48 protein-coding genes and 1 pseudogene are annotated in these 44,772 nt (G+C 70.5%); 27 read left to right on the top strand and 22 right to left on the bottom strand.

Translation table 11 applies throughout. From position 1 onward, the window contains the following. The 8 genes from ONA70_RS11050 to ONA70_RS11015 form a co-directional block, all read right to left on the bottom strand. Positions 1-300 (bottom strand): FadR/GntR family transcriptional regulator (locus tag ONA70_RS11050; RefSeq protein ID WP_265006284.1); only part of this gene is annotated, 300 nt, incomplete at its 3' end. A 440-nt stretch (positions 301-740) separates the two neighbouring features. Then, positions 741-1,880 (bottom strand): trans-sulfuration enzyme family protein, encoded by a 1,140-nt coding sequence (locus ONA70_RS11045; RefSeq protein WP_265006283.1) that lies wholly within the window; start codon positions 1,878-1,880, stop codon positions 741-743. A gap of 97 nt (positions 1,881-1,977) precedes the next feature. After that, a complete protein-coding gene (locus ONA70_RS11040) occupies positions 1,978-2,643 on the bottom strand; it encodes an FMN-binding negative transcriptional regulator (protein ID WP_265006282.1) in 666 nt (221 codons plus the stop codon). Position 2,644: 1 nt separating this feature from the next. Continuing rightward, complete coding sequence (locus tag ONA70_RS11035; RefSeq protein WP_265006281.1) at positions 2,645-3,385, bottom strand: B3/B4 domain-containing protein; 741 nt, start codon at positions 3,383-3,385, stop codon at positions 2,645-2,647. Continuing rightward, positions 3,378-3,983, bottom strand: coding sequence for a helix-turn-helix domain-containing protein (locus ONA70_RS11030; RefSeq protein ID WP_265006280.1), 606 nt, complete (start codon positions 3,981-3,983; stop codon positions 3,378-3,380). Before ONA70_RS11030 ends, ONA70_RS11035 begins: the two co-directional genes overlap by 8 nt. A gap of 103 nt (positions 3,984-4,086) precedes the next feature. Continuing rightward, positions 4,087-4,506 (bottom strand): carboxypeptidase-like regulatory domain-containing protein, encoded by a 420-nt coding sequence (locus ONA70_RS11025; RefSeq protein WP_265006279.1) that lies wholly within the window; start codon positions 4,504-4,506, stop codon positions 4,087-4,089. 136 nt (positions 4,507-4,642) lie between these two features. After that, positions 4,643-5,074: a hypothetical protein gene (locus ONA70_RS11020; RefSeq protein WP_265006278.1), complete on the bottom strand. Its 432-nt coding sequence runs from the start codon at positions 5,072-5,074 to the stop codon at positions 4,643-4,645. Positions 5,075-5,139: 65 nt separating this feature from the next. Beyond that, on the bottom strand, positions 5,140-7,362 hold the full coding sequence (locus ONA70_RS11015) for a PxKF domain-containing protein (protein WP_265006277.1): 2,223 nt from the start codon (positions 7,360-7,362) through the stop codon (positions 5,140-5,142). Between the two features lie 386 nt (positions 7,363-7,748). Between ONA70_RS11015 and ONA70_RS11010 the strand changes: the two genes are divergently transcribed. Genes ONA70_RS11010 through ONA70_RS11000 form a run of 3 tightly spaced genes read left to right on the top strand, consistent with a single transcriptional unit; the run spans position 7,749 to position 9,159 of the window. After that, on the top strand, positions 7,749-8,078 hold the full coding sequence (locus ONA70_RS11010; protein WP_265006276.1) for an ArsR/SmtB family transcription factor: 330 nt from the start codon (positions 7,749-7,751) through the stop codon (positions 8,076-8,078). Continuing rightward, positions 8,078-8,806 (top strand): cation transporter, encoded by a 729-nt coding sequence (locus tag ONA70_RS11005; RefSeq protein WP_265006275.1) that lies wholly within the window; start codon positions 8,078-8,080, stop codon positions 8,804-8,806. Before ONA70_RS11010 ends, ONA70_RS11005 begins: the two co-directional genes overlap by 1 nt. 11 nt (positions 8,807-8,817) lie before the next feature. Next, entirely contained in the window at positions 8,818-9,159 is a 342-nt protein-coding gene (locus ONA70_RS11000) for a DUF3703 domain-containing protein (RefSeq protein ID WP_265006274.1), read from the top strand. A gap of 52 nt (positions 9,160-9,211) precedes the next feature. Here ONA70_RS11000 and ONA70_RS10995 read toward each other — a convergent pair whose 3' ends face one another. From ONA70_RS10995 to ONA70_RS10980, 4 genes are read right to left on the bottom strand one after another with little or no spacing between them, the layout of a single operon-like run. Continuing rightward, positions 9,212-9,547 carry a YnfA family protein gene (locus ONA70_RS10995; RefSeq protein ID WP_265006273.1) on the bottom strand — a complete coding sequence of 112 codons (336 nt, stop codon included), beginning with the start codon at positions 9,545-9,547 and terminating at the stop codon, positions 9,212-9,214. Then, entirely contained in the window at positions 9,544-9,852 is a 309-nt protein-coding gene (locus ONA70_RS10990) for a hypothetical protein (RefSeq protein ID WP_265006272.1), read from the bottom strand. The genes ONA70_RS10995 and ONA70_RS10990 overlap by 4 nt, the downstream gene beginning before the upstream one ends. Further along, positions 9,836-10,285 carry a MerR family transcriptional regulator gene (locus tag ONA70_RS10985; RefSeq protein ID WP_265006271.1) on the bottom strand — a complete coding sequence of 150 codons (450 nt, stop codon included), beginning with the start codon at positions 10,283-10,285 and terminating at the stop codon, positions 9,836-9,838. Before ONA70_RS10985 ends, ONA70_RS10990 begins: the two co-directional genes overlap by 17 nt. Continuing rightward, the gene (locus ONA70_RS10980) at positions 10,282-10,638 is read right to left on the bottom strand and encodes a hypothetical protein (protein WP_265006270.1); all 357 of its coding nucleotides are present in this window, start codon (positions 10,636-10,638) and stop codon (positions 10,282-10,284) included. Before ONA70_RS10980 ends, ONA70_RS10985 begins: the two co-directional genes overlap by 4 nt. A gap of 160 nt (positions 10,639-10,798) precedes the next feature. Here ONA70_RS10980 and ONA70_RS10975 point away from each other — a divergent pair, with 160 nt between their 5' ends. Further along, positions 10,799-11,506: a VOC family protein gene (locus tag ONA70_RS10975; protein WP_265006269.1), complete on the top strand. Its 708-nt coding sequence runs from the start codon at positions 10,799-10,801 to the stop codon at positions 11,504-11,506. 172 nt (positions 11,507-11,678) lie between these two features. Here the strand turns inward: ONA70_RS10975 and ONA70_RS10970 are convergent, their stop codons facing one another. Together ONA70_RS10970 and ONA70_RS10965 are read right to left on the bottom strand one after the other, a co-directional pair. Beyond that, complete coding sequence (locus tag ONA70_RS10970) at positions 11,679-12,050, bottom strand: ArsR/SmtB family transcription factor (RefSeq protein ID WP_265006268.1); 372 nt, start codon at positions 12,048-12,050, stop codon at positions 11,679-11,681. Between the two features lie 152 nt (positions 12,051-12,202). Next, a complete protein-coding gene (locus tag ONA70_RS10965; protein WP_265006267.1) occupies positions 12,203-13,771 on the bottom strand; it encodes an amidohydrolase in 1,569 nt (522 codons plus the stop codon). 104 nt (positions 13,772-13,875) lie between these two features. Here ONA70_RS10965 and ONA70_RS10960 point away from each other — a divergent pair, with 104 nt between their 5' ends. Together ONA70_RS10960 and ONA70_RS10955 are read left to right on the top strand one after the other, a co-directional pair. Next, the gene (locus ONA70_RS10960; protein ID WP_265006266.1) at positions 13,876-14,055 is read left to right on the top strand and encodes a helix-turn-helix domain-containing protein; all 180 of its coding nucleotides are present in this window, start codon (positions 13,876-13,878) and stop codon (positions 14,053-14,055) included. 157 nt (positions 14,056-14,212) lie between these two features. Then, positions 14,213-15,301, top strand: a complete 1,089-nt coding sequence (locus ONA70_RS10955) for a CapA family protein (protein ID WP_265006265.1) — start codon at positions 14,213-14,215, stop codon at positions 15,299-15,301. An 89-nt stretch (positions 15,302-15,390) separates the two neighbouring features. Here the strand turns inward: ONA70_RS10955 and ONA70_RS10950 are convergent, their stop codons facing one another. Then, positions 15,391-15,771 (bottom strand): ArsR/SmtB family transcription factor, encoded by a 381-nt coding sequence (locus ONA70_RS10950; protein WP_265006264.1) that lies wholly within the window; start codon positions 15,769-15,771, stop codon positions 15,391-15,393. Between the two features lie 74 nt (positions 15,772-15,845). Between ONA70_RS10950 and ONA70_RS10945 the strand changes: the two genes are divergently transcribed. Next, the gene (locus ONA70_RS10945) at positions 15,846-16,964 is read left to right on the top strand and encodes an IS630 family transposase (RefSeq protein WP_319956751.1); all 1,119 of its coding nucleotides are present in this window, start codon (positions 15,846-15,848) and stop codon (positions 16,962-16,964) included. Positions 16,965-16,982: 18 nt separating this feature from the next. Here ONA70_RS10945 and ONA70_RS10940 read toward each other — a convergent pair whose 3' ends face one another. Further along, entirely contained in the window at positions 16,983-17,366 is a 384-nt protein-coding gene (locus tag ONA70_RS10940) for a hypothetical protein (protein ID WP_265006262.1), read from the bottom strand. Between the two features lie 548 nt (positions 17,367-17,914). On the opposite strand from ONA70_RS10940, the gene ONA70_RS10935 reads away from it, so the two are divergent. Genes ONA70_RS10935 through ONA70_RS10900 form a run of 8 tightly spaced genes read left to right on the top strand, consistent with a single transcriptional unit; the run spans position 17,915 to position 26,060 of the window. Further along, a complete protein-coding gene (locus tag ONA70_RS10935; protein ID WP_265006285.1) occupies positions 17,915-18,238 on the top strand; it encodes an NADH-quinone oxidoreductase subunit A in 324 nt (107 codons plus the stop codon). Continuing rightward, a complete protein-coding gene (locus ONA70_RS10930) occupies positions 18,229-19,482 on the top strand; it encodes a hypothetical protein (RefSeq protein ID WP_265006261.1) in 1,254 nt (417 codons plus the stop codon). Before ONA70_RS10935 ends, ONA70_RS10930 begins: the two co-directional genes overlap by 10 nt. Continuing rightward, positions 19,475-20,413 carry a complex I subunit 1 family protein gene (locus ONA70_RS10925; RefSeq protein WP_265006260.1) on the top strand — a complete coding sequence of 313 codons (939 nt, stop codon included), beginning with the start codon at positions 19,475-19,477 and terminating at the stop codon, positions 20,411-20,413. Before ONA70_RS10930 ends, ONA70_RS10925 begins: the two co-directional genes overlap by 8 nt. A gap of 3 nt (positions 20,414-20,416) precedes the next feature. Continuing rightward, a complete protein-coding gene (locus ONA70_RS10920; RefSeq protein WP_265006259.1) occupies positions 20,417-20,980 on the top strand; it encodes an NADH-quinone oxidoreductase subunit J in 564 nt (187 codons plus the stop codon). Next, positions 20,977-21,279, top strand: coding sequence for an NADH-quinone oxidoreductase subunit NuoK (locus ONA70_RS10915; RefSeq protein ID WP_265006258.1), 303 nt, complete (start codon positions 20,977-20,979; stop codon positions 21,277-21,279). The genes ONA70_RS10920 and ONA70_RS10915 overlap by 4 nt, the downstream gene beginning before the upstream one ends. Beyond that, complete coding sequence (locus tag ONA70_RS10910) at positions 21,276-23,132, top strand: proton-conducting transporter transmembrane domain-containing protein (RefSeq protein ID WP_265006257.1); 1,857 nt, start codon at positions 21,276-21,278, stop codon at positions 23,130-23,132. The genes ONA70_RS10915 and ONA70_RS10910 overlap by 4 nt, the downstream gene beginning before the upstream one ends. Positions 23,133-23,135: 3 nt before the next feature. Beyond that, a complete protein-coding gene (locus ONA70_RS10905) occupies positions 23,136-24,626 on the top strand; it encodes a complex I subunit 4 family protein (protein WP_265006256.1) in 1,491 nt (496 codons plus the stop codon). A 3-nt stretch (positions 24,627-24,629) separates the two neighbouring features. Beyond that, positions 24,630-26,060 carry an NADH-quinone oxidoreductase subunit N gene (locus ONA70_RS10900; RefSeq protein WP_265006255.1) on the top strand — a complete coding sequence of 477 codons (1,431 nt, stop codon included), beginning with the start codon at positions 24,630-24,632 and terminating at the stop codon, positions 26,058-26,060. Positions 26,061-26,114: 54 nt separating this feature from the next. On the opposite strand, the gene ONA70_RS10895 is transcribed toward ONA70_RS10900, so the two are convergent. Together ONA70_RS10895 and ONA70_RS36930 are read right to left on the bottom strand one after the other, a co-directional pair. Then, the gene (locus ONA70_RS10895; RefSeq protein ID WP_265006254.1) at positions 26,115-26,978 is read right to left on the bottom strand and encodes a hypothetical protein; all 864 of its coding nucleotides are present in this window, start codon (positions 26,976-26,978) and stop codon (positions 26,115-26,117) included. Between the two features lie 205 nt (positions 26,979-27,183). Next, positions 27,184-27,456, bottom strand: a pseudogene (locus tag ONA70_RS36930) (beta-galactosidase); the annotation flags it as partial. A gap of 118 nt (positions 27,457-27,574) precedes the next feature. Here ONA70_RS36930 and ONA70_RS10885 point away from each other — a divergent pair. From ONA70_RS10885 to ONA70_RS10865, 5 genes are read left to right on the top strand one after another with little or no spacing between them, the layout of a single operon-like run. Further along, complete coding sequence (locus ONA70_RS10885; protein ID WP_265006252.1) at positions 27,575-28,606, top strand: LacI family DNA-binding transcriptional regulator; 1,032 nt, start codon at positions 27,575-27,577, stop codon at positions 28,604-28,606. Positions 28,607-28,649: 43 nt separating this feature from the next. Then, positions 28,650-29,912 carry a sugar ABC transporter substrate-binding protein gene (locus ONA70_RS10880; protein WP_265006251.1) on the top strand — a complete coding sequence of 421 codons (1,263 nt, stop codon included), beginning with the start codon at positions 28,650-28,652 and terminating at the stop codon, positions 29,910-29,912. Position 29,913: 1 nt separating this feature from the next. Continuing rightward, complete coding sequence (locus ONA70_RS10875) at positions 29,914-30,876, top strand: carbohydrate ABC transporter permease (protein WP_265006250.1); 963 nt, start codon at positions 29,914-29,916, stop codon at positions 30,874-30,876. A gap of 2 nt (positions 30,877-30,878) precedes the next feature. Next, positions 30,879-31,727, top strand: coding sequence for a carbohydrate ABC transporter permease (locus tag ONA70_RS10870; RefSeq protein WP_265006249.1), 849 nt, complete (start codon positions 30,879-30,881; stop codon positions 31,725-31,727). 28 nt (positions 31,728-31,755) lie between these two features. After that, positions 31,756-33,297, top strand: coding sequence for a glucoamylase family protein (locus tag ONA70_RS10865; RefSeq protein ID WP_265006248.1), 1,542 nt, complete (start codon positions 31,756-31,758; stop codon positions 33,295-33,297). Between the two features lie 66 nt (positions 33,298-33,363). Here ONA70_RS10865 and ONA70_RS10860 read toward each other — a convergent pair whose 3' ends face one another. Continuing rightward, positions 33,364-35,217, bottom strand: coding sequence for a GH39 family glycosyl hydrolase (locus ONA70_RS10860; RefSeq protein ID WP_265006247.1), 1,854 nt, complete (start codon positions 35,215-35,217; stop codon positions 33,364-33,366). A 393-nt stretch (positions 35,218-35,610) separates the two neighbouring features. Then, a complete protein-coding gene (locus tag ONA70_RS10855) occupies positions 35,611-36,378 on the bottom strand; it encodes a FadR/GntR family transcriptional regulator (RefSeq protein WP_265006246.1) in 768 nt (255 codons plus the stop codon). A gap of 391 nt (positions 36,379-36,769) precedes the next feature. Between ONA70_RS10855 and ONA70_RS10850 the strand changes: the two genes are divergently transcribed. From ONA70_RS10850 to ONA70_RS10835, 4 genes are read left to right on the top strand one after another with little or no spacing between them, the layout of a single operon-like run. Then, positions 36,770-38,002, top strand: coding sequence for an aromatic ring-hydroxylating dioxygenase subunit alpha (locus ONA70_RS10850; RefSeq protein WP_265006245.1), 1,233 nt, complete (start codon positions 36,770-36,772; stop codon positions 38,000-38,002). A 2-nt stretch (positions 38,003-38,004) separates the two neighbouring features. Continuing rightward, complete coding sequence (locus tag ONA70_RS10845; protein ID WP_265006244.1) at positions 38,005-38,517, top strand: hypothetical protein; 513 nt, start codon at positions 38,005-38,007, stop codon at positions 38,515-38,517. Between the two features lie 14 nt (positions 38,518-38,531). Beyond that, a complete protein-coding gene (locus ONA70_RS10840) occupies positions 38,532-39,371 on the top strand; it encodes a 3-methyl-2-oxobutanoate hydroxymethyltransferase (RefSeq protein WP_265006243.1) in 840 nt (279 codons plus the stop codon). A gap of 53 nt (positions 39,372-39,424) precedes the next feature. Beyond that, entirely contained in the window at positions 39,425-40,273 is an 849-nt protein-coding gene (locus tag ONA70_RS10835) for an alpha/beta fold hydrolase (protein ID WP_265006242.1), read from the top strand. Positions 40,274-40,310: 37 nt separating this feature from the next. Here ONA70_RS10835 and ONA70_RS10830 read toward each other — a convergent pair whose 3' ends face one another. Together ONA70_RS10830 and ONA70_RS10825 are read right to left on the bottom strand one after the other, a co-directional pair. Continuing rightward, on the bottom strand, positions 40,311-40,763 hold the full coding sequence (locus ONA70_RS10830) for an RpiB/LacA/LacB family sugar-phosphate isomerase (protein WP_265006241.1): 453 nt from the start codon (positions 40,761-40,763) through the stop codon (positions 40,311-40,313). A 5-nt stretch (positions 40,764-40,768) separates the two neighbouring features. Then, positions 40,769-41,686, bottom strand: a complete 918-nt coding sequence (locus ONA70_RS10825; protein WP_265006240.1) for a substrate-binding domain-containing protein — start codon at positions 41,684-41,686, stop codon at positions 40,769-40,771. 180 nt (positions 41,687-41,866) lie between these two features. Here ONA70_RS10825 and ONA70_RS10820 point away from each other — a divergent pair, with 180 nt between their 5' ends. The 3 genes from ONA70_RS10820 to ONA70_RS10810 all read left to right on the top strand — a co-directional run. Beyond that, on the top strand, positions 41,867-42,976 hold the full coding sequence (locus tag ONA70_RS10820) for a zinc-dependent alcohol dehydrogenase (RefSeq protein WP_265006239.1): 1,110 nt from the start codon (positions 41,867-41,869) through the stop codon (positions 42,974-42,976). 42 nt (positions 42,977-43,018) lie between these two features. Further along, positions 43,019-43,708 (top strand): 4-carboxy-4-hydroxy-2-oxoadipate aldolase/oxaloacetate decarboxylase, encoded by a 690-nt coding sequence (locus ONA70_RS10815; protein WP_265006238.1) that lies wholly within the window; start codon positions 43,019-43,021, stop codon positions 43,706-43,708. A 64-nt stretch (positions 43,709-43,772) separates the two neighbouring features. Then, positions 43,773-44,772: amidohydrolase family protein (locus ONA70_RS10810; RefSeq protein ID WP_265006237.1), on the top strand; the 1,000-nt coding region annotated here is incomplete at its 3' end.

Genomic DNA, 44,772 nt, shown 5'->3' with positions numbered 1-44,772 from the left:
GGCCGCCCTGATCTGGCGCCGCGATGCCGGCTCGGCGACGAAGACACCCTGACCATGTTTGACGACGAGCGCGCCTTCGGCCTCGAGGGACCGCACCGCTTCGCGTACCGACGGCCGACTCACGCGGAGGGCGGCGGCGAGTTCACGCTCGGGGGGAAGCTGGTCACCGGGCTTCAGGCGCCGCTCCTTGAGCACCCGAAGAATCTCGCCGCGGATCCGCGAGTTCAGGCCTCCCTGTCCGACGGCGTGCCAAGCGGGCCCCCCGGCACCACTCTGCACCCCTTTGTCCATGTTCGTCATGATATCCTTATCCACCGTTACACGCAGACGTACTGTGCGATAGTGTAGGGCATCCTGACGGAGGTCAGACCACTTACCGTCGGGAATGTTTCGTGGCGTTCTCGCCGCGTGCCACCCGGCGGTCAACCAAGGCTGAGTACGCAAGGCTGGGCCCGCATCACGGCGCCCACCGGTCGCACCAAGACGACACGCGCGGGCACTCAGCGTAGCAAGACAAAAAGATCGCTGCGAATCCCGAAAGACGGCTGGTGAATGGGATGCTCGTCCGGCTTCATTCGAGGTGATCGTTTCCGAGAGTTTGGCCGGGCGGCTGAGCCGCCGCGGATAGCAGCGGCCTGTGGAGGTGCTCCCAGCGATCCCGCCCACCGACCCCGTCGCCCCTATCGACCCGGATGGCCCTGGTCGTGAAACCCGGGCATACGCGTCGCTGGCACAGCCCTTCAAGCCCGCAGCGCGATGTTGTGCTCGCCGGCGGTGGCGATGTTCGCGGCTGGGAGGGCTTCGAGAAGATCGCGCCACAGGTCTTCTATGTGTTCGCAACCGACACTGAGCCGCAGCAGCCCGGGCGGTACGTGCTCCTGGCCGGGCAGCTTGGCACGTCGCTCGATGGTGCTTTCCACCCCACCGAGGCTGGTCGCCGAATGAATGATGCGGACTGCGGCGCAGACGGCATCGGCGGTGGCAGCTTCCGCCAGTTCGAAGCTCAACACTCCTCCGAAGCCGTTCATCTGCGCTGCCGCAATGTCGTGACCGGGGTGTGTGGGCAAGCCCGGGTAGCGGACCCGGGCAACGGCCGGATGTTCGGAGAGCCGACGGGCGAGCTCGGCGGCGTTGTCTTGTGACTGGACCAGCCGCACGCTCATGGTGCGGATCCCGCGCAGCGCGAGGAAACATTCGAGTGCGCCGGGGGTCGCTCCGGCGACCTCGCGTCGGCGGATCAGGAGTTCACGTTGCGCGGGTTCCTTGCAGACGGCGATGCCGAGCAGCAGGTCAGAATGGCCGCCGATGAACTTGGTCGCGCTGTGCACCACGAAGTCAGCACCGAGCGCCAGCGGGTTCTGTAGCAGCGGGGTAGCGAACGTGTTGTCGACGGCGACGGCCACACCAAGTCCACGGGCCGCCGTAGCGAGGTCACGGATATCGACCAGGTCCAACAGTGGGTTGCTGGGCGTCTCGAGCCACAGCAGGTCGGCTTCGGACAGCATGTCCTTCACCGTGTCCGGCCGTGTCATGTCGACCGTCCGCAGCTTCCAGCGCCCGATGGCGTCACCGTCCGACAGCAGTGCCCTCACGCCTGAGTAGCAGTCCACGGGCGTGACGACCGTTGCTCCTAGGGGCAGCAGATCGAGGACCGCCGCGATGGCGGCCATGCCGGAGGAGAAGAGGACGGCGGACCCATCCTCCAAGCGGCCCACGATGTCTTCCAACGCCTCCCATGCGGGAGTGCCGTCGTCCCTCGAGTACTCACGACCTGATCCCTCGATGCTCGGCGGTCCGGCCCGAAAGTTGGATGCGAGGATGACCGGCACATTCAACGGCTGGCCCGGACGATGGTCAGGGCGGCCTTCCTGGATGATCAAAGTTTGTGGGTGGGCTCGGGCCCCCTCGCGCGCCGGGGCCTGGCCGCAGCTGCCTTGTTCCCTCATAGCTTTGCCGTCCCCATTCAGTACGTCACGGTCATGGCCGGTCCCGGTGGGTCTGCCAGTCACCGACCGCGGCGAGGCGCCGCCGTTGCTGTGTCGCGGCCCCGGTGTCGAGCCCGTGGCCGCGTTGTTCGAGGTGGCCGATGACGCGTTCCCGGTGCTCGACGGGTTTGTGGTCGTCGTACTTGAACTTGGCGTCGACCCGCAGCACGGTCAGCCGGACGCCCCGGATGCCGGGCAGCATCCGCCCGTACGGCTCTGCGTCGACGGCCACGGGGGCGTGGCGGCCTTCGGGTTGGAAGTCGGCGAGTTGGGCCGCGAGGATCTCCGCCTTGCCCTGGGGGTCGTCGACCACGGTGGGTCGGCACACGAACTGCACCGTGGTGTAGTAGCTGGTCGGCACGCCGTCCTCGTCGGGCCCGCCGGCCTTGGCCCGCCAGTACGTCGGGATGTAGGAGTAGTCGCCGATCACGACCAGCCGTACCTCGGGGGCCGCCTCCAGGTGCGGCCAGACCGGGTTCGGTCGGGCCAGGTGGATGAGCAGTTCCTCGCCGGCGACGGTGAAGTGGGTGGGCAGCACCAGCGGGGCCTGGGCCGGTTCGAGGTTGTTGACCGCGAGCATGCCGAACCGCTCGGTGGATGCCAGCCAGTCCTGCCACTCGGCGCGGTCGAGCGCGGCGTCCCACGGGTGGACGAGCATGTCAGGCTCCTTCGGCGGATGCGGTCTCCGCGGTGATCAGGCGGGGGACTGCTCGGACGTCGGGTCCGAGCCGAGTCAGGTGGGCGATCAGGTCGTCGGCGGCTGCCGTCAGTGCCTCGTCGGTGATCGGGTCGAGCGCGTCGAGGATGAATAGGGCTGTGGTGGTGTCCTCGCGTAGTTGGGTGCGGCGTGCCTGGCGCCAGTTCCAGCGTCGGCAGGTCACGCCGACGTCGTCGCACCACACCACCTCACCAGGCTCGGGGTGCTCGATCATCGTGATGCCGTCGGCCGCGGTGTCGAAGGGCTCCGTGCCGGTGGCGCGGACCAGCCGCGGCGCGCCGGTGTAGCGGGTGAGGTCCTCTCCGCCGAGGGGGATCTGGTGCAGCACCGAGACGGCGTTGTAGAGGTCGGTGAGCCGGTTCACCCGGGGCAGCCCGGACGCCGTGCGACGCAGGAGCGCTTCCAGGCTGTTGCGCGTGCGTTGCGGCTTGGCGCCGAACGCCCGGTACGCCTCGCGCCAGGCTGCCACGTGGGGGAGTTGCTCCACCGGCCGGTCGCGCAGCGCCTCGCGGGCCGTGGCCTCCGCCGTCTGGAGCATCGCTTCGGTCGCCTGGTCGCTCGGGCCCGGGCGGAGCCCGTCGACGGCCAGCAGCATGGCGCGGTAGTCGGGCCGCAGCCCGAACACTGCGGCGTCGACCTGGCCGCCGGCGAGGAACTCCTGGAGCATGTCGAGGTCAGCCACCGACAACCTCCGACCGGGACCTCGACCCGACGCCCGGTTCGAAGACGGCCAGGCAGAACCGCGCTGGCTGGGTGCCCGGATTGGCGTACGAGTGCGGCACGTCGCCGGGGAACGCGACCGCGTCGCCGGTATCGAGGGTGACCGACCGGTCGGCGATCTCGACCGTGATCGTGCCCTGCTGGACCTGCACGAGTTCCCTGGTGCCCGGCGTGTGGGCGTCGCTCACGTGACGGTCTCCAGGACCCAGGGTCCAGTCCCACAGTTCGACCACATCCGGTGGTTCGGTGCCGGCCACCAACACCCCACGTCCACCGGACTCGCCGCTCCACAGGACGGCGCCATCACCCTGGCGGGTGACCTTCACCGGCTTGGGGTGCGGTGGCTCGACCAACGCCGGCAACCCGACGCCGAGCGCGTCGCTGATCCTCAGCAGAGTCCCCACGCTCGGGTTCGCGGCACCCTGCTCGACGTTGACCACCATCCGGCGACTCACCCCGGCGGCCTCCGCCAGTTGATCCAGCGTCCAGCGCCGCGACTGCCGCTCCTGCCTGACCCGCACGCCGATCGCCAATGCCAGGGCGGCGGTGCTCTCATCCATGGGTGCACCATACTGCACCGGGAGTGCACTTCAAACCGCGCGCGTCTGCCGGCGGTAACCCTGCCGTGTCCGGCATCGGCGCTCGGGCGACGTCTGTTCGCCGCTACCTGATGCCGGAGTCGAACGGCACCGTGATCGTCGTGTAGGTGCCGGGGGTGACCCGGACGCCGATCGGGGCGGCGGCGGGGTGGAGGCCGCCGGTGACGTTGCTGGGGTGCAGGACGTAGTCGCCGGGTGGCAGTGGGAGGCGGAACCGACCGTCGGGGTCGCTGGTGGCGGTGGCGACGGGAACGTTCGAGCCGGGTCGGGTCACGGCCAGTCGCGCCGGCATGGGCCGGTCCGGGCACGGGGAGTTGTCCCTGATCACGGGGCAGCCGCCATCGACCATGGTGCGCCCCTCGATGCCGGAGCCGGTCGACGCCGCGCCGGTCGGCGAGGACGTCCCGGACGAGCCGCCCGGCGCGCAGCCGATCGGCGTGATCGCTGTCAGGGCGACGGTCAGCGCGAGTAGTTGGCGGCGCATGCTGGTAGGACGGTGTTGGGAGCGTGACGGTTCCGATGGTGGGCCACCGCTGGGCGGCAACCCACCAAGGGAGCGGGGGCCAGCCGTGAATTTTTCCTCCGGATTCACCTGGGCGGCTGAGGGTATGGTGACGAGGTCAGCGGATCGTGACGGGCCGGCTTTCGGTGATCGGGCTGGCGAGGCCGGACAGGTTGACGGCTTGCACGCCGTAGACGTGGGTGCCGGTGCCCGGGTTGCGGTCGACGTAGGTGTGTTGCGCGGGTGGGGTTCGTCCGACCGGCAGCCATTGGCCGCCCGGGGTGCGCCGTAAGCATTGGTAATACGCGATGTCTTCGCCGGTGCCCGGCCAGGCCAGGCGGATCGTGGCGGCATCGGTGACGGCCGTCAGCTGTGCTGGCGCGAGTGGCGCGATTCGGGCCGCCTCCTGCGAGGTGATACCGGCAGGGCTGGATGGTGGCGGTGGAGTCGCTGCGGGAGATTCCGTGGCGGTGTTCGGCGGCGGTGTGCCTGATGCGCATGCGGCCGCGGCGACGAGTACGGCGGCTGCCAGGAGCAGTACGCGGGTCATGTCGACTGCCTCTTCGGTGTCCTGGCAGGGGCACCGTGCGTGGGCCCCTGCCAGGACGGGTTGGTCTACTTGAACTTGAAGTCGGCGGAGCGCTGGGTGCCGTCGTTGACGGTCACGGTCAGGTGGCGGCAGGTGCCCGCCCACGACTTGGCGGTCTTCCACACGTACGTGTACTGATCAGTGGCCGGGTCGTAGGTCAGTGTGGCATTCCCGGGGTTGACGGTCTGTTCGATGTCGTCGACCGGCGTGCCGGAGTCGCAGGTCACCTGCTGGGAGGCGGGTGAGCCGGCGGCGAAGATGTCCAGGCCCTGGTTGCCGCCGAGGCTGAACTTGACCGGGATGGCGCTGCCGGCCTTCGCGATGTTGACAGTGGGCGGGTTGTTGACCGGGGAGAAGAAGCCGGTGAAGGTGTACCGCGACGCCGGTGGGCTCTTCTGCTCCTCCTCCGGTGTCATGGTCTCGTTGTGGTCGGTGATCATGGGCAGGTCGGGGGTGACCCCGGCCAGGCCGATCGCGCCGCCCTTGAGCTTCAGGTTGGCCCAGTCGTTGTAGCCGTTGAGCGTTCCGTTGGCGCCGTCGTGGTTGATGTCGAACGACACGCCGGTCTCGGTGGAATTGCCGTTGCAGTTCCAGTCGATGGCGCCGCCGGCGTTGTTGACCGCGACGTAGGTTCCCGGGGTCGGGCACCAGTGCCGGGTCCCGTAACCGGGGGCGCCGATCCCCGCGGGCTCGTTCAGGCTGTTCTCGTTCAGGCTGCCCAGGGCGGAGCGGGAGTAGTCGAAAGTCCCCGCGGCCCCGCCCTTGATGACGCCGCTCATCTGGAAGCCGTAGCTCATGATGCTGAGATAGTTCGGCTTGTAGTTGGTGTCGTCACCGCCGCCGTGGTGCAGCCCGAGGTTGTGGCCAAGCTCGTGCATGAGCGTGCCGGCCTGCTCGCTGTCGCTGCCGGTACCTCCGGTGAACGAGCCAAGGCTGACGATCAGGTCGGAGGCGCCGATGCCCCGGGAGATACCCGACGAGGTGGTCGAGTCGTAGTTGTGGGCGGCGATCACATAATGGAAGATCGGCGTACGCCCGGTCGACGTGAAGTTGGCGTCCTTGAGGGCCTGGAACGCGCTCCAGTCGTAGCCGCCCCCGCCCGAGGTGCCCAGGTTGGCGACGTAGGCGAGCTGATTGGCCTTGCTCATCGACCCCCACGTCGCGTTGGTCGCGTAGTTCATGATGCTCGACGAGCCCTCGTCGATGTGCAGGTTGATGCCCACCGATCCGGTCGGGCTGACGTACGGCGAGGTCGCGAACGCGTCGACGACCGTCTTGAGGGCGGCGGCGCTCAGCTTCTGGTTGTGGGTGGCGTCGGCCATCCAGTCGATCTGCAGGAAGATGTCCGGCTTGTTCTTGTCCGCGCTCATCGCCGGCAGGTCGATGAACTGCGGCGGGAGCGGGCCGGCGCCGTCGGGGTCGATGGTGACCCCGCCCGTCTCCCACTCGTCGAGCAGCCCGTCGCCATCGCTGTCCACCCCACCGCCGGTGGCGCAGGAGCCCGGCGGGATCTCGAACGCGATCGCCCGACGCGGCTCGTACGCCTCCACCGACCACATCACCGTCTTCGGCGAGAACGTGACGCTGTCGCATTCCAGGTCCTCGTCGCGTACCCCGCCGGCACCGGTGGCGAAGTCGAACGCGGGGGCGTGGGTGCTGCGCTGCACCACCCAGACGTGGTTGCAGCCGTCGGAGCCCTGGAACAGCAGCTGGCCGCCGATGGCCAGGCCGCTGTTGTAGCAGCCGCTGCCGGACCAGCCGAAGCTGCCCAGGCTGGCGCCGGCGGTGGAGTAGTGGAAGATGGTCGTGGACGTGTCCGGGCTGATGAGCAGGCTGTCGTCCTGCGCGTCGTACGCCAGCCCGTCATCGAGCCCGTCGATGGCGCCGGCATCGGGCGCGTTGAACATCACCGCCCCGGCACCGGTCGCCGGGTCGATCAGCCGCACGTCGCCGTCGGCACCCGCGCCGCCCCAGCCGGCCCAGATCTTCTTGCGATTGCCGTCCCAGGCCAGCGCACCCAGCCCGCCTGCGACGGTGTACGAGGCGAGCACCGCCCCGGTGATCGGATCCGCTTTGTACAGGTCCGGACTGGACGCGTAGCAGCTGTACCACAGGTTCTTGCCGTCGAACGCGATACCGACGCCGATGCCGCTGGAGCACGCCTGCGCGAAATTGGTCTGTTGAACCAGGTCCCCGTTCGCGGCGAACGCCGGCAATGGCCGAGCGGCCACGCCCAAGGCGAGCACCACGATGGCGGTTACCGTTGCGTGGAGCCATCGACGCCTGAGTCTTCGGTGCATGCCACGCCCCTCCTTCACGTTTGTGCTGGTAATTCGGCGACCGGTAACGAGCCGCCGCCGGCCATCACCCTTCGCTGTTGGGAGCATCACGGAGAATCACTGAGGCCGTGATCCGACACCGGAACAAGCCGAACGTCGCGGCTCACCCACCACCGGTCGAGGGCATTGCGATGAACCATTGCCAAAGGCACCCAGTCGTCGTCGGACACGGGCTGCCGGCACATTGCGAACGGCATGCAGCCAGCGGCGGGGGCGGCTGGACCCGGCGGGGCTCTGTGGAGCGATCGGATTGATACAGCTAATGCTGAATACAGCCGGTGATGTACTCTCGCTGAGTGGAGACCTTGACGTACGGGCAGGTGCTCGCCCGGTTCGGTCATGCGCTGTCTGACCCCAACCGGGCGCGGTTGCTCCTGGCGCTGCGCGATGCTCCCGGCTATCCGGCCGAGCTGGCGGACCTGGTCGGCACGACACGCCAGAACCTGTCCAACCACCTGGCCTGCCTGCGGGGCTGCGGTCTGGTGGTGGCGGTGCCGGAGGGCCGGCGGACCCGCTACGAACTGGCCGACCCGCGAATCGCGCACGCGCTCGGCGACCTGCTGAATCTGGTCCTGACCGTCGACCCGACCGCCTGCGCCGACGCCGACGAGAAGGGCTGCTGCTGATGTCCGCCCCGTTGCTCCAGATCCAGCCCCTCCCAACTCGGCGTGCGGTGCTCGCTCGGCGAGTGCGGCTGCTGGTGGCCGCGACGATCACCTACAACGTGATCGAGGCGGTGGTGGCGATCACTGCCGGTGCCGCTGCCTCCTCTACCGCGCTGATCGGCTTCGGTCTCGATTCGGTCATCGAGGTGTCGTCGTCGGCGGCGGTGGCGTGGCAGTTCGCCGGACGTGACCCCGAGGCGCGGGAAAAGGTCGCACTGCGGATCATCGCCGTGTCGTTCTTCGCGCTGGCCGCCTACGTCACCGTCGAGTCGGTGCGCGCGTTGGCCGGCAACGGAGACGCCGAGCACTCCACCGTGGGTTTGGTCCTGGCCGGCCTGTCGCTGCTCATCATGCCCGTGCTGTCGTACGCGCAGCGGCGGGCCGGGCGGGAGTTGGGTTCCCGCTCGGCGGTGGCCGACTCCAGGCAAACGCTGCTCTGCACCTATCTATCGGCGGTGTTGCTCGTCGGGCTGGGCCTCAACAGCCTGTTCGGCTGGTCATGGGCCGATCCCCTGGCCGGGCTGGTCATCGCCGCCGTGGCCATCAAGGAAGGGCGAGAGGCATGGCGTGGCGACTCCTGCTGCGCGGTGCCCCTCACCGGCGCGAACTCACTCACCGTCGATGCCGAGGGCACCGATGCCGGCGGGTGCACGCCCGGCTGTTCCTGCTGCACGAGCGAGGCGAAGTGATCTTCCAGCGAATGCCTGAACCGGTACGCGTCGCGTTCGACGCCGAGCTGTTCACCGCTCGCACCGCGACTGATCCCGCTACCGCCTGGCGCGCAGCCGAACGCGCTCACATCCTGTCCCAGCCCTGGCCGTGGCGGCACACCGTCACCCACGCCGTGATGCTCAAACGAGCACTCCGCGAGCGCGACATGGTCGAAGCGGTGGGCCAGGTGGCCCGGCTCGCGGTGGCCGGACCAGGATCAGCCGTCAACCGCTACCCGGAAGGCAACACGGGACGGGCCCGAGTACCCCTCACCCAGCCGATGCGGGTGCCAGACGACCTGGCGAACATCCTGTCGTGCGGAGCTGAGTGACCACGTGGGGCGCACCGTGTGAGCAGGGGCCGAGGGCCGCTCCCTCGGGCAGTTAGCTGGCCCGTGGGGCGTACATGATGACGGCGACGCCGATGAGGCAGACGGCGGCGCCGATGATGTCGTAGCGGTCGGGGCGGAACTTGTCGACGACCATGCCCCAGGCGAGAGAGCCGGCGACGAAGACGCCGCCGTACGCGGCCAGGATGCGGCCGAAGTTGGCGTCGGGTTGGAAGGTGGCGACGAAGCCGTAGACCCCGAGTGCGATGACTCCGGCCGCGACCCAGAGCAGCCCCCGGTTTTCCCGCCAGCCCTGCCACACCAGCCAGGCCCCGCCGATTTCGGCGAGAGCGGCGATCGCGAACAGCAGGATCGAGCGGGCAACCGTCATGCGTCGGACCCTATCTTCACCACCTGGCGATCCTTCTGCTCACCCTGCCCGCAAAAGCAGCTTCCGCCGGCGCACCCGGTGGTGTGGCGTCGCTTGCTGGCCCACCACCAGGACAGGCCGGCGAGCACGGCCAGGGCGACGGCGAGGCCGGGCAGGAAGCGGTTGACGGCGGCCCAGCCGGCACCACCGAGGACCCCGGCAGCCAGCAGCGGCGGCAGCACGCAGGAGGCGGCGCAGGCGGCTCCGGCGAGGCCGGTCATGCCGGAGGGGGGCAGGCGGCGCAGTCGGTCAGCAGGTGTCGGCACGGTCGTTCCTTTCAGCGAGTTCAGCAAACGGCAGGGGACAGCAGGAGCTGCCGGCGCAGGCGACCAGGTCGTCACAGCCGGCCGAGATGGCGGCGCGCAGGGTGTCGCGGATGACGGCGAGGTCCGCCAACTTCTGTTCCACTTCGACGAGCTTCTCCCTGGCTCGTGCCTGGAGGCCGGTGTCAGGGCGGCCGCCGTGCTGGTGTCGGCCGGCGGCGAGCAGGTCGGCGACCTCGTTGAGGGTGAAGCCGAGGCGCTGCGCGGTCTTGATGATCCGCAGCAGCGTAACCGTGTCGGGCGGGTAGAGGCGGTGCCCGCCCGGCGACCGCTGCGGGGAGGTGAGCAGTCCGCGGCGCTCGTAGTAGCGCAGGGTTTGCAAGTTGACCCCGGCCGCGTCGGCGAGCTGGCCGCTGCGTAGTCCCGGTCCGGTCATCGCCGCACCCGGACGGACATGGCTTGCTGGGCGACGGCATCCAGCACGTCGACGTGTGCCGCCGGTACTCGAACGTCCAGCGTCAGGGAGTTCACGTCAGGTCGCGCGATGTCGAACGTGAAGAACGAGCAGCAGGATGCTTCACGGGCTGTCAGATCTCGAGCCGTCTTTTCGACCTGCTCCGCGCCGTCGAGTTGCAACCGCAGATGCTGTGCCGACAACCGGTCGGCGCCCCGGACCGCGTCCCGGAAGAATTGATCGAACTCGGCGAGCCGCAGCGGCCGTTCGGCCGTCGGCAGGGTGCACGCGTCCGGCACCCAGGAGTCATCCGGCGAGACATGGTGGTCGCTCATGGAACCACGGTAAACCTGTACCTGGGTATCAGATGCAAGCCCCGGTTCAGGGGAAGAACCCAGGCCGCCGGAGGTCGGACACGGCTCCTGCGCCACTCGCGATACGTCCGGCCCGGCTAATCGGCTTGTTGCCTTGTTGGCCCGTGTCTACCGTGTGGTGATGATCTCGCGACTGCTGACGGTGGCCTTCGATGCGCACAACCCGGCTCGCCTGGCGCAGTTCTGGGCCGGCATGCTCGGCCGGGAGGTCGTCGAGGACGCCGTTGGTGCGCTCCTGCCCGGCGAAGACGGCCAGCTCGGCCTCCGGTTCGTCCCGAGCCGCGCGGAGAAGGCGGGGCCGAACCGCCGCATGCACTTTCACCTGACCAGCGCCAGCCACGACGACCAGCAGCACACGGTGGCGACGGCGCTGGGACTCGGCGCCAGCCACCTCGACGTCGGGCAGCGCCCCGAGGAGGGGCACGTCGTCCTGGCCGACCCCGAGGGCAACGAGTTCTGCGTGATCGAGCCGGGCAACGCCTTCCTCGCCGGGTGCGGCCTGCTCGGCGAGCTCGCCTGCGACGGCACCCGGGAGGTCGGCCTCTTCTGGAGCGAGGCGCTGGGCTGGCCGCTCGTGTGGGACCAGGACCAGGAGACCGCGATCCAGTCACCGCACGGCGGCACAAAGGTGGCGTGGGGAGGCCCGCCCGTGGCCCCGAAAGAGGTGCGGAACGGGCAGCGCTTCGACCTCGCCCCGGCGGGTGGCGATCAGCAGGCGGAGGTCGACCGGCTGCTCTCCCTCGGGGCCACTCGGCTCGAGGCCGGTGCGGACGGCGCCGTCGTGCTGGCCGATCCCGACGGCAACGAGTTCTGCGTGAGAGGCAGCTGACCACAGCGCGCCGGGTTGTTGTTGCCCGGTGAGTCGGGGCGGCCTGCTGCCGGGCCGCCTCCTCGTCCGGGTCGCCGCGTTCATCCCACCACCAGCCGGACACCTCGTCACCCGGCACCACCGAACCCGCCGGCCCAGCTCACGCAGAAACGCCGGCCCTCGACAGTGCCGCTCAGCGGGCCTTCTTCGTGGCCCGCTTGCGGGGCGGGGTCAACAGGTCGGCGATCGCCGCTATCGCGGACGGCACGAGCCGGTAGTACGCCCAGACGCCCCGCTTCTCGCGCTCGAGCAGGCCGGCCTCGGTGAGGATCCGAAGGTGATGACTCACGGTCGGTTGGGAGAGACCAAGCGGCGCGGTGAGGTCGCTGACGGACGCCTCGCCCTCGGGAGCGGACTGGATCAGACTGAGCAGTCGCAGCCGGGCCGGGTCGGCGACCGCCTTCAGCACTCCCGCGAGCCGCTCGGCATCGGCACGCTTAATCGGCTCGCCGGCAAGCGGCGAGACGGCAGGCGTAGCAGTTTTTGTAGTTCCCACGTCTTCCATCGTTGCACGAACACCATCGATAGGCCGGTCGAACCACGACCTGGTCACCGGCAGTTTCCGGCAGGCGGAGTTTGTTGTCGCACCTGGCGGCCCTGTGCATCCGGCAGGGCCGCGCCAAGGGGCAGTTGGTGTCGCTGGATGATGATCTACGTTCAGGTCTGCTGCCAGCGGACTTCGCCGCCGACGACGGTCGTGATGACCTTGGTGCGCAGCACGGCGTCCGGCGACTCCCGGTAGGGGTCGGTGTCCACGGCGATGAAGTCGGCGAGTTTGCCGGGCGCGAGGATGCCCTTGCGGTCCTCCTCGCCTGCGGCGTAGGCCGCGCCCAGGGTGTGGGCGGTGACGGCCTCGGCCATGGTCAGCCGCTGCTCAGGCTGCCAGCCACCGGCGGGGGTGCCGTCGGGGCGGGTACGGGTCACCGCGGCGTACAGCGCGGCGAAGGGGTCGGGACTCTCGACGGGGGCGTCGGAGCCGAACGCCAGCGCGACGCCGGCGTTGAGCATTCCGCGCCAGGCGTAGGAGGCCAGGTCGTGGTCGGCCAGCAGGGAGTCGACCAGATCGATGTCGCTGGTGCAGTGCACCGGCTGCATCGAGGCGACGATGCCCAGCGTGGCCATCCTGGCCAGGTCGGCGGGTCGCAGGTGCTGCGTGTGCTCGATGCGGTGCCGCAGCCCCGGCGTGCGGCCGACCGCCTCGTAGGCGTCGATGACCAGGTGGTTGGCCCGGTCGCCGATGGCGTGCGTGGCGACCGCGATGCCGGCGCCCGCAGCCCTGGTGAACAGCCTGACCAGATCCTCGTACGGTGTGACCGCGATGCCCACGTTGCCGTGCTCGCCGGCGAAGGACTTGCTCATGTGGCAGCTGTGCGAGCCGAGTGCCCCGTCGCTGAAGATCTTCACGGGCCCGGTGCGGATCCAGTCGTCGCCCTGCCCGGTGCGGCGGCCCTCGGCGATGGCCGCCTCCAGGTGAACCATCGGGATCGCCTTGTGGATGCGCAGTTTCAGCTCGCCGGCGTCGCGCAGGGCGAGGTAGGCGGCTCGGCAGTCCTCGCCGTCGATGTCGTGCACGCTGGTCAGGCCGAACGCGAGCAGCTCCTCCTGCGCGGCGTGCAGCAGGTCGCGCAGGTCGGGGGAGACCATGAGGTCGCGCAGCGGGTCCGAGGCCGTCTCGCGCAGGATTCCGTTCGGCTCCCCGCTCGCGTCCCTGGCGATCTCGCCGCCAACCGGGTCGGGAGTGCTCGCGTCGATACCGGCCAGCCGCAGGGCCGCCGAGTTGGCCCACACCGTGTGGCCGTCCACGCTGGGCAGCGCGACGGGCAGCTCGGGACAGACCGAGTCCAGGGCGTACCTGTCGGGCTGTGCGGGCGGATCCCAGGTGTTGCTGTTCCACCGGCCGCCGAACAGCCAGGCGCCCGGCTGCAGCCGCGCCGCGTGCGCGGCCACCATGGAGAGGGCCTCGTCCAGGCAGCGCGCCTCGCGCAGGTCCACGGCGCCCAGGCTTTGCGCGTACTGCGCGGTGTGGATGTGGGCGTCGTAGAGCCCGGGGAGCACCGCGGCGCCCTCGAGGTCGATCAGCTCCGCTCCGTGGCCCGCGGCCTCGCGCACCTCCGCCTCCGTGCCGACGGCCAGCAGGTGCTCGCCGTCCACCGCCATGGCCATGGCCAACGGGTTGCCGCCGTCTCCGGTGTGGATGGCGGCGTTGCGGTACACGCGGATGCTCATCGGAATTGCGGCGTGGAAACCCGGCCGTTTAGGGCCGGGAGGAAACGCCGCCCCTCCCTTCTAGTGAGTGTCTTACGTGGACGGTAAGTTGTGAGGCGTGGGTGGTGAAGCGTGCGTACAAGTACCGCTTCTACCCGTCGCCTGAGCAGGCTGAGCTGTTGAACCGCACCTTCGGGTGCGTGCGTCTGGTGTACAACCGGGCACTGGAAGCGCGTACCCGCGCGTGGGCGGTGGACCGCCAGCGCAGCACGTACGGGCAGTCGTCGGCGCGCCTGCGGAGCTGACGTAAGACCCCAAGGGAAACCTCCCGGCAAGGCAGTCGGCGATGAAACAGGAAAATCTCACGGGCGACCGTGGGAATCCCGGTCCCTTCAGGGCCGGGAGGATGTCAACACAGTAAACGGCGTCATGCCTGGGCGCGTACCCCACTATCCTGTGCCGGTGATCAGCGCCAAGGTGCGGGTGGCGGTGGCGGCCGTCGTGGCCGGGACAGCAGTGGCGGGGTGCGCCACCGAAGGCCGCCCGGCGGTCGAATGGAAGCCCCCGGCCGCGATGACGTCGAGCGCCACGGCATCGCCGAGCGCTACCGGGCCGGGCGTGGCCCCGCCGGTCGAGTTGCGGCTGGCCTTCGCGGGTGACGTGCACTTCACGGGCCGTACGCTGCGTCTGCTCGACGACCCGCAGACGGCATTCGGCCGCATCGCGTCGGTGCTACGCGATGCCGACCTCACCGTGGTCAACCTCGAGACGGCGGTGACCAACCGCGGCACCCCGCAGCCCAAGCGCTTTCAGTTCCGATCGCCGGAAACCGCGTACTCGGCGCTCCGCGCGGCCGGGATCGACGCGGTGTCGGTCGCCAACAACCACACCCTCGACTACGGCCAGGTAGGGCTGCTGGACACCCTCGACGCGGCGGCGGACGCGAACTTCCCGGTGTTCGGCGCGGGACGCAACGCCGACGCGGCGTACGCACCGTGGCTGAGCACCGTGAAGGGTGTGCGGATCGCGGTGCTGGGCATGTCGCAGGTGCACGCGCTGCCCACCCAGTGGAAAGCGACGGACACCCGGCCGGGAATCGCGATGGCGTTCGACGAGGCCCGAGCCACCGCCGCCGTGCGAGCAGCGCGCAGCCAGGCCGACCTGGTGATCGTCTTCATGCACTGGGGCGTCGAGGGCAACTCCTGCCCGACAGGGGAGATGAAGACGTTCGCCGGCCGGATGGCCGCTGCCGGAGCGGACATCGTGATCGGGACCCACGCGCACACCCTGCTCGCCGACGGTTGGCTGGGGAAGACCTACGTGCACTACGGGCTCGGCAACTTCCTCTGGTACGGCGACTCGCACAGCACCGACTCCGGCGTCCTGCGGCTGACCGTGCACGGGCGGACGGTGGTGCGCAACGAGTTCCTGCCAGCGACGGTGTCGGGCACCGGGCAGCCCGTGCTCGTGTCCGGCGCGGCCCGGGAGCGGATCGAGGACAAGATCGCTGCGGCGAAGAGGTGCACCGGCCTCACGACGAAGCGGCCGTGACACCGCCACGGAGGCCTGCTCCAGTGCCGGATCTGGCCAGTGCCCTCGGCGGCCCGGCGGCCGGCTGCGGCTGAGCGCCGGGCACGGGCTCATTCGTGGTCGGCCGCCCCGGTCAGCTGGTGGTCCGCCGCCCACAGCACCTCGGCGACCATTCGGCGGACGTGTCCGCCGCGGGCCGAGTACACCGCCCGGCGGCCGTCCCGGCGTACGGTGACCAGACCGGCCAGCCGCAGTTTGCCGAGGTGCTGGGAGACCGCCGGCCGGGACGCCCCGAGTTCGGCGGTGAGGCTCGCGACGTCGTACTCCGCCCCGGCCAGGTGCCACAGGATCCGCAGCCGGGTGGGGTCGGCCAGCATCCGCAACGCGATCACCACCGTCTCCACCTGCCGAGGGCTGGGCGGCTCACGCCCGACGTCCGGCAGGTGGGTGGCGTTGTCAGGTGCGTACATGAGCGCTAGTGCCGTGACCACGAACGTTCACGGTGTTGGCTGACACGCCGTCTGGCCTGTCGGCCTTGCGAGGTCGCGGCGGTCAGGCTATGGCGGTGGCAGATCTTGTACGCGTGCGGCGGCTGAGTGATCAGGAAGGTCAGCAGCTGCTCAGAATCACCCGCCGGGGAACCGGTTCACCGATCCGACTACGTCGGGCGATGGTCGTGCTCGCCTCGGCTGGCGGGAACACGGTGCCGGCGATCGCCCGTCTCGTTCAGGCCGATGAGGACACGATCCGGCAGGTCATCCACCGGTTCAACGAGATGGGGATGGCCAGCCTGGACCCTCAGTGGGCGGGTGGCCGTCCCCGCCAGATCAGTAGCGACGAGGAGCAGTTCATCGTCGAGACGGCCAACACCCGCCCCGAGAAGCTGGGGCGGCCGTTCACCCGGTGGAGCGTCCGCAAGCTCGCCGACCACCTGCGCGTTCATTCCGCTCGCCGGGTCCGGGTGGGGCGGGAACGGCTGCGGCAGATCCTGCACCGGCATCGGATCACCTTCCAGCGGACCAAGACGTGGAAGGAGTCCACCGACCCGCACCGCGACACCAAACTCGCCCGCATCGAGTACGTCAGCGCCCACTTCCCGCAGCGGGTGTTCGCCTTCGACGAGTTCGGACCCCTCGTGATCCGCCCCCAGGCCGGCACCGGGTGGGCACCCGCGGGCCATCCGCACCGGCTGCCCGCGAACTACCACAAGCTGCACGGCGTCCGGCAGTTCCACGGCTGCTACTCAGTCGGCGACGATCAACTCTGGGGCGTCGTGCGGCGGTGTAAGAGCGCCGCGAACACCCTGGCCGCGCTCAAGTCGATCCGCGCCGCGAGGCCGGACGGGGCACCGATCTACGTGATCCTGGACAACCTGTCCGCGCACAAGGGCTCGAAGATCCGGGCATGGGCGGCCCGGAACAAGGTCGAGCTCTGCTTCACCCCGACCTACGCCTCCTGGGCCAACCCGATCGAGGCCCAGTTCGGACCGCTGCGCACCTTCGTCATCGCCGGCTCGAATCACCCGAACCACCCGGCGCTGGCTCGGAAACTGCAGGCCTACCTGCGCTGGCGCAACGCCAACGCCCGCCACCCCGAGGTCCTGGCCGCCCAACGTCGAGAACGCGCCCGCATCCGCAGCGAACGCCAACGACGATGGGGCCAACCCGCCACCCGCGCAGCCTGACCCGTCAACGTCGCTCGGTTACGGCAGTAGCCCGAGACGTCCCGGCCGATGCAGCCAGGGTGCAACCCTGGGCGCCGCAGCGATAAGGCCGACCGCGAGCACCGTGATGATCGCTTGCCCGATCCGGCCGAGCGTGATCCCAGGAGCGGCGTCCAGCACGTAGTTGGCATACCCGTTCGCCACCGCGTCGCTGGCGAGCAGGACGCAGCCGAGCAACAGCCCTTCAAGCCGACGTAGCGCCAGCAGCAGCGCCGCGAGCGGGTCGAACACGGTCAGCGAGGTGAAGTACCACATCAGCCAGAGGGGGATGGACGGGCTTGGACCACCCGGCCGGACCCTGAGCAGGTCGCCCAGGTGAACCATCCCGCCATACGCGAAGACACAGACGGCGGCGATCACCACAACCCGAACCCACCTGGGCACGCCGGCCCACCGCCGGAACGATGTCCGTGTCGCCGCCAATGACCCCTCCTCGCTCGAGCAGTGGCCCGCTCGCGCCGACACTCGATGCTAACGCGGCGTCCCAAGGACGTTTGCCTCGACGGCTCCAGGCGACGACCAGCGGCATTGAGCCATGCCCGGATGGCCGCCGCCTGACCTCGCCGTGACCACTGGCAACGTTTGTGGTCACGGCACTAGAGTGCCGATCCCGGCGCCGCCAGTTCCGGCGGACGTCCGGTGGTGCGCCAGATCCTGGTGATGGTCGGTGCCGTCGCCGGTGTGCGAGCCAATCATGTGCAGCAAGGCCGGCTGCCGAAGGCGCGCGCCATCGCTTCTCCGCCGACGGCTCGTTGTTTTGAGCGACGCCATCCGCGGGCGGCAGCCCTTCACGCGACGGACGCCGTAGCGTGCGGCGCCACGAATGACCGCGACGGCACAGCTCTGGGGCAGCCGAACAGACCCGACACGACAGCGCGGACAGGAGCGGAATGTACGCAGGGGCAGCGAGCATGGCCGTGGTGGCCGCGCTCATCGTCGCCGGCCTGTACCTGGCCCACCGCGCTGCGGCGATCGCTTCCGCTCCGCTGGAAACCCTGCCGTTCCAGTCCGGGTGGCGGCCCGAGGAGCACGCGCTGTCGCGCTACCACGTGCGGTGGTACCTCGCCACGCTGCTCTTCCTCGCCTTCGACGTGGAGATGCTGTTCATGTACCCGTGGGCGGTGGTCGTCGCCCGGCTCGGGGCCGCCGCGATCGTGGAGATGTTCGTCTTTCTCGGCGGGGCGTTCGTAGCGGTGCTCTGGGCCTGGCGGGAAGGCGCGCTGCGATGGGCCTGACCGACGTGTTGGGCCATGCCGCCGTCCGGCACGCTCATGTGCTGGTCGCGGAGGTACCGGGGCATTGGGTGACCCGGGCCGCGGTCGAGCGTCACGTCCTTGCCCGGGGATGGCGGCTGGCCCGGTCCCCGGCGGACGCGGACATCCTGGCCGTCTGCGGCCCGCCCGGCCCGCACCTGACGCAACCGCTGGCGCAGCTGTGGGAGCAACTGCCCGGCCCGCGGGCCCGCATCGAGATCGACTCCCCGCAAGCGGTTCTTCCCGCCCTCGACACGGCCAGGGCAGACCTGCTCGACACGGCACGGCAGCGTGCCGACAGCCGTAACCGGTCAGGGGATCACGCCGGGGCGCACGACGCCCACGGCGACGTCGGCGACCGCGGGCCGCCGCGCGGCAGCGGTGAGCACGCCGCAGGCGGCGGCATGGAGCGCGGCGATCACGCCCACGCGGGGCATGGCGACCACGGCCAAGGGCCGTCTGCCGGACGCGCGGGCCACGATGGCACGGAGCACGCCGGCCACGGCGGCATGGGGCACGGGCATGGGGGCATGGACATGGCCCCCGGCGGCATCCCGCTCGCCGCGGGCGGCGAGGACCGCGACGACCTGGAGATGGATCTGCTGCACCTTCGGCTCGGCCCTGTCCTGGTGTACTGGCCGGCCGGCCTCGTCCTGCGGTGCACCCTCCAAGGCGACGTGATCGTCGACGCGCAGGCCGACCTCCTCGTCGCCGACGACCCTTACCTCACCGCGGCAGAGTCGCCGCCGGCCCCGGACGACCCTCGCCAGTTCGCCGCTCGACGGTGCGACAACGCCCTCAGCCTGCTGGGGCTCGCCGGCTGGGACGATGCCGTCTCCCGCGCCCGCCGTATCCGTGACGCCCTGCTGTTCACCGAGGACCTCGACGGGCCTGCGGGGGAGCTCCACAGGCTCCGCCGCAGGGTAGACCGGTCGTGGTCGCTGCGGTGGTCGTTGCGCCGGATCGGGCCGCTGGAGGCGCACGAACTCGCCCGCCGCGGCCTGCCGGACACCCTGGCGGGCGACGTTTACGACCGGCTGCTCGCCATGCTCGACCATGCCGCGGACAGCATCGCCGGTCAGCACCCCATCTGCCGGCCGCCCGGTACACCCGTCGAAGCAATCCCCGATCTCGTGCGGGGGTGGGATCTTGCCACCGCCCGGCTCATCATCGCCAGTCTCGACCTCGACCCGCCCGCCGCCGACCGGGAGGTGAGCCGTGCCTGACCCTACGGTCACCGTGGTTCCCGGCGGGTGGGCGCTGGCGGCCGCCGGGCTGCTCGGACTGCTGGCGGTCGCCGCCGCCGCTCTCGACGGGTTCCTGACCGCCCGGGCAGCCGGCTCCGCGTCATCCGGGTGGAGCCACCCGTACGGGGAGGCGGCCCGGCTGATGCGGCAGCGGCGCCGGACCACGGCCGCGGCGGACCGCCTGTTGTGGCGGACCGGCGGGGCAGGGCTGCTGCTGATGGCACTGATGATCATCACGGTCGTGCCGCTCGGACGGTGGACATTGTTCGACCTCGACGTCGGGGTCGTGTGGTTCAACGCCATGGACGTGCTGGCGTGGGCGTTCGTGTGGCTGACCGGCTGGGGCGGCAACTCGACGCACTCCCTGGTCGGCGGATACCGGTTCCTCGCCCACGGGCTGGCCTACGAGCTGCCGTTGATGTTCGCGCTGGTGGCACCTGCGGTCGGCGCGTCGAGCCTGAACCTCGGGGCGATCGCCGCCGCCCAGCAGGGCCTGTGGTTCGTGGTCTGGATGCCGGTGGCTTTCCTTGTCTATTGCCTGGGGGTCCTGGCGATCGCGGTCTGGGGGCCGTTCTCCCCGGCCCTCGGCGCCGACGTGGCCGGCGGTGTGACCGCCGAGTTGTCCGGGGTCGACCGGCTGCTGTTCAAAGGAGGCCGGTACGCGCTGCTCGCCGCCGGGGCGGGCTTCGCGGTGCCGGCGTTCCTCGGCGGGGGCGCCGGCCCGCTGCTTCCGGCCTGGGCGTGGATGCTGATCAAGACGCTCGCCCTGCTGGCCGTGTTCGTGTGGCTGCGCCGCCGCCTGCCCGCGGCGCGGCCGGATGTGTTCATGGAGGTCGGTTGGGTGGTGCTGCTTCCCGCGGTGCTGCTACAGGACCTGATCGTCGCGGTCATCGCCACAGGAAGGGGCTGACCGATGCTCACACACGTCGTGTTCTGGGCCCTGGCCGTCATCGCCGTCCTCGCCGGCGCCGCCGTGTTCATCGTCGACTCGATGGCCCGGGCCAGCTACGCCCTCGCCGTGTCCTTCGTCGCCGTCGGCCTGCAGGTGCTGCTGATGCAGCAGAACTACGTCGGTGTGGTGACGATCCTGATGATGGTCATGGAGATGGCCGTCATGGCCGTCTACATGGTCATGTTCATGGGCATGAATCCGGCGCTGATGCCGATGAGCATGGTCCACGACAACCGCCATGCCCTGGCGGTGTCGATCGGTGTGTTCGTGCTGCTGGCCGCCGGGGTGCTGCTCGTGCCGTGGCCCACCCGACGCGGCGGCCCGCCCGTTGACGTCACCGCGGCGTTGGGGGAGGAGCTGATGGGCCCGAAGATGTTGGTCATGACCGGCGTCGGCGCGGTCATGGCGGCCACCATCGTCGCCGGCGTCGTGCTGGCGGCCCACCGCAGCCGCTACGACCGGTTCGGCGACGACCTGCGCCGGCGACCGGCCGACGACCCGCAGCCGGGAGGGGTCGGCCGATGACCCTGCGGACCGTGCTGCTCGCGGCGTCGGCGCTGTTCAGCGTCGGCCTCTACGGCGCGCTGTCCCAGCAGGTGGTGGTCATGGTGATGATGGGGCTGGAGCTGATGCTCAACGGCCTCATCCTGGCCGCCGCCGCCTTCTGGTGGTTCCTCGCCCCGGACCCGTCCGGGCAGGTGCTGCTGCTGATCATCATCGTGGCGATGACCGTCGAGATGGCCATGGGCTTCGCCGTGGCCACCCACCTGCACCGGGTGCGGCGCACCGACATGACCGACATGGCCGCGGACCTGTCCCGTTGAGCCAGTTCGCGCAGGCCGCGCTGTGGTCACTGGTGGCGCTCCCCGCGGCGGCGGGCGCCCTGCTGGCCACGATTCGGCGGGCGGAACGGGTCGCCGCGCCGGTCTCGCTCACCGTCGCCGCGGCCTCGGTGGTCGCATCGGCGGTGGTTGCGGTGGCCCGGCCCAGCGTGGCGGTGCCGTTCATGGCCGCCGTCGACTTCGCGCTGACCGTGGACGGGCTCGCCGCGCTGCTCGCGCTGATGCTCACGGTGGTGACCCTGCTGGTGCTGGCCGCCGCGGCAGGGGAGATTCGCCGCTCGCGGGCACGCTTCCACGGTCTGATGCTGCTGTTCGCCGCCTCCGCCGCGCTCACCGTCACCGCGGCGACCCTGCCCACGTTGCTGTTCGCGTGGGAGATCATGGGCGCCGCCTCGTACGCGCTGATCGGGTTCGGGTGGCGGGACGCCGACCGGGTGTCGGCCGGCCTGACCGCGTTCGTCACCACCCGCGCGGCCGATCTGGGCCTGTACGTCGCCGCGGGAGCCGCGCTGGCCGGCGGTGCGGGTCTGGCCCTGGCCGACCTGCCCCACAGCAGTCCCGGATGGCGGCACGTCATCGCCGCCGGGATCCTCGTCGCCGCGCTCGGCAAGGCCGCGCAGCTGCCGTTCTCGTTCTGGCTGTCCCGGGCGATGGCCGGCCCGAGCCCGGTCAGCGCGCTCCTGCACTCCGCGGCGATGGTGGCCATGGGCGGCTACCTGCTGCTACGGGTGCAGCCCCTGCTCGTCGCCACCGGCTGGGCCGCTCCGCTGGCCATGTGGGCCGGTGCCCTGACAGCGCTGCTGCTGGGCACGGTGGCGGTCGCCCAGCGGGACATCAAGCAGCTCCTGGCGGCCTCCACCTGCGCCCAGCTCGGGTTCGTGGTGATGGCCGCCGGCACCGGCGCCGTGGCCGGCGGTGCCGCCCAGCTGATCGCGCACGCCGCCACCAAGGCGCTGCTGTTCCTGGCGGCAGGGGCGTGGCTGACCGCGTTGGGCACCACCCGGCTCGCCGACCTGCACGGGGTCGTCGGGCGGTGGCGGCTGGTCGGCTGGTCCGCCGCCGCCGGAGCGCTGGCCCTGGCCGGGATCCCGCCGCTGTCGCTGTGGGCGACCAAGGACGCGGTCCTGGCCCGGGTCCTGGAACAGTCGCCGTGGCTGTACGCGGTCGGTCTGGCAGCTTCGGCGCTGTCGGCCGCGTACGCGGGCAAGCTGCTGGTCGTCATCTGGCGGCCACTACCCCCAAGCGGGCGCCGCAACGTCGACGCCCACCGCGACCACCCGGGGGCGGGGCAGGTGCGCTTCCTGCAGCAGGCGCCGCTGGTGGTCCTCGCGGTGGGCGCCGCGTACGCCGGGCTGTTGGCCCTCCCGCCGGCCGGCGCCATGGTCGCCCGGGCGGTCGGGCAGCCCGGCATGTTCCACGCCACGCCGGTCGAGCTCGCGGTGTCGGGGGCGCTCGCCCTGGCCGTCGTCCTGCTGGTCGCCCGCCGTCCGCCTCCCGAGCCGAAGTGGGCGCTGCGGTGGCTCGGGCTGGAAGCCGCCGCGCAAACGCTGGTCGTCCGCCCAACCCTGCGCTGCGCGCAGGCGCTGGCCCGCTTCGACGACCAGGTCCTCGACCGCGGTATCGAGCTCGCCGCGGCCAGGTCGCTGCGCCTGGCCCAGCACGCCGGACGCACCGACGACCGGGGGCTCGACGCCGCCGTCGACCGGGTCGCCGCCGCGGCACGGCGGCTGGGACGGCTCGCCCGCCGGCCGCAGACCGGACAGCTGCACCAGTACTACCTGCAGGCCATCGTGGTGTTCGTCGTCGCCGTCGTCGTCCTCATCGTCTGGGGATAGCCCTTGCTCAGTCTGATCGTCTTTCTGCCGCTGGCCGCCGCAGTGGCGCTGGCCGCCGCGCCGCGCCTCAGCGACACCGTGGCGCGCTGGACGTGGGTCGCCGTGGCGGCCCTTGATCTCGGACTGATCGCCGTGCTGTGGGCGCGCTACCACACGCCGCCGCCCGGCGAGCTGGCCTTCGCCGAGCGGGCGACCTGGATTCCCGGCGTGAACAGCAGCTACCACATCGGGGTGGACGGGTTCTCGCTGCCGCTGGTGGCGATGACCGCAGTGATCTATCTGGCCTGCGCGGTGTACGCGCTGCGCGAACGGCACCGCCCCCGAGCGCATGCCGCGCTGTTCCTGTTCCTGCAGAGCGTCAGCCTCGGCTTGTTCGTCGCCGCCGACCTGATCCTGTTCTTCGTCTTCTTCGACCTGTCCATCGTCGGCATGTACTTCGTCATCGCCGGGTGGGGCCACGGCAACCGCGCACACTCGGCGCTGAAGTTCTTCCTCTACACCTTCCTCGGCTCCCTGGCGCTGCTGGTCGGCTTCATCGGCCTGTACGTCGCCGCCACCCCGCACACCTTCGACATGCCACAACTCACCGCCACGCCACCGCTGCAAGGCCGGCCGCTCGCCGGCGGACTGGTCCTCGCGGCGATCCTGCTCGGCCTGGCCGTGAAGACACCGGCCGTGCCGTTTCACACCTGGCTGCCGCCCGCGCACACCGACGCACCCGCCGTCGGCTCTGCGGTCCTCGCGGGGGTGCTGCTGAAGATGGGCACCTACGGCTTCGTCCGCATCGCCATGCCGATGCTGCCGCAGGCCTGGCGGGCCTGGGCCTGGGCGGTGATCGCCGTCGGCGTCGTGTCGGTGATCTACGGTGCGCTCGTGGCGCTGGCCCAGTCCAACGTCAAACGCATGATCGCCTACACGTCGGTCAACCACATGGGCTACATCGTCCTCGCCGTCGGCGTCGCCGGCCTGGTCGCCGCCGACACCGCACAGGCCCGCGGCGTGGCCGTCGCCGGCGCGGTCACGCAGATGGTCAGCCACGGCCTGATCACCGGCGCCCTGTTCCTGCTCGCCGGCGTCCTCCGGGACCGCGCCGGCACGTACGACGTGCACGACTTCGGCGGGCTCGCCTCACCCGCACCGGCGTTCGCGGCGCTGTTCGCCGTGGGAGCGTTCGCCTCCCTCGGCCTGCCCGCCTTCTCCGGCTTCGTCGCCGAGTTCCAGATCTTCACCGGCAGCATCGCCGCCGCACCCGTCACCGCCGTCGCGGTGCTCGGCATCCTGATCACGGCGGCGCTGTTCCTGCGCGCGCTGCAACAGGTCTTCACCGGTGACACCGCCGGCGCGTCGATCGGGTTCACCGACCTGCGTGCCGGCGAACTGTGGTCGATCGGGCCGCTGCTGCTGCTGTCCGTGCTGATCGGGGTCCTGCCGCGTCCACTGCTCGACGTCATCGAACCCGCCGCACACGCCGTCGTCGGCCTGCTTCGGCGGTGACCGGTGAGTACGGAGACGATGCGGCCGCTGCTGCTGCTTCCCGAGATACTGCTCGCCGGTGGGGCGCTCGCCGCCCTGATCGGCGGCTCCTTCGTCCCCCGCCAGCGGCAATGGCTCGTCCGGATCTTCACCGCCGTGGTACTCGTCGCCACGATCGTCGCGGCCGCTATCCAGATCCACAGCCCGGCGACAAGCGCCTTCGACGACTCGTTCGCCGTCGACACGGCCACCGGCATGGCCCGCATCCTCGCCGCGTCCGGCACCCTGCTCATCCTGGCGGTCGCCGCCGACGAGATCTCCGGCAGCGCGCGGGAGAGCGAGACGTACGCCCTGCTGCTGTTCTCCACCGCGGGCACCGTCCTGCTGGCGGGCGCGAACGACCTGCTCGCCCTCGCCGTCGGGTTCCTGCTCACCAGCATCCCGCTCTACGCGCTGATCGGCCTCGCGCACACCGCCGTGGGCGCCGAGGCCGCCATGAAGACGTACCTCATGGGGGCCCTGTTCGGCATCCTTCTGCTGCTCGGCGTGACCGTCCTGTCCGGACTCACCGCCACCACCGGCTACGCCGAACTCACCAACCGGCTCACCGGCTCGCCGCGGGCGGCGGTGACCGTCGCGGCGGTCGCCGTGATCACCGGACTGATGTTCAAAGCCGGCGGGGTGCCCGCCCACTTCTGGGTGCCCGACGCGGCCCAGGCAGCCACCGCCACGGCGGCGGCCTTCCTCACCACCGTTCCGAAGATCGGCGCACTGGTCGCGATCTACCGACTCGCCGTCGTACTTCCCCCGTCGTCGTCCTGGCCGGTGCTGGTGGCGGCGCTCGCGGTGGCCAGCATGACGCTGGGCAACCTCGCGGCCTTCTGGCAGGCCGACCCCCGGCGGCTGCTGGGCTGGTCGACCGTCAGCCAGGTCGGTTTCCTGCTGGTCCCCATCGCGGTGGCCGGCCGCAGCGGCCTCGCCCTGCCCTCGCTGCTCGTGTACCTCACGGGCTACACGGTGACGAACGTCGCGGCGTTCGCCGTCAGCGCCGCCCTGCCCAGGCGCCGGAACCTCGCCGACTGGCGGGGTGTGGCCGCCGGCCGGCCGTGGCTCGCCGCGGCCCTGCTGGTGGCGCTGCTCGGCCTCGTCAGTACCCCGCCGACTGCCATCTTCGTCGGCAAACTCACCACCGCGACGGCCGCCTGGGACGGCGGCTCCGCCTGGCTGGCCGTCGTCGTCTTCGTCAACACCGTGCTCAGCTTGTTCTACTACCTGCGCTGGATCGCCCCGGCCTACCGCAGCCGTGAGTCGACGCCAGAGGACCGGGAGCAGGCACGGTTGAACGACGAGCCACCGCGGCCGTGGTCGGCGCGTCTCGCCGTCGCGGCCGCCGCGCTCAGCCTGGCGCTGGGGGTCACCGCCGGTCTCCTGTGGGCTCTCGTGGCACGGCAGTAGGCGGCCCCGACGAGCGCTCGGTCTGGTGGGTGGCCCGTCATCCGCCTACGGCGGTCAGTCGATGGTGACCCGGATCGGTTCGCCATCCGGGGCCTGGACGGTCAGCGTGGTCCGGCCATCGGCCACGGTCACCTCACCCCGGTCGGCGCGTACCGGCCGGTCGGTGGCGAAGACGGCGACATCCTCGGTCGAGGTGAGCAGCAGCCCGGGGTCGGCCGCGTCGTGCCGGAGGCGGGGCCGCACCCCGAGCCGGTCCAGCGCCGCTCGCCAGAATTCCAGGTGACACGGGTAGTCGGTGGCGATCACCACGGCCCGGCCGGCGCCCACGGTCACCTCGGCGCCGCACGGCCGGCCGGAGCCGACCTCGGTGAGCAGCCGTTCACCGGACCCGGCGAGCAGTTGGGCGTATCCGACCCGGACCTCGGCGGGGCCGGCCGCCCAGTCGTGGCCCACCACCGACGGGAAGTAGTGGGGCCCGCCCTCCAGCCAGCCGTCCGGTCGCAGCCCGAGCGCGTCGGCCAGCAGGGTGCATGGCGTGCCGTCGTGGTCGCGGGTGGGCAGCGGTCCGTGCAGCAGCAGCCGGCCGCCGGCCCGCAGATGGTCGACCAGCCGCTGCTGGACGTCCGAACCGAGGGTGGGGGCGGTGGCCAGCACCAGCACCGGCGGCGCGTCGCCCGGCACCGGTGCGGCGCCGCCCGGGGCCTGCAGGTTCGCCGCGGGGAACGAGTAGCCGGCGAGCAGCAGGGCCCGCGCCAGCACGTCCCGCGCGCCCATGCCGCGGAACCGTTCCAGCTCGGCGATCTGCTCCGCCCTGCTGATGGACGCCGGGTGGTGGTACTCGGTCAGGTAGTGGTCGGGAACGAATCCGAGGGCGAAGCCGTCGTGTTCCTCGTCGCCGTCGGCGAGCAGGTCGGCCATCCCCCGTACGGCGTGCAGTGCCCGCCGTGCCGCGGCATACGTCGGGTTGAGCCGCCGCGGGCGCCAGGTAGTCGACGGTGCGGGTGCTGATCGGCGCGCCGTCCCAGGTGGTGGGGAGCAGGTGCGGGTGCTCGTCGTACACCCGGTAAGGGATGCCCTCGTTCTTCAGTTCAGCCATGACGAACCGGCCGGGGCGGACCACCGCCCGCAGCCCGCGCTGGTGCACGAGGTCGAGGAAGCCGGCCAGGTCGCGCTGCTCGTGGGTACGCCCGGTCAGGTCGACCGAGCCGTCCGGCAGTTCGTGCCACAGCCACGGTACGTAGGTGGCGACGGTGTCGCCGCCGCAGTCGCGGAGCCGGTCGAGCCGGTCCGCCCAGTCGGCCCGGTGGAGCCGGAAGGAGTGCACCTCGCCGGCGAGTAGCAGTTCGGGCCGGCCGTCGACGACGATCCGGCGATCCCGGAGTAGCACTTCTGTCATATGGGGCAGAGCTCCTCACAGGGGAGAATGTGGACTCGAGGCTTGTGAACTTCCTCTCGGCTGCCTATGGTCGCCTGAAACCGGTTACTGTCACCGCACGTTACGGATCGAGGGAGCGATGAGCAACAGCCGCATGACGGTTCGCGAGATCGCCAAGCTCGCCGGCGTCTCCGTGGCCACCGTCTCCCGGGTCTCCAACGGCACCGGTCAGGTCTCGGAGGAGATGCGCCGCCGGGTGCTGGAGGCGATCGAGAAGCACGGATACCGCCCCGACCACCTCGGCCGGGCCCTGGCCGCCGGCCGGCACGGCGCCCTCGGCCTGGTCTTCCCCGGCCTGTCCGGCCCCTACTTCACCGAGCTCATCCAGGGCTTCGAGTCCGAGGCGGTGCCGTCTCGGGCCAGCGTGCACATCCTGTGCACGCACCTGCGCTCCGACGCAGACGACCAGGTGTTGGAGATGGGCCGCCGGGTGGACGGCGTCGCCGTCATCGGCGGCACCATCTCCGACGAAGCGCTGCTCCGGCTCGCCACGATGGTCCCCGTGGTGGTGGTCGCCGGCGAGGGCCCCGGCGACATCCCCTCGGTACGCGCCGACAACGTCGGCAGCATGCGGGCGCTCACCCGACACCTGCTCGCCGACCACGACCTGCGCGACCTGGTCTTCGTCGGCAACCCGGCGGGCTCGCCCGACGTCAGCGAACGCTGGGCCGCCTTCCGGCGGGCGCACCACGACCTCGGCATCGAGCCGCCCGCCGAGCCGGTCGCGGTCCACATGCAACAGGCCGACGGGGTGCTCGCCGCCGACCAGTTGCTGTGCGGCGACAGACCCCGGCCCGCCGGGGTGGTCTGCGCCAACGACGAGATCGCTCTCGGCGTGCTGGTCGGCGCGCTCGGCCGGGGCCTGCGGGTGCCGCAGGACCTGGTCATCACCGGCTTCGACGACGTGCCGGCCGCCGCCCTCGTCACCCCCGCCCTGACCACCGTCCGGCAACCCGTACGCGAGCTCGCCGCCGAGGCGGCCCGGCTGATCCTGCGTGCCGCCGGCCAGCCCGGCAACACCCCCGCGGGCAGTCTCGTGCTGCCCACCGAACTCGTCCTGCGCGGCAGTTGCGGCTGCCCGGCGCCCCCGACCGGAGGTACCGGCAGGTGAACAGCTCACACCGTTAGAAACCACCAACCCCCGGAGGTACGACATGAGAAGTAGGCGGTTAGCCGCCGCGGTCGTCTTGGCCGCGTCGGTCGCGCTGACCGGTTGTGGCCGTGACTCGGGCGGCGGACAGGACGAGGCGAAGTCCGTCGGCGCAGGCAAGGCGAGCGGGGACATCACCGTCTGGGCGATGGGCACCGAAGGCGAGAAGCTCGCCGAGTTCGCGAAGGAGTTCTCCACCGAGAACCCCGACGCCAAGGTCTCCGTGACGGCGGTGCCCTGGGACGCGGCGCACCAGAAGATCGCGAGCGCCATCGCCGCGAAGCAGACGCCGGACGTGTCCATGATCGGTACCACCTGGCAGGGCGAGTTCGCCAAGTCCGGCGCGTTCGACCCGACCCCGCCGGATCTGATCAAGAAAGACGACTTCTTCCCCGGCGCCTGGGACACCACGATCGTCGACAACACCTCGTACGGCGTCCCGTGGTACGTCGAGACCCGGCTGATCTACTACCGCAAGGACCTGGCCGCCAAGGCCGGCTTCCCGGACGGCCCGAAGACGTGGGACGACCTCAAGGCCATGGCCAAGGGCATGAAGGACAAGGCCGGCGCCAAGTGGGGCCTCAACCTTCAGCCCGGCAAGACCGGCAGCTGGCAGTCGGTTCTGCCGTTCGCCTGGTCCAACGGCGCCGACGTGGCCAGCGCAACCAAGTTGAGCTTCGACACCCCGGAGATGACCGAGGCGCTCGGCTACTACCAGTCCTTCTTCAAGGAGGGACTGTCCCCGACCGCGCTGCCGGACGGAGCGCTCGAGCCCGGCTTCGTCAAGGGCGAGATCGGCGCGTTCATCTCCGGCCCCTGGCACATGGGCATCGTCGAGGAGCAGGGCGGCGCCGGCTTCAAGGACAAGTACGCGGTCGCCCAGATGCCGATGAAGAAGTCGTCGACCTCGTTCATCGGCGGCAGCAACCTCGCGGTCTTCAAGGACGCCAAGAACCGTGACGGCGCCTGGAAATTCGTGCAGTGGCTGGGCAAGCCCGAGGTACAGGTCAAGTGGTACCAGGCGGTCAAGGACCTGCCCGCTGTGCAGTCGGCCTGGAACGACTCGACGCTCTCCGGCGACACGTCCCTGACCGCGTTCGGCCAGCAGCTCAAGAGCGCCAAGGCGCCGCCGGCGATCACGACCTGGGAGCAGATCGCGGCCGCGTTCGACCTCGAGGTCGAGAAGTTGTGCAAGCAGAACGCGGACCCGGCCGCGACCGCCAAGGCGATCCAGGAGAAGGCGAGCGCCATCGGGACCGGGAGCTGACATGGCCGACGCCTCCGCGGCGACGGCACCGGCGCGACCGGCCGGGGCGACCAGCCCCGACCGGCCCGCCGGGTCGGTCCGGCGGCGTCAACGCCTGCGGCGGGCGCTGACCGGCTGGGCCTTCTCCGCGCCCTTCACCGTGTTGTTCCTCGTGTCCATGGCGCTGCCGGTGGTGGTCTCGCTGGTCATGAGCTTCACCGACCTGCGCTCCACCGACCTGCGCAACCCGCTGGCCGTCAACGTCGTCGGCATCGACAACTACACCCGCCTGTTCTCCGATCAGCTGTTCCTGCGGTCATCGGTCAACACGCTCGTGTTCGTCATCGCCGGGGTGCCGCTGACGATGGTGCTGGCCCTGGCCGCCGCGACGGCGCTCAACTCCGGGCTCGTACGCTTCCGCGCGCTGTTCCGGGTCGGTTTCTACCTGCCGGTCGTGGCCAGCATCGTGGCGCTCTCCGTGGTCTGGCGCTTCCTGCTCGACCCGGAGGTCGGGCTGGTCAACAACCTGCTGCGACTGGTCGGGATCGACGGGCCGAACTGGCTGTACGACGCCAGGCTCGCGCTGCCGTCGCTGATCGTCATGGCGGCGTGGCGCAACCTCGGCTTCCTGATGGTGATCTTCCTGGCCGGACTCCAGGCGGTGCCGGCCGACCTCTACGAGGCGGCGACGCTCGACGGCGCGACGCGGTGGCAGCAGTTCCGCAACGTGACCCTGCCGATGCTGCGGCCGACGCTGCTCTTCGGCGGGGTGATCACCGGCATCGGCTATCTCCAGTTCTTCGAGGAGCCGCTCGTCATGACGCAGGGCGGCCCGCTGTCCTCGACGCTGTCGGTCTCGTTCCACATCTACAACCAGTTCGGCTTCGGCAACTACGGCTACGCGGCCGCCGGTAGCTACGTGCTCTTCCTGGCGATCGTGGCGCTGTCGGTGGTGCAGTTCCGCCTGCTGGGGGAGAGGAACTGACGATGGCCACGAAGGACACCACCCTGCGTACCCGCGACCGGGTCGCCACGACCGTGCTCTACGTCGTCCTGCTTCTCGGGCTGCTCGCCGTGGCCGGACCGTTCGTCTGGATGGCGCTCTCATCGCTCAAGCCGGAGCGGGAGATCCGTGACGTGCCGCCGACCTGGTGGCCCGAGACGGTCACGCTCGACAACTTCCGTGGGCTGTTCTCCCGGCTCGACTTCCCGCTCTACTTCCTCAACTCGGCACTGGTCGCGACCCTGGTCATGGTCGGCAACCTGCTGTTCTGCTCGCTCGTCGGGTACGCGCTGGCCAAGCTGCGGTATCCCGGCAAGCGGGCGCTCTTCCTGGCCGTGCTCGGCATGCTCATGGTGCCCGGCATGGTGACCTTCGTCCCGCAGTTCGTGCTGGTCAGCAACATGGGCCTGACCAACACGTACGCGGGCCTGATCCTGCCGTTCCTCGTCGGACCGTTCGGCGTGTTCCTCATGCGGCAGTTTCTCCAGTCGATCCCCGACGAGCTCATCGAGGCGGCCCGGGTCGACGGCGCCGGCGAGTTCCGGATCTTCTGGCGGGTGGTGCTTCCGCTGTGCCGGCCGGCACTGGCCACCCTCGGGATCCTCACGTTCCTCGCGTCCTGGAACAACTTCCTGTGGCCTCTAGTGGTCGCCACCACGGAGGACAAGTACACGTTGCCGGTCGCCCTCGCGCTCTACAGCGTCGGCGAGAACGAACGCAACTACGGCCTGCTCCTCGCCGGCGCGGTCGTCGTCGTGCTCCCGGTGCTCATCGTGTTCCTGGTCCTCCAGCGGCACTTCCTGCGCGGCATCGCGACCACCGGAATCAAGTGATCCATCCCCCAACCAGACAAGGAGACCCATGCGACGCCTTCTCGCACCGCTCCTCGCGCTGGCGCTCGTGCTGACCGGCGGCTCGGCCGCCGCCGCGGCACCCGACGAGCGCGACCCCGACCGGGCTCTGCTCCGCTACGCCACGGACACGTGGCGGTCGATGACCGCCATGACCGACCCCGGCACCGGCCTGGTCGCCGACAACATCACCGGCGACCTCGCCGCCGACGGCCGCGCCACCTACACGTCCCCCACCAACATCGGCGGCTACCTGTGGTCCGCGGTGGTCGCCCGCGAGCTCAACATCATCTCGCCCGCCGAAGCCCGCGAACGGATCGCCAAGACCCTCGACACGCTCGCCCGGCTCAAGCACCACACCGCGTCGGGCATGTACTACAACTGGTACGACCCGCGGGACGGCTCGGTCGTCACGGTCTGGCCCGACAACGGCAGCACCGTCTACCCGTTCCTGTCTAGTGTGGACAACGGCTGGCTCGCGGCCGCCCTCAACGTGGTCAAGGGCGCCGTGCCGGAGCTGCGCGGCAAGGCCGACGAGATCCTGCGGAAGATGAACTTCGGCTTCTACTACAACCCGGCGGCGGCGACCCCGTTCGGGGCCAGCGGCCTCATCGCCGGCGGCTTCTGGGACGCGCCACCGCCGGGGTGCTCGCGGCAGCGCGACGGCGTCTGGTTCACCTGCAACCACTACGACATCACCGTCACCGAACCGCGCATCGCGACGTACCTCGGCATCGCGATGGGCCAGATCCCGCCGAAGGCCTACTACAACACGATGCGCACCCTGCCGGCCACCTGCGACTGGAGCTGGCACGAGATGCGGCCCGTCGGCTTCAACACCACCTACGAGGGCGTCCCGGTGTACGAGGGCGCGTACCGGTACCGCGGCATCCAGTTCGTACCCAGCTGGGGTGGGGACATGTTCGAGGCGCTGATGCCGGACCTGTTCGTGCCCGAAGCGCGGTGGGCCCCCAACAGCTGGGGCCGCAACCATCCCGCGACGGTCGCCGGCCAGATCGAGCACGGGATGAACGACGCCGGGTACGGTTACTGGGGCTTCTCCCCGGCCAGCGACCCGGCCGGCGGTTACATGGCCTGGGGCGTCGACGCGATGGGCATGGACACCGACGGCTACCCGTCCGACATGGAGCGCTCGAAGTATGACGCGGGGTTCGGCGACTGCCGCCCGGCCGGCCCGGACCCCGACTACGGCGACGGCGTGGTGACCCCGCACGCGGCGTTCCTCGCTCTCCCGTACGCCAAGGCAGCGGTCGTCGAAAACCTCGCCCGGCTCAAGGCCAACTTCGACTCGTACGGCCCCGGCGGCTTCTACGACGCGATCGCGGTCGGCAGCGGCACCGTGGCCAAGCGCTACCTCTCGCTCGACCAGGCCATGATCATGGGTGCGCTCGGCAACGAGCTCGCCGACGACCTCGTCCGCCGCGCGTTCGTCTCGCCGCAGTTCGAGAGCCGGATCCGTCCACTGATCGCGCAGGAGACGTTCAACGTGCCGGCCGACCAGAACCTTCCCCAGCTGCGTCCGGCCGCTTGACGGCGCGGTAACGCAGGGAGGTAGGGCCCTCGGCCAGGCGCCGTAGGGCCCTACTTCCGTGAGGGATCAGGCCCCGGGAATCTCGACCAGCACCGCGCCGGGCTGCGGCAGGTCCAGTTCGATCACCGCCGCCCCGGCGTCGGTGGAGGGCTGCACCTTCTCCGCCGGAAGTTGGTCGGCGGCGCGCAGCGTGGCCCACTGTTCGTCGGTCGGCCACTCGGCGACCCCCAGCCGGTCGGCGAGGGTGGTGATGTCACCGTGCTCCCGGTCCAGCCGGGAAACCAGGGCGGGCCGGCCGGCCGCGCCGTCGATGACCAACCGGATCCGCCGGGCCAGCGCCGGGTCTCCGTCCCGCTTGTCCTGGTCGAGGGTGGCCACCCAGACCAGGACCGCCAGGCTGCCGTCGGTGCGCCGGCTGGCCCAGGTCTGCACCAGGCCGTCGGCACCGTCGCCGGCGGCCCGTACCGGCAGTTCGGTCTCGCCGAGCTGGGCGAGCATCCGCAGGGCGTGGTAGCGCGGCTTGGCGATGCCGCCGACGGTGAGCAGGCCGAACCCGCCGTGCAGCAGCCTCGGCGGCCGGCCGAGTTCCTCGAAGTGGTCGCTGGCCACCCAGTAGGACAGCGCGTCGACCCTGCCGGCGGCCGACCGCATGCCGGTGAGCAGGAAGGTGGCGGCCGAGGTGCCGTCGCTGACCGGGTGGAAGTGGGTGGGGGTGACGCCCCACTCGGTCCACAGGATCCGCGCGTCGGGGAAGCCGAGGCGGGCCAGGGTGGGCCGCAGGTCCAGCGGCGGGCTGCCGTACGTGTGGGTGGAGACGAAGTCCACCGGCGCCCCGGACCGGGCGGCATGCTCCAGCAGCGCGTCCACCCAGCCGGCGGCGGCCGACGAGGGTCCACCCACCGGAATCCGCGGGTCGACGTCCTTGACCGCGCGGGCGGTCACGTCGTACAGCCGCATCCATTCTTCGCGGCTGCCGCTCCAGAAGACCTCCAGGTTGGCCTCGTTCCACACCTCGAAGTCCCAACCGAGCACCTGCTCGCCGTAGCGGTCCAGCAGGTGGGCCACCAGCGCCCGGACCAGCCCGGACCACCGGTCCCAGTCGCGCGGCGGGGAAATGATGCCGCGGTAGGTGAAGACGGTGCGGTCCGGATCGCTGGCCAGGTCGCGGGGCATGAACCCGATCTCCACCACCGGCGTCATGCCGATGCCCAGGAGCAGGTCGTAGATCTGGTCCACCCGGCTGAAGTCGTACACCGGCTCGCCGTCGACCTCCCGGTAGACGCCGAGGTCGTCGTGCAGGATCGAGTGCGCCCGCACGGTGGTCACGCCGATCTCCTCGCGTACCCGGCGGAGCGCGGCCAGCAGTTCGGCGCCGATCTCCCGGCCGCCGGAGCGGTCCCGGCAGAGCAGCTGAGACAGCCGCTCGCTGCCGATCATCGGCTGCCAGGGCCGGTGCAGGGGGGAGCCCGTGGCGTCCGCGTCGAGGTGCAGCGTGACGGTGGGTGGTGCACCGGCGGCCGGCAGGGCGGCCGCCGGGACCGGTTCGCTCAGCGCGCCGGTCACGGTCACCTCGGGTACGGCGGCCACCGCGTACGCGTACCGCTCGCCCGGGGTGCCGGTGGTGTCGACGTACCACGTGTCAGGCACGGAGAGCACGTCTCCGCCGAGGTGGTCCACCGGGGTGAACGGCCCGGACACCCGGTCGCCGTCCAGCGTCGCGCGATGCACCAGGTAGCCGACCGCGCCGTTGACGGGCTGCCAGGAGAGGTGGACGTGTCCGTGGCCGGGGGTGGCGGTGAGCCCGGCCGGCGGTGGCAGGTCGGGTAGCGCGCGCGTGCGGCCTTCGTCGCTGCGGCGGGCGATGCGGGCTTCCCAATCGGTCCGGGCGTAGGACGGCTCGGGTTCGTGGGCGTTCGTCACCGGGCACCTCCTGGCGGTCGTGGTTGATCCGGTCCGAGCACTGTAACCGGTTACCGTCCGTCGCCGCGATCCGGCTTCCGGCGGCAGCCTCGCAGGCGATCTTCGTCGAGACGGCACGAGGGCGCACCCGGGAGTGCGCCCTCGTGTCGAGCCCGATCTTGTTTCCACGCCCCACCCGACCTGGCGCTACCGATGCTTCGGTGCCGCAGCCTCAAGGTCGGGACGGCGGCACGGGCCATCAGCCTCATCGCGTCCTGGACCAACCCCATCGCGGCAAGCCGAACCCGCTCGCGCGCCCTCGGCTGCGAGAGCTGATCCCGGCCGGGATGCCCCGGGTCGGTGAGTGCAGGGCGCCCAGCCGGGCGGAGCGGACCGTGCCCGGCCGACCGGTGGTCAGGCCTGCTGGGGGGCTTCGTCGGGCTCCTGGCGAACCCGGTCGGCGGTGCGTTGCAGGTGCTCGCGCATGATCGATCGGGCCCGGTCGACATCACGGGCGGCGATCGCGTCGATGAAGGCGCCGTGCTCCTCGGAGCCGCGGTATCCCATGAGCGGTGCCACGACCTGCGCTTCGAGTAGCGACATGAGTAGCGGGCCGTGGAAGGACTGCACGAGCATCTCGATCGCGGGGTTGTGGGTGCACGCGGCTACTCGCACATGGAAGTCGGCTGACATCGACATGACGTACTCGCCGCGGTCGAGCGCCGACTGGTGGGTGCGCACCATGTCCCGCAGCGCCACGATGTCGTCATTGGTGGCCCGTTCGATCACGAGCGGGACGATGCCGAGTTCGAAGACCTGTCGTGCTTCGGTGACCTCTGCTGCGGTGAGTGGGGAGAGGTTGAGCAGGTCCGCGAGGCCCTCGCCGATCTGCTGCGATGTGGGGGACGTGACGAAGGCGCCGCCACGCGCGCCGACGCGGATGTCGATGAGGCCGCCGGCCTCGAGGACGCGCAGTGCCTCTCGGACGGTGACCCGGCTGACTCCGAAGCGCTCGCACAGTTCGCGTTCGCTGGGCAGCCGGTCGCCGGGCTTGAGCCGTCCCTGGCGTAGCAGCAGCTTGACCTGTTCGACGATGGCTTGCGAGACGCGGTTGAGCGACACGGCTTTGAACATGTCGGCGTCGCTGCCGGTGCCAGCAGGTTCGGTCCTCGCAGATGCCATGACGTTTGTTCCTCGCAGTCGATGCTCGTCCACTTTGCGAATGTCCGGGGCCTGAAGGAAATAATGTCATACCACTAGACCGCGTGGCCCGAACCGGGAGCCGGTTGGGTCGTGATCTGCCGCACCGGTCGTTGTCGGCGAACCGGCCGAACCGGCCGAACCGGCCGAACCGGGACAGCCTCGCCTACTTGCATTGACGGCCTCTCGCGCGCCCCGGGGGACCGCCGGCGGCGATCGAGGATCAGTTGCCCGTTGCGATCGACTGGCATAATGGTATGATGGTTAGCACTTCAGGGAGCTGTCGTGGCGAGGGCCAGGAGTCGGGAGGAACGCGAGGATGCTCAGACGAGAGCTCAACGAGCTTTTGACGCAGACTGGTCCTGGGACGCCGATGGGTGAGCTGTTCCGGCAGTACTGGATCCCCGCCCTGCTCGCCGAGGAGTTGCCGGAGAACGACTGCCCGCCGGTGCGAGTCAAGCTTCTCTCCGAACGCCTGATCGCCTTCCGGGACAGCGAGGGCCGGTACGGGCTGATCGACGAGTTCTGTGCCCACCGGGGTGCGTCGCTGTGGTTCGGCCGCAACGAGGAAGGCGGCCTGCGCTGCAGCTACCACGGCTGGAAGTACGACGTGACCGGCCAGTGCGTGGAGGTGCCCTCCGAGCCGGACAACGGCACCTTCTGCGCCACCGTCAAGCTCACCTCGTATCCGCTCGTCAAAGTCGGCGACATTCTGTGGGCCTACCTGGGCGACCCTGCGAAGCGCCCGGGGCTGCCCGAGTTCGAGTTCGTCCATGTGCCGTCGGAGCAGACCTACACCTCCAAGCGCTGGCAGGAGAGCAACTGGCTGCAGGCGCTGGAGGGCGGCATCGACTCGAGCCACGTCACGTGGCTGCACTCTGGCGCTCTCAAGACCGACCCGCTGTTCAAGGGCGCCAAGGGCAACCAGTACAACATCGGCGACCTGAAGCCGTTCTTCGAGGTCGCCGAGGCCGACGGCGGCCTGTTCGTCGGTGCCCGACGCAACGCCGAGGACGGCAAGTACTACTGGCGCATCACCCCGTGGATCATGCCGAGCTTCACGATGGTCCCCCCGCGGGGTGACCATCCGGTGCACGGCCACTTCTGGGTCCCGATCGATGACGAGAACTGCTGGGTCTACACCTTCGACTACCACCCGGTCCGGGCGTTGACCCCGGCCGAGCTGCAGGCCATGAAGGCTGGCTTCGGGGTGCACAGCGAGAACATCCCGGGCACCTACCGGCCGGTGCAGAACAAGGACAACGACTACCTCATGGACCGCGAGGCGCAGAAGCGCGGGGAGCACTACTCGGGGGTCAGGGGCATCGCGATCCAGGACGCCTCCCTGCAGGAGAGCATGGGGCCCATCGTCGACCGGACCAAGGAGCGGCTCGTCCCCGCGGACAGCGGCATCATCAAGGCCCGCCAGAAGCTGCGGAAGGCCGCCATCGCACTCCGCGACGAAGGTGTGACCCCGCCCGGGGTGGACCCCGCCCATCACCGGGTGCGCTCGGCCGCGATCGTGCTGCCCCGGGCCGAGTCCTTCCTTGAGTCGTGCGGCGATGCCGTGACCGTGATCCCTGGTACCCCGCAGACGTCGGTGTGACCATGAACCGCCCGATTCTGCTCAACAGCTGCGCCCGGGCCGCCACGTCCGCCGAGGCCCGCTTCCGGATCAACGTCCCGATCGCGCCCTCCCGGGGAACCCGCGTCGTGGCCTTGGACGCCGGGGCGGAGCGGGTCGTACGCCGGGTCGCCGAGCAGCCATGGGCGACTGCCCGCTTCTTCGTGTGCAAGTCCCCGACACTGCTGGCGCAGAGCAACGGCGAGGTGGCGGACGTGGGCCTGCTGTCGACCCATGGATTTGAGTCCCGGCTGAGCCTGGAACTCGCCGGTGCCGATGTCGCCATGATGGTGGCCAGCACCGACGACGGTGCCTACGCGGCGCGTGCGATCGGCGACGCGTGCACCCTGCGCGGGACCATGACGGCCGGCGTGGTGCTGGCCGGCGGGCGCGACGCCGGCGAGACGGTCTCGGCGCTGCGGCCCCACGCCCGGGTCCTCCTCGTGACGTACGACGAGCAGGACGTCTCAGAGCTGCTCACCGCATTGCGGGCCTAGGTCGAGGAGTGAGGGTGGGAACAGACGAGCAGGTCACTCTGCCCGCGCTGCAGGCGATGAAGCGCGGCGGGCGGAAGATCGTCGGTGTGGTGGTCTGGGACTATCAGATGGCCCGGATCGTCGACCGGGTGGGCGTGGACATCGTGTCGGTCGGCGACACCGTCGGCGTCAATCTCTGGGGCCAGTCGAACCCCCTCGAGGTGACGATGGACCAGATGATCGTCGTCGCGCAGGCGGTCCGTAGAGGGGTGCGGCGGGCGTTGCTCAGCTGCGACTTCCCGTTCGGTCCCTTGCAGGAGGGGCCCGACAGCGCGGTGCGGGCGGCGATCAGGCTCGTCAAGGAGGCCGGCGTCGACCTCGTCAAGCTGGACGGGGCGTCCGAGCACCTCGACGCGGTCACGGCCGTCAACCGGGCCGGCATTCCGGTTTTCGCCCAGTTCGGGATCACCCCGCAGACGGCACTGCGGTACGGCGTGCCGTACACCGTGGATCCGGGCTCCGCGGCCGAGGTGCCGGCGGAGATGATGGACGAGCTGGTCGCCGAGGCGAAGCGGTTGGAGGCGGCGGGGGCCGCGCTGCTCAACTTCACCAACTCCGGGCCGGTCGTCGGCGCGGCGGTCGCCCGCGCGGTGTCGATCCCGGTCGTCGGCGGGTTCGGTGGTGGACCGTGGCTCGACGGGCGGATGCGCATGGCGACCGCGGCCATCGGCTATGCCGCCTCGGCGCTGGACAAGCCCACGGAAACGTACGCCAACGTGGCGCGGATCAGCTACGACGCGATCGCGGCCTACGCCGAGGACGTGCGCGGCGGACGGCAGATCAAGGGCGGCACCCGGAGCGCGCCACCGAGTTGATCGGTGGCGGTCCCTCGTCGCACAGGTTCATCGGACAGGAACGGAGGGGCGTCGTGCCCACCGCCATCATCGACGGGATCGCCACCCACTACGAGGTGGCCGGCTCGGGACCGCCGCTGCTCATGTTCTCCCCGGGCGGTTTCAACGCGACGCTGGGCAACTGGCGGACGCAGGGCGTCTACCGCCGCCTCAACCTCCTCGACCACCTGACCAGGAGCTACACCTGCATCACGTTCGATCGGCGGGAGTCCGGGTTGTCGGGCGGCCGGGTCGAACGCATCGGCTGGGGTGACTACGCCGCGCAGGGCAAGGGCCTGCTCGACCAGCTGGGCATCGAGCGGGCACACCTGATGGGCGGCTGTGTCGGCTGCTCCATCGTCACCACGTTCGCGGTCGCGCATCCCGACACCGTCGCCGGCATGGTGCTCTACTCACCGGCGGGCGGGGTCCGGTACCGGATGACCCAGCACGCCCGGTTGGGCCAGCATCTGGCCTATGTGGCCGAGCACGGCCTGGCGGGGGTCGTCGCCCTGGCCGGCGCCGGCGACGCACCGTTCACCAAGGATCCCCGGGTGGGACCGTGGGCCACGGTGATCCGGCGCGACCCCGCCTTCGCGCACGCGTACGCGCAGGGGGACCCCGACCGGTACGGCGTCCTGGTGACCGGCATGGCCCGGCTGCTGTTCGACCGGGACACCGTGCCCGGGCCGGAGCCGGAGGACCTCCTGCGGCTGGACATCCCCGCCCTGGTCGTACCCGGTCAGGACGCCTCCCACGCGACATCGGCCGCGCGCTACCTCGAGGAGTGCCTGCCGCGCGCGACGTACTGGGACGTTCCGGTCAGTGAGCAGACCGAGGAGAGCGCGCCGGCGAGGGTGCTGGAGTTCCTCGACGCGGTGTAGGCCGGGCACGGACGCCGCAGGGACTTCGCACCGTCCGTCAGGCGAGCGACTCGCCCCGCTCCAGCGCCGCGATCTGGTCGAGGCGCAGCTGGTGTCGCCCGCCCTTGAACGCGGTGGCGAGCCACCTCTCGGTGATCGCCACCGCCTCCTCCGACGTGGTCACCCTGGCGCCCAGGACGAGGACATTCGTGTTGTTGTGGCCGCTGGAGATCTCCGCGAGGTATGCCGACGTGCACAGACCGGCGCGGATTCCGTGGATCTTGTTGCAGGCGATGGCCTCGCCGCCACCGGTGCCGCCGATCACGATGCCTCGATCGGCGCGACCTGTCAGGATCTGCCGGCCGAGGTCGGCGCAGAGCGGTGGGTAGTCCACCACCTCGCTGTCGTGGGCGCCGCGGTCGTCGACCTGGTGCCCCTCGGTGGTCAGCCACCCGATGAGGTGCGCCTTCAGTTGGCGCCCGTGGTGGTCGGCGGCGATCGCGATCCGCATCGCCGTCAGGCGATCAGGTCGTGGGTGCTCGCGGGGAACAGGTCCGCCACGGCGGGCGGCCGGTCGAGAATGCGCTGGCGCACCGCGTGGGAGATGAGCAGTTCGATCATCTCCCGGTTCGGTTCGATGCCGTACGGCAGCGGGTCCTCGCCGGTGATGTCCATGACGCGTCGGTACATCAGGTCGGTGGCTGTGGGCGCCTCGATCGCGTCGGCGCGCAGGTCCTCGACGTACTGTCGCTTGGCGGCGGCGAACGCGTCGAACAGCGCGGTGGCGAGCCCCGGGTGGGCCTGGAGCAGCTCGTCCTTGACGACCACCAGGTGGTTGATGGGGTAGAGCCCACGGTCACGTAGGGCCGCGTAGGCTGCCTCGTCGGCGTCCGGGATCAGCGGGACGACGTCGGTTGCCTCGACGCCGATCGCGGCAGCCACCTCGCCGGTGCCCAGCATCGCCGCGAGGCTCGCCCCCGCTGGCATCGGGACGACGTTCGCCGGGGGTTGGTACTCGGCCACGTGCTCGTCGCCGGAGAGCACCCAGGTCACCCGGTCCAGGTCGACGCCGTACTCGTCCTGGAGGATCCCCCGGGCCCAGACGCCCGTGGTGACGGTGTAGCCCCGGTTGACCCCCACACTGCGGCCCTCGAGATCGGTGGGGGTCCGCAGGCCGGCGGTGGTGCTCTGCACGACGGCGCCGTGGTGGAACCCGCGGACCAGGAAGATCGGCAGAGCCGTGAAGGGCTTGCCGTGCGCCTTGGCGCAGAGGTAGGTGGTGAAGGCCATCTCGCAGACGTCGAACTCCAGTTCCCGCACCATCCGGCGGAACGCGTGGACGAGGACGGGAACCTCCCGGAAGTCGAGGCGGAAGCCCTCGGGAGCGACGCGGCCGTCCTTGAGGGCCTGGTTGTTCCCCTGGGTCCTGGTCACGGTCGTGAGCTGCACCTGCGTCATCGGTCTCGCTCAGCTCCCCTCGCTGTCGTCCGGGTCCGCCGGGATGCGTCACCACGCCCCGGGCTCTGTACCGGCCGACCGTAACATGATAAGTGTTAGACCATAAGACCAAGGCGGCGCCGGGCATCCCTGCCGGCGAGCGAGGGAGGACGGCCCATGGGTGAGCAGGTTCTGGCGGCGGTGCGCACCGGACCAGGCCGCACCGAGTTCCGCGAGTACCCGATGCCGGACGTTCCGGAGGACGGTGCCCTGCTCAAGGTCGAGGTGGCCGGCATCTGCGGCACCGACGTCAAGATGTACGCCAAACCGGTCCTGCAGGCCCCGGTCATCATGGGGCACGAGAACGTCGGGGTCATCGCCAAGGCGGGACGCGTGTTCCGCGAGCGGCAGGGCGTGGCCGAGGGGGACCGGGTCTTCCTCGAGCACTATGTCCCGTGCCGGCGGTGCGCGTGGTGCCACCTCGGGGAGTACCGCCACTGTGAGGCCACCGACTGGCGGACCAACCCGGACGCACGCCGCTACGGCTACACCTCCGCCGAGAACCCGTACCACCTGTGGGGCGGGTTCTCGGGCTACCTGTACCTGCCCTGGAACGCCGTCCTGCACAAGGTGCCGGACGGGGTGTCGGCGGAGCTGGCCGGGATCGTGACACCGCTGTCCAACGGCATCGAGTGGGCGCTGTTCGACGCGGGTGTCGGCTACGACTCCACGGTGCTGATCCAGGGGCCGGGCCAGCAGGGGCTGTCCCAGACGGTCGCCTGCAAGCAGGCCGGCGCCTCGCTCATCATCGTCACCGGCACCACCCGGGACGCGGCGCGGCTCGAGCTGGCGAAGGCGCTCGGCGCCGACCACGTCATCGACGTCCAGACCGAGGACCCGCTCGAGCGCGTCATGCAGCTCACCGGCGGCAAGGGCGTCGACGTCGTACTCGACTGCACCGCCGGCGCGGGTGTGGCACCCGTCCTGCTCGGCATCGACGCGCTCAAGCGGAGGGCCGGCACCCTGCTGATCCAGGGGGAGATGGCGGCGTTCCCCGACTTCCCGGTGAAGAAGGTGACCGAGAAGGCCATCACCATCAAGAGCGCCCGCGGCCACAGCTACCGTGCCTGCGAACTCGCGCTCGCGCAGCTGGCCGCCGGCCGCTTCCCGCTCGAGCGGCTGACCACGCACACGTACGGGCTGTCCGAGGTGGACCGCGCCATCCGGGCGGTCGGCGGCGAGGGCGAGGACGGCGTCATCCACGTGTCCCTGCTGCCGTGGCAGTGACGGGGCCGGCAATCCACCTGAGGATCGTGCGAAGGGAGCGAGATGAGCGTCGTCGTACGGAACATCCGGCGCGCTGACCGGTCCACCGCCGACGCCTTCGCGGCGTTCGGCGTGGCGACCATCCACGAGGCGCAGGGCCGTACGGGCCTGCTGGAGCCGCGGCTGCGACCGATCTACCCGGGTGCGCACGTCAGCGGGACCGCGGTGACCGTGAGCGTCCCACCCGGCGACAACTGGATGATTCATGTGGCCGTCGAGCAGTGCCGGGACGGCGACATCCTCGTCGTGGCGCCCACGTCGTTCTCCGACGCGGGTTACTTCGGTGAGCTGCTCGCCGTCGCGGTGCAGGCACGCGGCGTGCGGGGTCTGGTCATCGACGCCGGGTGCCGGGACGTGGCGGAGCTGACGCGGATGGGTTTCCCGGTCTGGTCGAGCTGCGTGTCGGCGACCGGAACGGTCAAGGAGACCCTCGGCAGCGTCAACGTCCCGCTCGTCTGTGCCGGCCAGCTGGTGCGGCCGGGCGACGTGGTCGTCGCCGACGATGACGGCGTGGTCGTGGTGCCCCGCGCCGCCGCGGGCCGGGTGCTGGCCGCGTCGAGGGCGCGGGAGGAGAAGGAGGCGGTCTCCCGCGCGCGCTACCGGGCCGGGGAGCTCAGTCTCGACGTGCACGGCATGCGGGAGCGATTGGCCCGCAAGGGGCTGACCTACATCGACCAGGAAGCGGACGACTGAGCCAGCGGCTCCGGGCAGCCGGAGTCGACCGGACCATCTGCGCGCGGAGACGAGGGCGACACACGTGATCATCGACTGCCACGGCCACTACACCACGGCGCCCGGGGCGCTGCAGGCGTTCCGCGACGCCCAGCTCGCCCGGCTGGCCGATCCGGACCGGCCCGAGCCGTCGCTTGCCGACATCAGCGACGACGCGATCCGGGAGAGCATCGAGGGCACCCAGTTGAAGCTGTTGCGCGAGCGCGGCGGCGACGTGATGATCTTTTCTCCCAAGGCGTCGGGCATGGAGCACCACGTACCCGATCCGAGCGTGGCGCGGGCCTGGGCGCGGGTGTCGAACGACCTGGTCCACCGGGTGGTCGAGTTGTTTCCGCGACACTTCGTGGGCGCCTGCCAGCTGCCGCAGACGCCGGAGGGTGGGCTGGACGACTCGATCATCGAGCTTCGGCGGTGCGTGGCGGAGCTGGGGTTCGTCGGCTGCAACCTGAACCCGGATCCGTCCGGCGGGCACTGGACGTCCAAACCGTTGACCGACGAGTACTGGTTTCCCCTCTACGAGGCGATGGTGGAGCTGGACGTTCCCGCCATGATTCACGTCTCCACGTCGTGCAACCCCAACTTCCACGCCCTCGGCGCGCACTACCTGAACGCCGACACCACGGCGTTCATGCAGCTGCTGCAGGGAGACCTGTTCCGTGAGTTCCCGACCCTGCGGTTCGTGATTCCGCACGGTGGCGGCGCGGTGCCCTACCACTGGGGTCGCTACCGCGGGCTCGCCGACCGGCTCGGCCGTCCGCCGTTGAGCGAGCACGTCATGAACAACGTCTTCTTCGACACGTGCGTCTATCACCAGGCGGGGATCGATCTCCTGCACCGCGTCATCGATGTCGACAACATCCTGTTCGCCTCGGAGATGTACGGCGCCGTCCGTGGAGTCGACCCGGAGACCGGGCACCACTGGGACGACACGTTGCGGTACATCGATAATCTTGGCCTGCCGGATGACGCCCGGGCGAAGGTGCTGGAGCTGAATGCGCGGCGGGTGTATCCGCGCCTGGGCGCGC

It is taken from the genome of Micromonospora yasonensis, from assembly GCF_026013475.1.
GTDB lineage: Bacteria > Actinomycetota > Actinomycetes > Mycobacteriales > Micromonosporaceae > Micromonospora > Micromonospora yasonensis.
The sequence above is the reverse complement of the archived record's forward strand: the minus strand, read 5'-3'. Positions and strand labels throughout refer to the sequence as shown.

Bases quoted from the DNA above. Each gene is read 5' to 3' on its own strand.
- ONA70_RS11040 (WP_265006282.1), bottom strand. From the start codon at position 2,643: ATGCTCGTCCACCCGTGGGACGCCGCGCTCGACCGCGCCGAGTGGCAG.
- ONA70_RS11030 (WP_265006280.1), bottom strand. From the start codon at position 3,983: ATGGATGAGAGCACCGCCGCCCTGGCATTGGCGATCGGCGTGCGGGTC.
- ONA70_RS11025 (WP_265006279.1), bottom strand. From the start codon at position 4,506: ATGCGCCGCCAACTACTCGCGCTGACCGTCGCCCTGACAGCGATCACG.
- ONA70_RS11020 (WP_265006278.1), bottom strand. From the start codon at position 5,074: ATGACCCGCGTACTGCTCCTGGCAGCCGCCGTACTCGTCGCCGCGGCC.
- ONA70_RS11005 (WP_265006275.1), top strand. From the start codon at position 8,078: ATGTCCGCCCCGTTGCTCCAGATCCAGCCCCTCCCAACTCGGCGTGCG.
- ONA70_RS11000 (WP_265006274.1), top strand. From the start codon at position 8,818: ATGCCTGAACCGGTACGCGTCGCGTTCGACGCCGAGCTGTTCACCGCT.
- ONA70_RS10995 (WP_265006273.1), bottom strand. From the start codon at position 9,547: ATGACGGTTGCCCGCTCGATCCTGCTGTTCGCGATCGCCGCTCTCGCC.
- ONA70_RS10985 (WP_265006271.1), bottom strand. From the start codon at position 10,285: ATGACCGGACCGGGACTACGCAGCGGCCAGCTCGCCGACGCGGCCGGG.
- ONA70_RS10980 (WP_265006270.1), bottom strand. From the start codon at position 10,638: ATGAGCGACCACCATGTCTCGCCGGATGACTCCTGGGTGCCGGACGCG.
- ONA70_RS10975 (WP_265006269.1), top strand. From the start codon at position 10,799: ATGATCTCGCGACTGCTGACGGTGGCCTTCGATGCGCACAACCCGGCT.
- ONA70_RS10970 (WP_265006268.1), bottom strand. From the start codon at position 12,050: ATGGAAGACGTGGGAACTACAAAAACTGCTACGCCTGCCGTCTCGCCG.
- ONA70_RS10965 (WP_265006267.1), bottom strand. From the start codon at position 13,771: ATGAGCATCCGCGTGTACCGCAACGCCGCCATCCACACCGGAGACGGC.
- ONA70_RS10935 (WP_265006285.1), top strand. From the start codon at position 17,915: ATGGCCGTGGTGGCCGCGCTCATCGTCGCCGGCCTGTACCTGGCCCAC.
- ONA70_RS10930 (WP_265006261.1), top strand. From the start codon at position 18,229: ATGGGCCTGACCGACGTGTTGGGCCATGCCGCCGTCCGGCACGCTCAT.
- ONA70_RS10920 (WP_265006259.1), top strand. From the start codon at position 20,417: ATGCTCACACACGTCGTGTTCTGGGCCCTGGCCGTCATCGCCGTCCTC.
- ONA70_RS10915 (WP_265006258.1), top strand. From the start codon at position 20,977: ATGACCCTGCGGACCGTGCTGCTCGCGGCGTCGGCGCTGTTCAGCGTC.
- ONA70_RS10895 (WP_265006254.1), bottom strand. From the start codon at position 26,978: ATGGCCGACCTGCTCGCCGACGGCGACGAGGAACACGACGGCTTCGCC.
- ONA70_RS10885 (WP_265006252.1), top strand. From the start codon at position 27,575: ATGAGCAACAGCCGCATGACGGTTCGCGAGATCGCCAAGCTCGCCGGC.
- ONA70_RS10880 (WP_265006251.1), top strand. From the start codon at position 28,650: ATGAGAAGTAGGCGGTTAGCCGCCGCGGTCGTCTTGGCCGCGTCGGTC.
- ONA70_RS10875 (WP_265006250.1), top strand. From the start codon at position 29,914: ATGGCCGACGCCTCCGCGGCGACGGCACCGGCGCGACCGGCCGGGGCG.
- ONA70_RS10870 (WP_265006249.1), top strand. From the start codon at position 30,879: ATGGCCACGAAGGACACCACCCTGCGTACCCGCGACCGGGTCGCCACG.
- ONA70_RS10865 (WP_265006248.1), top strand. From the start codon at position 31,756: ATGCGACGCCTTCTCGCACCGCTCCTCGCGCTGGCGCTCGTGCTGACC.
- ONA70_RS10855 (WP_265006246.1), bottom strand. From the start codon at position 36,378: ATGGCATCTGCGAGGACCGAACCTGCTGGCACCGGCAGCGACGCCGAC.
- ONA70_RS10850 (WP_265006245.1), top strand. From the start codon at position 36,770: ATGGGTGAGCTGTTCCGGCAGTACTGGATCCCCGCCCTGCTCGCCGAG.
- ONA70_RS10845 (WP_265006244.1), top strand. From the start codon at position 38,005: ATGAACCGCCCGATTCTGCTCAACAGCTGCGCCCGGGCCGCCACGTCC.
- ONA70_RS10830 (WP_265006241.1), bottom strand. From the start codon at position 40,763: ATGCGGATCGCGATCGCCGCCGACCACCACGGGCGCCAACTGAAGGCG.
- ONA70_RS10820 (WP_265006239.1), top strand. From the start codon at position 41,867: ATGGGTGAGCAGGTTCTGGCGGCGGTGCGCACCGGACCAGGCCGCACC.
- ONA70_RS10815 (WP_265006238.1), top strand. From the start codon at position 43,019: ATGAGCGTCGTCGTACGGAACATCCGGCGCGCTGACCGGTCCACCGCC.